At 48.0% G+C, this 57,671-nt stretch carries 48 protein-coding genes and 2 pseudogenes (2 of these 50 running past the window's edge); 9 read left to right on the plus strand and 41 right to left on the minus strand.

The features are described 5' to 3' along the window. From MKY01_RS30325 to MKY01_RS30360, 8 genes are all read right to left on the minus strand, one after another. On the minus strand, positions 1 to 961 hold the 5' portion of the coding sequence (locus MKY01_RS30325) for a glutathionylspermidine synthase family protein (protein ID WP_339284683.1). The gene continues 443 nt to the left of window position 1, outside the view; 961 of the gene's 1,404 nt are visible here — the first part of the coding sequence; the start codon lies at positions 959 to 961; its stop codon lies beyond the left edge, outside the window. A 4-nt stretch (positions 962 to 965) separates the two neighbouring features. Continuing rightward, positions 966 to 1,250, minus strand: coding sequence for a hypothetical protein (locus MKY01_RS30330; protein WP_036671603.1), 285 nt, complete (start codon positions 1,248 to 1,250; stop codon positions 966 to 968). Further along, positions 1,250 to 1,717, minus strand: a complete 468-nt coding sequence (locus MKY01_RS30335) for a hypothetical protein (RefSeq protein ID WP_315371865.1) — start codon at positions 1,715 to 1,717, stop codon at positions 1,250 to 1,252. The genes MKY01_RS30330 and MKY01_RS30335 overlap by 1 nt, the downstream gene beginning before the upstream one ends. A 392-nt stretch (positions 1,718 to 2,109) precedes the next feature. Continuing rightward, a complete protein-coding gene (locus MKY01_RS30340) occupies positions 2,110 to 4,191 on the minus strand; it encodes an ABC-F family ATP-binding cassette domain-containing protein (RefSeq protein ID WP_339284686.1) in 2,082 nt (693 codons plus the stop codon). Between the two features lie 98 nt (positions 4,192 to 4,289). After that, positions 4,290 to 4,451: a hypothetical protein gene (locus MKY01_RS30345; RefSeq protein WP_017691697.1), complete on the minus strand. Its 162-nt coding sequence runs from the start codon at positions 4,449 to 4,451 to the stop codon at positions 4,290 to 4,292. A gap of 113 nt (positions 4,452 to 4,564) precedes the next feature. Continuing rightward, positions 4,565 to 4,849 (minus strand): YesK family protein, encoded by a 285-nt coding sequence (locus tag MKY01_RS30350; protein ID WP_315372898.1) that lies wholly within the window; start codon positions 4,847 to 4,849, stop codon positions 4,565 to 4,567. A 53-nt stretch (positions 4,850 to 4,902) separates the two neighbouring features. Further along, positions 4,903 to 5,901 (minus strand): glycosyltransferase, encoded by a 999-nt coding sequence (locus tag MKY01_RS30355; RefSeq protein ID WP_047840852.1) that lies wholly within the window; start codon positions 5,899 to 5,901, stop codon positions 4,903 to 4,905. An 18-nt stretch (positions 5,902 to 5,919) separates the two neighbouring features. Beyond that, on the minus strand, positions 5,920 to 6,891 hold the full coding sequence (locus MKY01_RS30360) for an aminoglycoside phosphotransferase family protein (protein WP_339284689.1): 972 nt from the start codon (positions 6,889 to 6,891) through the stop codon (positions 5,920 to 5,922). A gap of 172 nt (positions 6,892 to 7,063) precedes the next feature. Between MKY01_RS30360 and MKY01_RS30365 the strand changes: the two genes are divergently transcribed. Both MKY01_RS30365 and MKY01_RS30370 read left to right on the plus strand, forming a co-directional pair. Beyond that, positions 7,064 to 7,654 (plus strand): TetR/AcrR family transcriptional regulator, encoded by a 591-nt coding sequence (locus tag MKY01_RS30365; protein ID WP_036671691.1) that lies wholly within the window; start codon positions 7,064 to 7,066, stop codon positions 7,652 to 7,654. Between the two features lie 311 nt (positions 7,655 to 7,965). Further along, a complete protein-coding gene (locus tag MKY01_RS30370; RefSeq protein ID WP_036671608.1) occupies positions 7,966 to 8,544 on the plus strand; it encodes an NAD(P)H-dependent oxidoreductase in 579 nt (192 codons plus the stop codon). A gap of 547 nt (positions 8,545 to 9,091) precedes the next feature. On the opposite strand, the gene nikE is transcribed toward MKY01_RS30370, so the two are convergent. The 10 genes from nikE to MKY01_RS30420 all read right to left on the minus strand — a co-directional run bounded on the left by nikE (position 9,092) and on the right by MKY01_RS30420 (position 20,085). Then, positions 9,092 to 9,892, minus strand: a complete 801-nt coding sequence (gene nikE, locus MKY01_RS30375) for a nickel import ATP-binding protein NikE (RefSeq protein ID WP_339284692.1) — start codon at positions 9,890 to 9,892, stop codon at positions 9,092 to 9,094. Positions 9,893 to 10,053: 161 nt separating this feature from the next. Then, complete coding sequence (gene nikD / locus MKY01_RS30380) at positions 10,054 to 10,860, minus strand: nickel import ATP-binding protein NikD (RefSeq protein ID WP_047840856.1); 807 nt, start codon at positions 10,858 to 10,860, stop codon at positions 10,054 to 10,056. Positions 10,861 to 10,899: 39 nt separating this feature from the next. After that, entirely contained in the window at positions 10,900 to 11,730 is an 831-nt protein-coding gene (gene nikC / locus MKY01_RS30385; protein ID WP_036606611.1) for a nickel ABC transporter permease subunit NikC, read from the minus strand. Further along, positions 11,727 to 12,671, minus strand: coding sequence for a nickel ABC transporter permease subunit NikB (nikB, locus tag MKY01_RS30390; protein ID WP_127551536.1), 945 nt, complete (start codon positions 12,669 to 12,671; stop codon positions 11,727 to 11,729). The genes nikC and nikB overlap by 4 nt, the downstream gene beginning before the upstream one ends. 35 nt (positions 12,672 to 12,706) lie before the next feature. Further along, positions 12,707 to 14,341 (minus strand): nickel ABC transporter substrate-binding protein, encoded by a 1,635-nt coding sequence (gene nikA / locus MKY01_RS30395; protein ID WP_127551534.1) that lies wholly within the window; start codon positions 14,339 to 14,341, stop codon positions 12,707 to 12,709. Between the two features lie 296 nt (positions 14,342 to 14,637). After that, positions 14,638 to 15,585 (minus strand): 1,4-beta-xylanase, encoded by a 948-nt coding sequence (locus MKY01_RS30400; protein WP_218034887.1) that lies wholly within the window; start codon positions 15,583 to 15,585, stop codon positions 14,638 to 14,640. After that, positions 15,585 to 16,622, minus strand: a complete 1,038-nt coding sequence (locus tag MKY01_RS30405) for a glycoside hydrolase family 130 protein (protein WP_127551532.1) — start codon at positions 16,620 to 16,622, stop codon at positions 15,585 to 15,587. Before MKY01_RS30405 ends, MKY01_RS30400 begins: the two co-directional genes overlap by 1 nt. Before the next feature lie 230 nt (positions 16,623 to 16,852). Further along, positions 16,853 to 17,686, minus strand: coding sequence for a carbohydrate ABC transporter permease (locus tag MKY01_RS30410; protein ID WP_127551530.1), 834 nt, complete (start codon positions 17,684 to 17,686; stop codon positions 16,853 to 16,855). Between the two features lie 2 nt (positions 17,687 to 17,688). After that, positions 17,689 to 18,576, minus strand: a complete 888-nt coding sequence (locus MKY01_RS30415; protein WP_017691677.1) for a sugar ABC transporter permease — start codon at positions 18,574 to 18,576, stop codon at positions 17,689 to 17,691. 195 nt (positions 18,577 to 18,771) lie between these two features. Then, positions 18,772 to 20,085: an extracellular solute-binding protein gene (locus MKY01_RS30420; RefSeq protein WP_339284698.1), complete on the minus strand. Its 1,314-nt coding sequence runs from the start codon at positions 20,083 to 20,085 to the stop codon at positions 18,772 to 18,774. 224 nt (positions 20,086 to 20,309) lie between these two features. Here MKY01_RS30420 and MKY01_RS30425 point away from each other — a divergent pair, with 224 nt between their 5' ends. The 3 genes from MKY01_RS30425 (at position 20,310) to MKY01_RS30435 (ending at position 23,898) form a co-directional block, all read left to right on the plus strand. Further along, positions 20,310 to 21,500, plus strand: a complete 1,191-nt coding sequence (locus MKY01_RS30425) for an AGE family epimerase/isomerase (protein ID WP_127551526.1) — start codon at positions 20,310 to 20,312, stop codon at positions 21,498 to 21,500. Next, on the plus strand, positions 21,497 to 22,681 hold the full coding sequence (locus tag MKY01_RS30430) for a glycosidase (RefSeq protein ID WP_127551524.1): 1,185 nt from the start codon (positions 21,497 to 21,499) through the stop codon (positions 22,679 to 22,681). The genes MKY01_RS30425 and MKY01_RS30430 overlap by 4 nt, the downstream gene beginning before the upstream one ends. Before the next feature lie 140 nt (positions 22,682 to 22,821). After that, a complete protein-coding gene (locus MKY01_RS30435; protein WP_127551522.1) occupies positions 22,822 to 23,898 on the plus strand; it encodes a substrate-binding domain-containing protein in 1,077 nt (358 codons plus the stop codon). Between the two features lie 75 nt (positions 23,899 to 23,973). Here MKY01_RS30435 and MKY01_RS30440 read toward each other — a convergent pair whose 3' ends face one another. The 3 genes from MKY01_RS30440 to MKY01_RS30450 form a co-directional block, all read right to left on the minus strand. Beyond that, positions 23,974 to 24,651 carry a hypothetical protein gene (locus MKY01_RS30440; protein WP_127551520.1) on the minus strand — a complete coding sequence of 226 codons (678 nt, stop codon included), beginning with the start codon at positions 24,649 to 24,651 and terminating at the stop codon, positions 23,974 to 23,976. 325 nt (positions 24,652 to 24,976) lie between these two features. Further along, positions 24,977 to 26,404: a hypothetical protein gene (locus MKY01_RS30445; RefSeq protein WP_127551518.1), complete on the minus strand. Its 1,428-nt coding sequence runs from the start codon at positions 26,402 to 26,404 to the stop codon at positions 24,977 to 24,979. 289 nt (positions 26,405 to 26,693) lie between these two features. After that, the gene (locus MKY01_RS30450; RefSeq protein ID WP_101313505.1) at positions 26,694 to 27,209 is read right to left on the minus strand and encodes a DUF2179 domain-containing protein; all 516 of its coding nucleotides are present in this window, start codon (positions 27,207 to 27,209) and stop codon (positions 26,694 to 26,696) included. Positions 27,210 to 27,555: 346 nt separating this feature from the next. Between MKY01_RS30450 and MKY01_RS30455 the strand changes: the two genes are divergently transcribed. Then, positions 27,556 to 28,770 (plus strand): Glu/Leu/Phe/Val dehydrogenase, encoded by a 1,215-nt coding sequence (locus tag MKY01_RS30455; protein ID WP_164783435.1) that lies wholly within the window; start codon positions 27,556 to 27,558, stop codon positions 28,768 to 28,770. 377 nt (positions 28,771 to 29,147) lie between these two features. Here the strand turns inward: MKY01_RS30455 and MKY01_RS30460 are convergent, their stop codons facing one another. The 12 genes from MKY01_RS30460 to MKY01_RS30515 form a co-directional block, all read right to left on the minus strand. Next, positions 29,148 to 30,815 (minus strand): hypothetical protein, encoded by a 1,668-nt coding sequence (locus MKY01_RS30460; RefSeq protein ID WP_127551514.1) that lies wholly within the window; start codon positions 30,813 to 30,815, stop codon positions 29,148 to 29,150. Position 30,816: 1 nt separating this feature from the next. Beyond that, complete coding sequence (locus tag MKY01_RS30465) at positions 30,817 to 31,602, minus strand: ABC transporter ATP-binding protein (protein WP_339284703.1); 786 nt, start codon at positions 31,600 to 31,602, stop codon at positions 30,817 to 30,819. A gap of 234 nt (positions 31,603 to 31,836) precedes the next feature. Further along, on the minus strand, positions 31,837 to 33,345 hold the full coding sequence (locus MKY01_RS30470; protein WP_339284705.1) for an RICIN domain-containing protein: 1,509 nt from the start codon (positions 33,343 to 33,345) through the stop codon (positions 31,837 to 31,839). A gap of 362 nt (positions 33,346 to 33,707) precedes the next feature. After that, positions 33,708 to 34,343 carry a PepSY domain-containing protein gene (locus MKY01_RS30475; RefSeq protein ID WP_339284707.1) on the minus strand — a complete coding sequence of 212 codons (636 nt, stop codon included), beginning with the start codon at positions 34,341 to 34,343 and terminating at the stop codon, positions 33,708 to 33,710. Positions 34,344 to 34,575: 232 nt separating this feature from the next. Then, entirely contained in the window at positions 34,576 to 35,376 is an 801-nt protein-coding gene (locus tag MKY01_RS30480; RefSeq protein ID WP_339284709.1) for a PepSY domain-containing protein, read from the minus strand. Positions 35,377 to 35,712: 336 nt separating this feature from the next. Next, a complete protein-coding gene (locus tag MKY01_RS30485; RefSeq protein ID WP_339284710.1) occupies positions 35,713 to 37,089 on the minus strand; it encodes an ATP-binding protein in 1,377 nt (458 codons plus the stop codon). Further along, positions 37,086 to 37,841 carry a response regulator transcription factor gene (locus MKY01_RS30490; RefSeq protein WP_339284712.1) on the minus strand — a complete coding sequence of 252 codons (756 nt, stop codon included), beginning with the start codon at positions 37,839 to 37,841 and terminating at the stop codon, positions 37,086 to 37,088. The genes MKY01_RS30485 and MKY01_RS30490 overlap by 4 nt, the downstream gene beginning before the upstream one ends. A gap of 55 nt (positions 37,842 to 37,896) precedes the next feature. Further along, positions 37,897 to 38,541 (minus strand): SDR family oxidoreductase, encoded by a 645-nt coding sequence (locus MKY01_RS30495; protein ID WP_127550365.1) that lies wholly within the window; start codon positions 38,539 to 38,541, stop codon positions 37,897 to 37,899. A gap of 316 nt (positions 38,542 to 38,857) precedes the next feature. After that, the gene (locus MKY01_RS30500; RefSeq protein WP_036606574.1) at positions 38,858 to 40,039 is read right to left on the minus strand and encodes an NAD(P)/FAD-dependent oxidoreductase; all 1,182 of its coding nucleotides are present in this window, start codon (positions 40,037 to 40,039) and stop codon (positions 38,858 to 38,860) included. 24 nt (positions 40,040 to 40,063) lie between these two features. Then, complete coding sequence (locus MKY01_RS30505; RefSeq protein WP_017691658.1) at positions 40,064 to 40,510, minus strand: DUF1641 domain-containing protein; 447 nt, start codon at positions 40,508 to 40,510, stop codon at positions 40,064 to 40,066. A 691-nt stretch (positions 40,511 to 41,201) separates the two neighbouring features. After that, entirely contained in the window at positions 41,202 to 43,001 is a 1,800-nt protein-coding gene (locus MKY01_RS30510; protein ID WP_339284714.1) for a sigma-70 family RNA polymerase sigma factor, read from the minus strand. 37 nt (positions 43,002 to 43,038) lie between these two features. Then, a complete protein-coding gene (locus tag MKY01_RS30515; RefSeq protein WP_282319924.1) occupies positions 43,039 to 43,971 on the minus strand; it encodes a hypothetical protein in 933 nt (310 codons plus the stop codon). Between the two features lie 192 nt (positions 43,972 to 44,163). Here MKY01_RS30515 and MKY01_RS30520 point away from each other — a divergent pair, with 192 nt between their 5' ends. Then, positions 44,164 to 44,340: a CsbD family protein gene (locus MKY01_RS30520; protein ID WP_074092719.1), complete on the plus strand. Its 177-nt coding sequence runs from the start codon at positions 44,164 to 44,166 to the stop codon at positions 44,338 to 44,340. 165 nt (positions 44,341 to 44,505) lie between these two features. Here the strand turns inward: MKY01_RS30520 and MKY01_RS30525 are convergent, their stop codons facing one another. Beyond that, on the minus strand, positions 44,506 to 45,507 hold the full coding sequence (locus tag MKY01_RS30525; RefSeq protein WP_339284716.1) for an NAD-dependent epimerase/dehydratase family protein: 1,002 nt from the start codon (positions 45,505 to 45,507) through the stop codon (positions 44,506 to 44,508). Positions 45,508 to 45,659: 152 nt separating this feature from the next. On the opposite strand from MKY01_RS30525, the gene MKY01_RS30530 reads away from it, so the two are divergent. After that, complete coding sequence (locus MKY01_RS30530) at positions 45,660 to 46,178, plus strand: cupin domain-containing protein (RefSeq protein WP_076320113.1); 519 nt, start codon at positions 45,660 to 45,662, stop codon at positions 46,176 to 46,178. A gap of 277 nt (positions 46,179 to 46,455) precedes the next feature. On the opposite strand, the gene MKY01_RS30535 is transcribed toward MKY01_RS30530, so the two are convergent. Both MKY01_RS30535 and MKY01_RS30540 read right to left on the minus strand, forming a co-directional pair. Continuing rightward, on the minus strand, positions 46,456 to 47,535 hold the full coding sequence (locus MKY01_RS30535; RefSeq protein ID WP_339284718.1) for a DUF1835 domain-containing protein: 1,080 nt from the start codon (positions 47,533 to 47,535) through the stop codon (positions 46,456 to 46,458). Between the two features lie 67 nt (positions 47,536 to 47,602). Beyond that, positions 47,603 to 48,262 carry a TVP38/TMEM64 family protein gene (locus MKY01_RS30540; RefSeq protein ID WP_339284719.1) on the minus strand — a complete coding sequence of 220 codons (660 nt, stop codon included), beginning with the start codon at positions 48,260 to 48,262 and terminating at the stop codon, positions 47,603 to 47,605. 307 nt (positions 48,263 to 48,569) lie between these two features. On the opposite strand from MKY01_RS30540, the pseudogene MKY01_RS30545 reads away from it, so the two are divergent. Next, positions 48,570 to 49,720 (plus strand): annotated as a pseudogene (locus MKY01_RS30545) (IS3 family transposase). Between the two features lie 94 nt (positions 49,721 to 49,814). On the opposite strand, the pseudogene MKY01_RS30550 reads toward MKY01_RS30545, so the two are convergent. The 5 genes and pseudogenes from MKY01_RS30550 to MKY01_RS30570 form a co-directional block, all read right to left on the minus strand. Further along, a pseudogene (locus MKY01_RS30550) lies at positions 49,815 to 50,249 on the minus strand (HNH endonuclease); the annotation flags it as partial. A 1,592-nt stretch (positions 50,250 to 51,841) separates the two neighbouring features. After that, positions 51,842 to 53,014, minus strand: a complete 1,173-nt coding sequence (locus MKY01_RS30555) for an acyltransferase (protein ID WP_339284720.1) — start codon at positions 53,012 to 53,014, stop codon at positions 51,842 to 51,844. A gap of 281 nt (positions 53,015 to 53,295) precedes the next feature. Continuing rightward, complete coding sequence (locus MKY01_RS30560; RefSeq protein WP_339284722.1) at positions 53,296 to 54,642, minus strand: deoxyribodipyrimidine photo-lyase; 1,347 nt, start codon at positions 54,640 to 54,642, stop codon at positions 53,296 to 53,298. A 35-nt stretch (positions 54,643 to 54,677) separates the two neighbouring features. Beyond that, positions 54,678 to 55,841 carry a response regulator gene (locus tag MKY01_RS30565; protein ID WP_339284725.1) on the minus strand — a complete coding sequence of 388 codons (1,164 nt, stop codon included), beginning with the start codon at positions 55,839 to 55,841 and terminating at the stop codon, positions 54,678 to 54,680. Positions 55,842 to 55,940: 99 nt separating this feature from the next. Then, on the minus strand, positions 55,941 to 57,671 hold the 3' portion of the coding sequence (locus MKY01_RS30570; protein ID WP_339284727.1) for an ATP-binding protein. It continues 1,365 nt past the right edge of the window; 1,731 of the gene's 3,096 nt are visible here — the last part of the coding sequence; its start codon lies off the right edge, out of view; it ends in the stop codon at positions 55,941 to 55,943.

Genomic DNA, 57,671 nt, shown 5'->3' on the forward strand with positions numbered 1-57,671 from the left:
ATGAAAAATAGGTGGGTAGCAGATATCGGGAAATCACGTCCATCTCTGCTTCATCAAAGAGGGTAAACCCGCAATATTCTGGGGTTTGCTCGTTACGCTCGTAGAGCGACCAGATTGCCGCCATGAAACCTTTGCTCTGCATCAGTACATGCTGAACGGGATTCATCAGGCCCAGTCGCCCTTCACGTACAAGTTCAAGCAGCGCAGCACCAATGTCCACCCCTGTCGTCTCATCCCGATCATCGATCAGATACTCCAGCGGATAAAGGCGATACAGCAAGTTAATCTCCCGCCCCCTATGGTAAAGCGCCTCTCCCGGAACAATCTCCAGTTCCTCAAGTGGAGCATAGAAAACCTCGTATCCCGCTTCCTGACAACGTCTCATCAGGTATTCCGTATTCGTTCGGTCTTCGACATGTTCGCCAAAAGAAGTGAATGTCACCGGACCCTTTAATCCCTGCTCTGTATAGAATTCCAGCCACATCTTGAAACATTCCCGAATACGTGTATCCATCTCGGCAGATGGCGCAGTTAACGCGGCATCCTCAGCAAGACCGACCAGGATATTTTCCAATGCAGTAGCCTCCGGTATGCCCGTTGGAGTGTCCGTATTATTTTCAATACACTTGGGCCCAGCTTCTCCGATAATCCAGTCCTGACGGGTAATGCCTCCAGTTACCAACTCCATACGTGCCGCCGGGATAAGCCCCGGATGAATACCCAACTGATGCTCTAAAAAAGAATCCGGCATATATTGCTGGATAAATCGCATCACTTTACAGTAAATGCCGTCTACCGCCTCGGCTGCCGCACGCAGCTCCTGCATCTCCGAGGGAGAATAGACCGTCAATGCAGGCACACAATATTGCTTCCCGTACATTCGATGATATGGAATCTGTTGTTCCGTTTCACCCTGAAATACCTCCTCGTGACTTAACGGCAGTTGAACCACTTGCCTCATCCGGTTATCCTCCCGAGCTACGGAAGAAGCTACCGAAGCCGCTTGATTTGGACTTGGATTTGCTATAGGAGCTGTTACTGTCCTTATTGCTTCGATACGACGACCCACCGTAGTAATAGTGCCCACTGCTGGAATCATATTCACATCCGGTATCATACTCCGGGTCACATTCATCATTGTTGCTACCACAACCGGATAACACGGCAGGAACCGCCAGCATCAGGGAGAAAGCAACCAGCTTTGCTTTTGATCCGGGTTTCGATGCTTGCCCCCGCTCTTGGTCACTCATCACAGATCCACCTCTTTCATATAAAACAACACTTTCTTGCGATCCGCATCCAGCACGGAATACAGGAACTCATACGTCTTGCCACCGCGAACCATGTAATGGTCCAGCAGTTGTTCGGCAAGCTCCATTGTATAGGTGGATGAAGCTGTGAGCTCCAACTCCTGAAACGAACTTCCATTCCAGAGCATATACTCTGCGCTGTACATGGAAGACATTTTGCACATCGCCAGCGCAGCATCTGCAATGGCTGCACCGTACTCGTCCGGCATCTGTTGGTCATATGGCGTTACATATACTGCATGTTCCCGCCCATCCTGGCATTCATTGGACAGATGCGCCCAGAGTTTGTTTTTCACCAAGGTGGCATCCACCAGTTTGCGCATGAACAGTTCATCTCGTGTGACTGAAGCCTGTTCCAGCACTCCCGTCTCCGCCTGTCGATCATCCGACCAACTCCGATACGTCAATGAATAATAGATACCGATAACCTCCCTTTTTGCGAGCTCTTAGGTGAGCCGTTTCAATTCATACAAACGTATTTAACGCATCAGAAGGAAAAAAGTTACACTAGTGAATCAATTTCATAGTACCTTTAGCTGCTTCAAATCAAGGCTAGACATAGATCAAAATGGTTTAATTTGTCTATGTCTAGTTACAAAACTCCATTTTTAGTGATTTATGAAATTGATTCTATTCACCATGACATGTAATAAAGAACATGTTGGCTACCTTCGTTCTCCGATTAACGAAGCAGGAAATAACATACTGTTTTCTACTTTTGGTATGTAATCCAGTTCAAAAAGGCCGGAGAAGACTCTCCGACCGCACTTTTTTAATCTTATGCTCATGCCATTCTGACTTATAACTCAGCCCACTGTGCCAATACATCATTATATTCAGCGGACAATTGCTCGCGATCATTCCAGATTTGTTCCAGTTCAATCGGATTGTTCTGCACCATTTCCAACTGTTGATCCAGTACCTGAATCTCTGCCTCAAGACGAGCCAACGTCTGTTCCAGCTTCTCCGCAGATTGTTGGTTGCCACTGCCACTTCTATGTTTCGATGCAGTTGCTGCCGAAGGAGTTAACGCCTTACCTGATTCAGTAGAAGCTTTATGATCATGACTTCCACCGGCAGCTACAACAGTGGATCCGTTCATTGTCGAGGTTGCTCCTGGCTTCTTCCCTGATCTGGCAGTCCCGCCGGGCGCGGACGTTAAACCTGACTTCATCTCTGACTTGGTGTTCCCACGAGAAGAAACGCCCACGCCTGCTGTAGCCTGAGTTGTCGCCGCCGCACGAGCTTGCAAATCAAGCTTCTTCTCACGATACGCCTCATAGTCTCCCAGATAAGCGGTCATCTGACCGTCCTCCAGTTCCCAGACACGGGAAGCGAGGCGATTGACGAAGTACCGATCATGCGAGATGGCAAGTACAGTTCCTTCAAAATCAACCAAGGACTCTTCCAGCGCTTCTCTGGATGCGATATCCAGATGGTTGGTTGGCTCATCGAGCAGCAGTACATTGGGTTTACGTTGCACCAGAAGAGCTAGCCGCAGACGCGTCCATTCCCCGCCAGATAATTGCCCGACAGAGCGGAATACATCCGCTCCATAGAACAAATATCGTGCCAGAATTCCGCGAGCCTCTCCCTCTTCCACGCCTGCTTCTAGACGGAAGTATTCGAGTACATTCAGCTTTGGATTCGTAGGTTCCTCCTGTTGAGCCAGATACCCGACATCCACACGCGCCCCCCACTCCAGCTTGCCCGCATTGGGTTGCTCGTCACCAAGCAACAGCTTGAACAGGGTCGTCTTGCCGGAGCCATTGCGGCCAATGAGTGCAATTTTATCTCCATATTCCAGCAGACCCGAGACCCCGTGCAGGATTTCACGCTCACCATAGCTCTTCTCGACCTGTTCCAATACCGCTACCCGTTTACCCGTTCGATCCGTAGGACGCACATCGAACTCGGCATTTCGGCGCTCTAGTACAGGACGCTTCACCTGTTCCATCCGCTCGATGGCTTTACGCATAGAAGCCGCCCGTCTGAAGAACTTTTCATTCCCACCAACTCGGCCCCACTCCTCTAACTGGCGGATCGTTTCTTTCATTTTTTTGATAACCTTCTGCTGCTCCTTGAACTCCTCGAATTGCTGCAACAGCCGTTGTTCCTTCACTTTCATATATTCCGTATAACCGCCAGCAGATGTTTCCGCTTCTCCATCCTCCAGCTCCAGTGTTCGATTCACGACCCGATCCAGAAAATAGCGATCATGCGAGATCAGGACAATGGTGCCGGGATATTCTCGTAAAAATCCTTCCAGCCACTCAACCCGCTCCAGATCAAGATGGTTTGTCGGCTCATCCAGCAATAACAGGTCGGGTCTTACGATTAGCTGTGAAGCCAGAACCACCCGAGTCTGCTCCCCACCAGACAGGGAACCAAAGCGCCAACCATAGTGTGCCTTGGCGATATCCAAACCGTCCGCCACCTGATCGATCCGGGCATCCATTTCGTATCCACCCTCACGCTCGAACTGGTCTTGCAGTGCCGCGTAGCGTTTCAGTAGGCGCTCCAATTGAATAGGGTCTGCTGCACATGCCGGATCGGACATCTGTTGCTCCATTTCCTTCATTTGCGTGCGACATATCATAAGCTCCTTGAATCCAAGACTCAGTACATCCAGTACGGTATGGTCATCCAATCCTTCTGGAACCTGAGCCACATATCCCATTCGTGTATCTTTCTTGATCATCAATTGCCCTTCATCCGGCTTGTTCAGTCTTGCCATCAGGCGCATAAGTGTGGTCTTGCCGCTTCCGTTGCGGCCAATCAGGGCGACCTTGTCACCTTCCATAATTTCAAACGTAATGCCGTCCAGCACCAGATGTGCTCCGTGGTATTGAGTCAGTTGTTGCGCGCTAATCATTATCATAATAAGGTTCCTCCTATGGTATGGAAGATCCTGACCGCAACACAAAAAGAGCCGCAGGAGGTTAGCTCCGCGGCCCTTCAGAATTCAAGCAATATCGCTTATCGTCCGAATGAGGTCAAGGCAGGCATCTTCTCGCAAATGTTAACTTCCGTATATTCAAAATTGGACAGACTTCTCCCGTTGGTCAGAAAAGTATGAACAATGCCAGCCATAGCAATCGGCAGCTGGCTAATACGGTTGTTAAGCATCTCGTGATTCACCTGTCTTCACCTCCCTTGTCATAATTAATGTCAATATATCACAGACGAATGCGTTTCCGCAACCATTCCTTTGCCCAATTCAATCATACTGTACAGTAGTTTCATTCTTACGCTTAATTCCTGCCCCGTCGCCGAAGCATTACATCCCTGATCGCCACCGTAATAAGTGTTAACATTCCCGAGGTACCCAGTGATGCGCCGAGCAGGGCATATCCGATGCCGTTCCACCCGCCAATATCGATGCTGATCATGATTACAACGGCACCGCCGAGCAAGGCCACACATGGCAATATATATTGTACCCACGTCATTCGGCGTCCTTGCAACCGGTAGATAAACCATTCAATCAGCAGTAGCACCGCCCACATTCCCAATGTCCACAAGATCAGTATTTCCATAAGGTTCCCCTCCTGTTGCTGGATGGATTAAGCCCTTTGTTACAGACCTTACGTTACTTCAACCAATCCGAGAAAAAGTTCCGGTACCCTTCTTTCATTTTCGTGCGCGAAAAAGCACCAAACGCATACTCCCGGTTGTCTTCTGACACACTGCGCGGCGCAGCCGCAGCCATGTTCACCAGTTCAAACCAGTTATCCTCGTTGCCTGCAAATGCATGCGTGGATCGAATGTGACCGTAGCAAGCATGCTCCGGTTTCACGACCATTTTGCCCATCGCCATCGCTTCCGTCAGCGGCATCGCAAACGTATCAAAGGCCGAACAGTTCCAATACACCTTGGATGAGTTCATCAACGTAAATATCTCATCCTGCGTGAGCGCAAACTTCAGCTTCACGTTGGAAGGAATGTCGTACTTCTTCATGGTTTCCTTATAGCGTACACCGCCAAACACCATATATACTTCCTTGTCCGGGTTCTGCCGAGCATATTCCAAAACTAGATCCGGACGACGGTTCGCCTCATCCCGACCGATCCAGAGCACCCGATTATGCACAACCTGGCTCGGATCATAGTGCCGGTTCGCCAGCTCTTCGCTAAAGCCAATCGGAATAACATTCACGTCATGTACACCGAAATTGCGACCCAGCTCTGTTTTCAAAAACTCCGTCTGTACAATTGCTTTATCCACCATCGTATAAAATGGCTTCATCATCTCATATCCCGTCAGTGCGGGATCAGGGAAACTATGCGGAAACAATACACTCTTCGGTAAAAACATCTTCAAGAACGTAAACCCGGATACGGTGTAGATGACATGCTCTATATTTTGGCTATGAATCTGGTCCAGCACGATATCGTAGTTCACCAGGTCACCTTTCTCATGCTCATAACCCGGCAACCAGTCGTATCCGCTGACATGACGCTCCGGCGAGATGAACACAATATCCACACCCAGCTCCAGACCAATCTGCTTCAGCCGATCCGCAAATACGCGTGGCCCCTGAGCTTCCGTGAATTGAATTTTACGCATAACAAGTCCGACTTTACGCAAGCTTCTCACCCCTCATTTCTATTCCTCATCCATGTGCTTCATACACTGTTCAAGCGTTGCTGCCGTCTCATGCCACTGGTTACGCAACTGTTCCTCCGGCCACACACATCCCTCACTTCTCAGGTCACCATCAATCAAACGCAGCATCCAGAGTGAGAATACAATAGCATAAGCGTCGTACCATTCTGCAAAAGAAACCCGTTCAATCTGCACGCCCAGGCTCCCCAGTTTGTCTAGATAAATATTCATTACCCGCTCTCGCAATGCAGGCGTAACCGTTCTGGGAAACAGTGGATGCGAGAGATCCACCAGATGATATATATCCCACAGTGGCGTATTCAGATGGGCATGCTCCCAGTCCAAGATGACCAGTCTGCCGTCCACCTCAGCCATGTTACCGGGATGCAGGTCTCCGTGACACAAAACGGTTGGAAGTTGCTCCTCAGCTGTGACGATCAACGTGGTAATCTTGTCCCAATCCGATGAAGACAACCCCATATCCAGTCTGGACAACAGGTCATCCGTAGATTGTCTGTGCATTTGCAACTCATCCAATATTGTGCGAATAGACGGTTTCTGGCCCACGCGAGGCAGCTCACTCCAATCCGTAACAGGCAATGCATGCCACGCCGCCATCTGTACCGCTACACCGAGCATCGTCGCTTCTTGCAAATCATGCACCAGTTGCCCCAGATCCTCGTAGATCATCCAGCTCTTTGCTGGAGCAATGGTAAGATCCGACGCTGCAATGAGTTGCGGATAGATTGGAGGTAGACCAGACATCACACGCTTGTACATCCATCGTTCCCGTCCATGCTGCGCAGGATTCGTCAGTGGTTTGAAAATATAACTTTCACCGCTAGGAACAGTGAATCGCTCCACATATCGTCCGTTCATTCCTTTATACAACTGTTCACGGCTTGTTATATAGTGATCATTCAGCATTCCTTCGGGCGTCACCCAGCTGTATGCATCCAACTCTTCGTTCACGCTACCCACCATCCATTTCGTTCTGCCTGCTACTCCGATGTTGATTTCTATTCATCATACGTTGCCGCTCACAAGCCTGCAAGCTTTGGTCGTAAGCGCTTATTCAGTGTCTCAATTCAGAGTTTCAAAATTGCTTATTGCATTTTGGTTAGTAATCACTTACTATACAATCATGAAGAACAAATCTCATGTGGATAGCAAAAAGAAAGATATCCTACAAGCGGCGATGCGCTTGTTCGCAACCAAAGGCGTTGACGGCATATCCGTCAAAGAGATCGGTGACGCCGCCGGAGTAACCGATGCGGCGATCTACAAACATTTTAAAAACAAAGATGCCGTTGCCCTGGAAGCCTTCACCCAATACTGTGTCGACTATACTGCACTCATTGATGGGTATGTTCGACAGGAAGGTCCGGTGTTGGAACGCTTCAAGCAACTGGTTACCGAGGTTCTCCATCTGCATGATGAAGATCCCTACGGACTGCTGCTGATTTCACAGAATCATGAAATATTCATTGAAGCCGGAAGCAGCGAGGATTACCGTCAGCCATTGGATGCGTTAATGGATCTGATCGATCAGGGAATGATGCGGGGCGAACTGCCTCAGCAGGATTCACGGCTCACAGCCGTGCTGGTGATCGGTGCAATTACACGTATGGCGGTCTCCAGTATGCAAGGTGAACTACCGGAGCTGTTGGTACCTTATACGGGGGAAACGGTTCACAGACTTGCATCGATGTTAGGGCAGGTACCCCAGGAGTAACAATGGAGATGGGATGAAGCTAGAAATGGATTAGCGGAGCGTAGGGAAAACGACGTGAGCAACTACATTGTTTCCGAAGGAAACAACCTTCGTAAGTTTCCGCTTATTTCAGCTGAATCCCATCTTCGATGCTGATGATGCCGCTAGGCATGATTTGTAATCAAAAGCGGACTCTTTGAACAACTTCTAAAAGAGAATCGTCAGCATACCATTAGGATATAAGAATGGATTACCGGGTCACACGTGACCTTTTCTTTTTGCACATGAGGTTAGTGTTCATTAACTAAAATAGTCAGGACGTGTCATCTTCCATGAAAAAAATATTAATTATTCAAGGCAATCCCGTCTCTCCCAGTTACAACGGCGCACTAGCCGAAGCTTACCGTAAAGGTGCGGTGCAGGCGGGTGCCGACGTCCGCATGATCACCCTGAACGAGTTGGCGTTCAACATGAATCTGGAGGGAGGATATCGTAATAAACTTCCACTTGAACCAGATTTGCTACAAGCTCAAGAAGCGATTAAGTGGGCTGAGCATCTTGTATGGGTATTCCCAATCTGGTGGGGAGGACCGCCTGCCCTGTTGAAAGGTTTCGTTGACCGAATCTTCATGCCAGGTTACGCCTTCAAGTATCAAAAAGGAAAACCTTTCCCGGATCAACTGCTCAAAGGCCGCACCGCTCGCATGATCACCACGATGGATGGTCCGAGCTGGTACTTCAAATGGTTCCAAGGTGAGCCTGCACATAAAATGATGAAAATCTCCACATTTGCACTGACTGGCATCAAACCTGTGCGGATAACACCTGTAGATCAAGTTGGTAAAAAGTCAGATGAACAGAGAAAGAATTGGTTGGATAAGATCGAGCAGCTTGGGCGGAAGATGGGGTAAAAGATTTCTGCAAGAAAGCCTCATGGGAAGTATATACATCTCTCCAGATTTTCACGTTGTAAGTTAAATCAAAAATCTGTGGATACGCGCAATTTGAAGGTAGTCCTGTAATCTGCAAGTGGCACAATTGTAATCTTAGTTTAACTTATATCAGAAAGCAGAAGTGTGCCTATTCCCAGTTACAAAAAAGGGTTGTCCCCTACGTCTTGTTCAAGACGTAGGGGACAACCCTTTTAGCATTCATTATGATCTAACGAATCGTAGACGCGTTATTTCCTCGATCTGTGTATCATTTAATGATTTTAAACTAGTTTGCACCGGAATAACTTCACTGAGGTTCGTTACATTTTGCATTCCACGCTAAATCGCCATTTAACACTGACTCGGTTCGTTAGCGACCTGCACTTAGAGAGACAAATCTGCACTACAGGTCAGCTTGATACGCCAATCGCCCGCCTTTGGAAAGTCGACTTCGCATCAGTAATGCAATGGAAACGACCATGGTTAGCGCCCCAATGAACAGCCATCTACAAATACAAACAACGCATTACCCAAACGAAATACGACCTGATGGATGCTCAGGCAAAATAGCTGTAACCAGCTGCTGCACAGCCGGATGATCCGACTGCATTACCGAACCCCCGGCATCACCGCTATATACCAGCTTTCCCTGATCCATCACGGCAATGCGGTCACAGATCGTCATGGCAGCTCGAATGTCATGTGTGATAAAAAGGTAAGACAACCCGTAGGATGCTCTTAACTCTCCCAGTAAGGATAGGATTTGCGTCTGGTGCACCATATCCAGGCTGCTGATTGATTCGTCCAGTACGATTAACTTTGGCTTGAGCGCAATGGCTCGTGCGATGTTAACTCGCTGTAATTGCCCACCGCTGAACTGGTGCGGAAGCTTGCTCCCATCCTCAGGTGTAAGCCCAACCTGCTCAAGCAGTTGTCCGACCACACGAAGTTGTTCTTTTGCCGAAAATCGCTCGTAATTATCCAGTGGCTCACCGATGATCTGCGCGGCAGTCATGAGTGGATTCACAGCCGAATAACAGTCCTGGAACACGACCTGCAGATCGCGCCGTAATCCCTTAAGCACGGGTTTGCTGGATCGATAGATATCCTGACCCTGAAATAAAACCTGACCCTGGCTGGGCTTCTCCAGACCAAGAATGATTTTACCCAAGGTACTTTTACCTGCCCCGCTCGTACCCAGGAGCCCCAGACACACACCCTTTTCAATCGTAAGCGAGATATCTGTCAGCACAGGAGGACGCGCTCCCGAACGATCCAGCCAGTTGCGTTTGCCATAGCTATGGCTTACTTCACGTACCTGAAGCATCAGGTCACCCTCCTCTTTTGTACTTGGCAGAAGCAATCTCCGAAGAGGCCGAATCTACACATCACCATGTTCATTCCACCCCTACGCCTACCCACTCAAAACACAGTGTATTCCCGCTCTACACATACACTCACTGAACAATTCAACTCATCTGTCATTCGCTATCGTCCTAAATACATACTGGGTCTGGCATTTAACAACATCCGTGTATACTCATGCTGCGGGTGATCGAACAGTTGGTACACATCCGCCTGCTCCACAATTCGCCCCTTCTGCATGACCGCGACTTCATCCGCCATTTGCGAGATCACGCCCAGATCGTGGGAGATGAGCAAGATGGATGTGCCATACTCCGTACGTAGCCGATCCAATTCCTGAAGCACCTTGAACTGATTCACGACATCCAGTGCCGTCGTTGGTTCATCAGCAATAACCAAAGCCGGTCGCAGGCACATCGATATGGCGATCATCACACGCTGCAACATACCGCCACTCAGTTGGAAGGGATATCGCTTCATCAGTTTAGCTGGTTCGGGTAAGTTCATATCTGCCAAGGCAGCAATGGCCCGCTCCCTGGCAGCTGCTTTGGACATTCCCGTATGCGTACGCAAGGTTTCAATGAATTGAGATCCAATCGTATATACGGGTGTAAAAGCATTCATCGGATTCTGCATAATAAATCCGATTTCCTTGCCGCGGATGCGCCGCATCTCCTCACCTGACAACGAGCCAAGCTCCCGTCCATTCAGGTGGATGCTGCCCGACACTTCCATCCTGCGCGGATCAAGCAGATGGAGCAACGCGTTACATGTAACGGTCTTACCACTGCCACTCTCACCGACGAGACCGAAGACACGACCTTTTTTTAATTCAAAATCAATGGGCTCCAGTAACGGGACTGAACCCTCCGCTGTTCTTAGATTCACTTGCAGACCACGAACTTCGAGTACCTTCGCTGCATCATCCATCGTTACGTTCACCCCTCATATGCCTTCGATTCCGAACCACTACCTTTTTGCAATGCCATAACGCTCGGATAACGCTTCTCCCAAAATGTTGAACGTAATGACTACGAGCAGAATCAATGCCCCCGGGTAGATCATCAACTCCGGATGACTGCGAATATAACCTGTCCCCTCATGAATCATAGCGCCCCATTCTGCATTCGGTGGTTGAATACCGAGTCCCAGGAAAGACAGAGCAGATATATCCATAATCGCCCACCCCATCTCCAGAGTACCCATCACAACGATCGGACGCTGCACGTTGGGGATGATATGTTTCCGAATAATCGTCCACGAAGAGGAGCCGCTAATCCGCGCCGCTGCGATGAAGTTCCGTTCTTTCAGACTAACGACCATGTTCCGGCAGATACGTGCATAATACACCCACTGTACCATCATGAGTGCTAGAAGCACCTGCATCAAACCTGGACCAAAGATCCCTACAATACCGAGTACCAGCACCAGATTCGGAAACGCCATAATGCCTTCACACAAGCGCATCAACAGACTGTCCACCCAACCACCAAGGTAACCGGAGATTGAACCTACAATGACACCTATGAGCAAAGATGACAGGAAGATCAGGGTAGCAAATCCAAGCGACACTCTCGCTCCATACATCAGCCTAGTGAGATTGTCGCGTCCCAGATGATCCGTTCCGAGCCAATGCTCAAGCGATGGACTCGCCAGCTTCTGCAACAGATTCACCTTCACCGGGTCATGAGGAGCAATCCATGGGGCTAATAACGCGATCACGAAGAAAAGCAATATGATCACCGAGCAGATCTGGATGGCTCTCTGCCCTTTAAATACCGCACGCCATTTGTTTATCAATGTTCTGCCCGTCCTTTCGCTGAAATCCGTGGGTCCATAACGAGCTGCACCAGATCAACGAGCAGATTGCATACGATGAACAGGCAGGCCGCCAGGAAGACATAACATTGAATAACGGGAATATCCCGATTAAATATCGCATCGACAAAATAACGTCCGAACCCAGGCCAGGAAAACACCTGCTCTACAATAATGGTGCCTGTGAGCAGCTTGCCCATACTCATCCCCATTCCTGTAATAAGGGGCGATATGGCGATTTTCAGGACATGCTTGAGCATAATCACTCTTTCGCGAATCCCGCGTGTTCTCGCATACTGTACATATGTCTCCTGCAATTGCTCCAGTACACTGGAACGTAACAATCGGGTGTAGACCGCAATAAGAATCAAGGAGAGAGTAATCGTAGGCAGAACCAGATTCTCCCACGATCCACGCCCCTCCACAGGCAGCCAGTCCAATTTCACTGAGAAAAAGAAGATCAGCAGGTAACCGAGCCAGAATTGCGGAATAGATGCTCCAAAATAGGAAATCGTACGGCTGACCATGTCAATCCAGCTATTCTTATACACCGCCGCCAGTATTCCCAATGGAATACTCACCAAAGCGGATAACAACATACTCCAGAAGGCTAGTTCAGCCGTAGCGGGAATCCTTAGTTTCACTTCATCCCATACGGGTTTGTTGGTGAGATACGAAGTGCCGAAGTCGAGCTTGGAAATCTTCTGAATCGTATGCACATATTGGGTTAACATAGGCTGATCCAGACCGAACTCATGCCGCTTTTGCGCAAGCAGCTCCGGTGTGGGATAGATATGAGCAGCTGTCAGATAAGCCTCGGCCGGATCAACTGGTGATATATGAATAAGCGCAAAGGTAACAAGTGTAGCGATAAAAACGATAGGAATGATCGCGATCATTCGTTTCCCGATATAACTGATCAACAAACTTCCTCCCTTTTATCAAGCTACATGGATCATTATTGGTTGCCCAATTCAATGCCTACAAACGGATTCTCATCACGGTTTGCCGGGAAAATAAAGTTGGAAATTTTCTTCTGATATACCGCCGTTTTCTTAACATACGAGATGGGGACAATCGCCGATTGTTCCTGGAGTGTTGTCAGGATAGAGCCATACAGCTCCTGACGTTTCGTCTCATCTGTTGATGATAGTGCGGCATGTACCTGCTCGTCCAGTTCCTTTTTCATCGGCAAGGCACTGAGCGTCTCAGAGATACCAAATCCAGGGCTCGCTACAACGTTAATGAAAGAATGTGGATCATACGGAGCACCATAGTTGTACCAGAAATACAGGTCAAAATCATTGGCTTTCAAACGTTTGATCTGTACCGTCAGTTCTAGCCCAGTGAGGTTTACCTTAACCCCAAGCTCGCTCCATTCCGCCTGAATGGTCTCAGCCATCGCTTTCTGAATCGGGTCCGTCTTGTCAAAAATCATTTCGAATTCAAGCTGTTGTCCGTCTTTCTCACGAACGCTACCATTCGCAGGCATCTTCCAACCCGCTTCATCCAATAAAGCTTTGGATTGTTCCACGTTATATTCGATCGGTTTCAGGTCAACATTGGTGTATGGGTAGTTTTTGGATAGTGCCGTATCTGCCGGTTCTTCCAGACCCAGAGTGATGCCTTCCACCATCGCTTTTTTGTTAAATCCTTGCTGGAGCGCCATCCGCACTCTGAGATCAGACAGCTTCGGATTGGAGGAATTCAGCAGCAGATCTCGCGTACCTACCGGATCAGACAGCTGACTCACATATTTATCGTTGTCACGAAGCTGTTGGAACGCATCCAGACTGATCATACCTTCACCATAGATCAGGTCGAGATCACCTTTTTCAAAAGCAAGCACGCGGGTTTCTGCATCAGGGATGATCTTAACCGTAATCTGATCCACCTTCGGTGCGGTTCCCCAATAATTCGGGTTGCGTTTGAAAACAGCATATTCGTCCTGCTTGTAATCAGCCAGCATCCACGGGCCCGTTCCAACTGGCTCTTTGATGCCTTGGGATGTATCTCCGTCATCCGGGAATCCGGCTTCACCCAGGAAGCGGAAAGGACGAACCACAGACAAATCCTGAAGAACAGGATAGTACGGCTCTGTGAGTGTCATACGGAACGTGTGGTCGTCCACAACCTCTGTCTTGTCGAGCACACCTACAATGCCCAGCCAGCTATGTGTAGCTTTATTTTTCATCACAGCGTCAAAATTCTTTTTCACAATCTCAGCATTAAATGGCGTACCATCTGAGAATTTCACACCTTGGCGAAGCTTAAATGTATATACTTTGCCGTCATCGGAGATGGTCCATGATTCTGCCAGCGCAGGTTCCAGTTTTCCGTCCTTCTGGTAACTGATCAGTGGCTCATAGAGCATGGATTGGGCAAATAATTGCGAAGGATTGTACGTGTGCGGATTCATTGTACCGATATCACGTGGCCATGACATCGTAATCGACTTCGTAGATGTTTGATCCGAAGCAGCAGATGAGGATTCATCTCCACTTCCTGTATTGCTGCAACCCACAATAACGAATAACAACAAGAGCATAGTTGCCAACGTGAGGGCCGAAGATTTGCGATGTTGTACAGACATGAATGTTGAACCCCTTTTCTCTATTTTATGATAATGATTATCATATTCATCCATTAAGAATAGGCAGGAGCCCTCCTTTTGTCAACAAAATTCGACATAGTATGCATCACTACTAAATATGCCAAAAAAGCCCTTCCTGTATGAGGAAGAGCCTCTCGACCTGCATATGAATCACAACTGAAAAAATAAGCTCCACCATAATCTGTTATTCCTTGCTCACAGCATGGAAATCACGAAAGTACATATGGAGATATATCACTGAGATTCATCATCACATACACCTTCTTGTTTCTCGTTTAAACTTCTACAGCGATGCCCTCATAGAACCGACGAATTACCTGCTCCGCTGGCTTGCCGTAAACTCCATATCCGTCATCGGTCAGCGCATCCTTCTCCGCGTGCAGATGTGCGCTCCAATCCCACAGACCGAATCCGCGTACCCAGTCACGCTGACTGACATGCCGAAACATGGCTTCATAGAAATGCTCCTGTTCCTCCGCGCTGACTTCACCTTCCAGCCCCCAATCGTTCGGTACCTGGGCTGATCCACTGCGGCTGGGACAACCTGCTTCCGCAAAGAAAAAGGGTTTGCCATAGGGAGCAATCACCTGTTCAATACGATCCAGTTGCGCCTCCCAATCTCCGATGGGATAATAACCACTGGAAGAGATGACGTCAACGGCATCCCACCATTTCACATGACCTTCCTGATATTTATCCGTGTTGTATGACACCAGTCCCGTGTAGACTTCACGCACAGCGGCGATCACCTCGCGCCACTCCTGATCCCGACGCTCGGATTGCACCATCTCACAGCCAACAATGAACATCTCACACTTTTCCTGCTCTGCAATCGCTGCATAATGCTTCTGAAATGCTGTGTAGCTGCGGAACCAATCCTTCCACTTTGGCTCACACGGCACGTCGATATCAAAAAAGTTAATGTGTGCACGCCATGTGCCATCGATGCAGTTAACGGTTGGTTTCAGAATGACATGCAGCCCGAGTGTACGGGCATAACGAATCATGTCCACCAGTTCATCATCCTCCACCAGATGTGCACCCCGATACTTGACCTCTACCGCCTGCGGATGATCCTGATGTGCCGCCAGTGCAAAAACAACATGAGAACTGCCTGTACATTCTGCCATCAGGCGCAAAGATTCTTCGGCTTCCGGCTTACGGAAGTCACCCTTGCCACTCATCCAACCAAATGTAAATCCCTTGATATAATCCATATGCATTACAGCTTGCCCTCTTCATGATCTCCGGCAATAACTTCATCCGTCTCGATCACATAGTTCACGATCTCTTCGATGGTTGTGTACGCCACGCCCACATACGTGTCGGCGGCGCCGTAATAGATAGCGATACGTCCGGTCTCGGCATCATGCAGTGTTGCACACGGGAAGATGACGTTATCAACGAAGCCTTGTTCTTCGTACCATTTTTCCGGTGTCAGTACAAAGTTGGAGGAACGATATTTTACTTTGGATGGCTCATCCAGATCCAGAATGACCGCCCCCATGCTATAGACAAAACCATTACAGGTCCCAGTGACGCCATGGTAGAACATCAGCCAGCCTTCGGACGTTTCGATCGGAGCGGGCCCACCGCCAATTTTGACCGATTGCCACCAGCCTTGGCCGCCCTTGCTCATCACATGACGATGCTTGCCCCAATACACGAGATCCGGGCTTTCACTCAGGAAGATGTCCCCGAATGGCGTGTGTCCACTGTCACTTGGTCTGGACAACATTACATAGTTATCGTTGATTTTGCGTGGGAATAACACGCCATTACGGTTAAACGGCAGCATTGGATTTTCGAGGCGGACAAATGTTTTGAAGTCATCTGTTTTGGCCAGGCCCAGTGCTGCGCCGTAGAAGTCTGTACACCAGATGATGTAATACGTGTCCTCGACTTTGACCAAACGTGGATCGTACGCATAGTTCGGCATAAACGGATCGCCATTTTCATCTACAAATGCAATGCGCTCTTCTTCAATTGTCCACTCCAAACCGTCGTCACTCGCCCCCATGTGCAGATGCGGACGTCCATTAACGGTTTCGGCGCGGAATACACCAATGAATTTTCCTTCATACGGTACAACGGCACTGTTGAAAATGCGGGCAACACCTTTGACCGGGTTACGCGGAACCACCGGGTTGGCCGAATGTCTCCATACCGGGCCTTCCGTTCCCTCCGGTTTGTTCTCCCAAGGCATATTCGGCAAAGCGTCCCCAACAATGTGTACGTTTTCTGTTTCAGCAACTGACATTTTTCATTTCTCCCTTCGGTTAGGCTTTATGAAATGAATACTTAAAATTGCACTAGACCACTTTGATGACAGAACAACCTTCCGATCGCCGTTATCCCCAGATTTTTTTTGATCCCCTTATAAAAGGGAAAAATCCGGTTATAAATGCGAACACTCCGTTTCTCCAGCTTTTTTCTGTCCTCTTCGTTCCTGTGTATTCTCATATGCATTTCATATAGCCTTTCGTTTTTTTATTTAACTGAGCCTTGCGCGAAGCCATTGTAGATGTACTTCTGTAACAGCAGGAAGATGATCATCGTTGGAATAATGGCGATCATGATGCCGGCGCTGATGACCTCCCACTGCGATCCGAACGGTCCCTTGAATTTGAACAAGGCGGTGGATATGACCTGTAGATCGGTCTTTGGCATGTAGAGGAACGGTGTGTAGAAATCGTTATAGATGTTCACACCCTTCACGATAATGACCGTTACAATGGCCGGTTTCAGCAGTGGCAGAATGATTTTCCAGTAGATCGTGAAGTACGACGCGCCGTCCAGCATAGCGGATTCATCTAATGCACTTGAGATGGAGCCCAGGAATTGCAGGAAGATATAAACCGCGATGATATCTGTGCCCAGGTACATCACGATGGCCGCCCAGCGTGTGTTAAACAGGTCGAGCGCGTTGATGATCTGGAATGTGGCGACCTGCGTTGTAACACTTGGAATCAGGGTAGCGAGCAGGAATGCCGCGACCATAATTTTCTTGCCCTTGAATTTGAACCGATCCAGCACATACGCGATCATGGAACCCGTTAAGGTCGCTCCTATAATAGAGATGATCAGGATAATAATTGTATTTTTGAAACCAACCAGCATGTTGCCATCCACAAAAGCCTTCGCATAGTTCGCGAAGTTCAGCCAGTTGGCTGGCGGGCCAAGCGGGCTGCTGGTAGCGTATTCCGCATTCGTTTTGAGAGATGCAAACAGGATGACCACGATCGGTAACAGCGCGATAAACGCCGCAAGCACCAGGGAAGCATATTTAACCACGCTCGCAAGGGTGTATTTGAGTTGTGTCACGTTTATTCCTCCCCTTTCATGGTGACGCGCTGCACAAGCGTAACGAGAATAACGATTAAGAGCAGCACCACAGCCATGGCGGATGCCAGTCCCAGCTTGCCATATTTAAACGCCAAATGAACCGTCTGGATTACAAATGTCATACTGCCGTTGGAACCATCGGTCATGATATATGGAATATCGAACGCACTAATTGCGCCGCTAATCGCCAAGATCAGGTTGAGCTGCAGGATACGTGTAATGCTTGGCAGGATGATGTGGCGGAATTGCTGCCAGCGATTGGCGCCATCAATATCGGATGCTTCATACACATCCTTTGGAATGGAGGAGATTGCACCCAGGAAAATGATAAAGTTGAAGCCCATGTATCTCCATACTGATGCACCTGCGAGTGACACGTTGATAATATTCGGATTACCGAGCCAGAGTTGCGTGTATTGTCCCAGCCCTACAGCATGCATGAGCATATCGAGTGTACCGTCCGGTTTGAAGAAAAAGAGGAAGATAAAACCGATGGCTACTCCATTCAGCAAATAAGGGAAAAACAGTATGCCTTTGAAAAAGTTTTTGCCTCGAACTTTGAAACTCAGAATGGTGGCAAAGTAAAGCGCCAAGCCCATCTGTAAGAACGTAGCCACGAAGTAGTACAAGCTGACAATAAATACTTTGAAGTATTCAGGATCACTGAATATGCGCGTATAGTTCTCAAAGCCAACATAATCAAACCTTTTGCTATATCCGTTCCAATCGGTGAAACTGTATTTGAACATGTTGATGACCGGTAAGTATGCAAACGTGAACAGCAACGCCAGCGGAATAATTGAGAAGGCACAGATAATAAATATGCGTTGCGCTGAGTAGCCCCAATTCGAAAGTTTTAAGTACTTCATGCTCTCCACACCTCCAAGCGGTTCTCCCGCCTATATATCGAAAGACTCCCGTCCAATGGAATTCCTGCGGAATAACTGCCGGGGAAGAGCATGGGTACCATGCTTTCAAATACCACATATTCCATGCTCCATTCATATATGGATTCCTATATCCCCGCAGTCCATTCATCACCTGATCCACTTACGTTAATCCAATTATTTTGTGAGTTCTGCCCGTGCTTTGACCCACTTGTCGTTCAGATCTTTCATGATGTCGTCATACGATTCCTTGCGGTTCCCAATACCTGCTTCGATAATGCGTTTCTTGAAGTCAGGCTGCCAGAGACCGATTTCGCCTTCGTTATCAATCTTGTCGACCAGACCTTCCTGACCTTCTTTGGCAGGCGTGAGTGTGGAGAATTTCACATCTTTATATTGATCCAAAATTGGTGGTAATTCCGCGTTTTTGTCTGCATCCATACCGCCGCCCTGTTCAACTGCATAGTTCGATTTCGCCAGGAACCAGTCAATCCATGCTTTGGCAGCAGGTTTGTTCTCACTGTTCACGTTCATGCCGATGTTATAGTCGGCGGAGAGCGGAACCACAACCTCACTTGCATTGGTTGGAAAAGGAAGGAATCCGATGTCATCCGGTGTATCCGTCATGCCTTGAATCTGTGTGATGGCCCAAGAGCCCAGTGCCATTGTGGCAATTTTGCCTTTGGCGAGATCCGCTTTGGAGCTTTCCCAGTCGGTTGTCGTTGGATCTTTCTCGATTAGACCGTTCTTGGCTGCATCATAGAGCACTTTATATAGTTCATAATGCGGCTGACCAGGCACAAAGTTCTCATCTGTGTTCGGTTGGTCCACGTTAACGTAATCCACACTGCCTGCAACGGTTGGCAGATCCGATTCCCATTGGGTGAGAGCCCAGCCCGATGCATAGTTGGTGTAGAGCGGAACCGCATCTGTATTGTCTTTGACCAGTTGAAGCGCAGCCTGGAATTGCTCCGGTGTTTTGGGAACTTCCATAATGCCTGCGTCTTTGAAGACCTGTTTGTTATAAATGATTCCGGAGAACGTAATCACGGTAGGGATACCGTATACCTGACCATCCACCATGCGTTCTTCAATGGCGGTGTATTTGTCTTTTAATTCATCGTACGTGCCGAGCGGCTCGAAAAAGTCCGGGATATCTGCGATCGGAACACTGGTCGGGATCATCAGTACATCACCGTAATCCTTGGTGCTCATACGGATCTTCACTTGTCCTTCGTAGTCGGCCAGTGCCTGGAAATTTACTTTCACATCGGAATATTCCTTGTTGAACTCAGCCGCATAGTCTTTGAACACGGTATCTACAATATCTGTCCGTTGTGTCAGAACAGTTATTTCACCTTTGATATCTGCCGGATCTGTGCTGATCTCCTCCCCTGCCTGCGAAGATCCACCTCCGGATGAACATGCAGCAAGTAGCGAAGTGATGAGCAACATCGTCAGCAACATCATCCAACCTTTGTTTTTTTTCAATTGTTTCGACCCCTCTCTTAAGTTAATTAAGTTATCGTTAAGGTTACAAAATGAATTCTATTATGGTAACGCTTACCTGTCAATTAAATTATTTATAACTTAACAAGAAAAATTGCGATGCATTTCGTTGACATCTGTTTTTTAGAGCACTAATATTGATTAATAAAGTTACCGTTAACTTAATTTAATTAGATTGATGCACTATTTTGAAGGAGCGCTCACTTATGAATACAAAAACAACCGAACTTCAATCTGAGATTAAGGAGCATTGGGAGAAGCAGATTTTACCCTTCTGGTCTAACCTTAAAGATACAACCCACGGTGGATTCTACGGCTGGGTTGGCAATGATCTTCAGGTTAACCAGCAGGCCCCCAAAGGCGGGATCGCCACGGCACGGCAACTATGGTCTTTTGCAGCAGCCTATCGGATTACCAGAAACGAAAGATGGCGCGAGCATGCTGAACATGCATACCGTTTTCTCGCTGACCATGTGATGGATACCGAATATGGCGGCATGTACTGGATGGTAGATTACACAGGGGAAGCACTGGATACGAGCAAACATGTGTATACGCAATCATTCGGCGTGTATTCACTCAGTGAGTACTATCGTGCAACTGGGGATGCTTCTGCATTGGAACTTGCGAAAACGCTTTTTTCTCTAATCGAGGACAAAGGTTTGGATGCCGAACTACCTTCGTACAAGGAACAATTTGATCGCACATGGAAGGAACAGCCTAATGAAATGCTGAGCGAAAATGGGGTGATTGCGGATTACACAATGAATACGCATATCCATGTGCTGGAGGCCTACACCACGCTCTATCGCGTGTGGCCGGATCAACAAGTGAAGGTGGCGCTGGAACGCCTGCTCGGAATTCTATATGAACGGGTGTATGACCAAAACACCAAGTTTCTCGGCGTATTTTTCAACAAACAGTGGGAATCCATCATTGATCTCCGCTCGTTCGGACATGACATTGAGGCCAGCTGGCTAATCGACGAAGCACTGAAAGTGCTGGGGATGGAACAACATCTGGAGTATGCGGCGATGGTAACGGATATTGCCTATAACATCTCCAATGTAGCCGTGAATGCGGATGGTTCCCTGTTAAATGAACAAGAAGGTGATCATATCGATGAGAAGCGAATCTGGTGGGTTCAGGCCGAGGCGATGGTCGGTTTCTATAACGCGTATCAGCGTACAGGTGATCCATTGTTTCTGGAGAGAGTGGAACGCTTGTGGGACTACACAAAAGAAAACATCATTGATCAGCGCGCTGGTGGGGAATGGTACTGGTCGGTTGACGGCAACGGTACACCGGATCAGAGCGAAATTGCCGGACCGTGGAAATGCCCGTATCACAATAGCAGATTCTGTATTGAACTAATTGAGAGGATGGGATCAGAATGATACACCCGAAATACAAGGAGTTACTGGAGAAACAGGAGCAGCTGCTTACTCGCCCTAATGAGATCAATTCTTCCTTCTACAACGGCGTATATGATCGGTACCAATATCCAGTTATCACTCGCCATCATGTACCGCTGCATTGGAGATTCGATCTGGATGAGACGACGAACCCGCATTTCATGGAGCGCCTGGGCATTAACGCTACACTGAACCCAGGAGCCATCTATTTCAATGGCAAATACGTCATGGTTATTCGTACCGAAGGATTGGATCGCAAATCAATCTTCGCGCTCTCCGAGAGCGATAATGGTATCGACGGATTCCGTTTCACGGGTAAACCATTGGTCTGGGAAGATATCGATGCGGATGAAACCAATCAGTATGATATGCGCCTTGTTCAACATGAGGATGGCTGGATCTATGGCATCTATTGCTCGGAACGTAAAGACCCGGAGGCTCCTGCATTTGATACATCCAGCGCAGTTGCACAGGCAGGACTGGTTCGTACACGAGATCTCACAAGCTGGGAACGGTTGCCCAACATCACAACGAATTCCCCTCAACAGCGCAATGTCGTATTGCACCCGGAATTCGTGGATGGAAAGTATGCCTTCTACACCCGTCCACAGGACGGTTTCATCTCAACAGGCAGTGGCGGCGGAATCGCCTTTGGTCTGTGTGAGGATATCTTGAACCCTGTCATTCATGAAGAGACAATTATCGACGAACGGCAATATCATACGGTATATGAGGTCAAAAACGGTCAGGGCCCTGCTCCGCTTAAGACGGATCGTGGCTGGATTCACATTGCTCACGGTGTTCGGAACACCGCGGCAGGCCTGCGTTATGTGTTATACACCTTTGCCACCGATCTGAATGATCCGGCGCGTATTATTGCCAAGCCGGGCGGCCACTTCATTGCCCCTTATGACGATGAGCGTGTAGGCGATGTGTCCAATGTTATTTTCTGTAATGGTGCTGTAGTCAACGAAAATGACGAGGTCTTTATCTATTACGCATCCAGTGATACCCGCTGTCATGTGGCAACAACTACGCTGGAAAAACTAGTCGATTATACGTTTAATACACCGGCTGATCCATATCGTTCCCTGGATTGTGCCAGCCATCGGGGTCAGCTGATTGAACAGAATGAGAAGCTTTTACAGAAACAATTAACGTAACATCGGTAGAGCGTCCTCTCAGGGAAACCTGCAATGTGCTGAAAATTAGCGAAACAACAGCCAGAATTGCTTTATTCCAAGTGGGTAACGATGTATACTGATATGGATTGTTATTATGTGCGGAGAAAACACTCATCATAATGACAGCACATTGTGCCTATACCGGCTTGAAGGAGGCGACCATACTGAAGAACAATATCACCATGCGGGATATCGCCGACAGGCTCGGGGTCAGCAGTGTGACCGTCTCGAAAGCATTGAATGATAAAGATGGCGTGAGTGGCGAATTAAAGGAAAAAATTAAAGTGCTTGCTGTTGAAATGGGCTATCGGTATAATGCTGCTGCCCGTTCCATGAAGGAAGGCTTAACCCATAATATTGGCGTAATTATCCCGGAGCGTTTTACTGGGCCTACGCAGTCGTTCTATGTACGCGTGTTTCAGCGCATCACCAAACATCTGGAGGAACAAGGCTACTACGGCATTCTGCACATTCTGAATGTGGAGGATGAGGAAGAATTAACACTGCCCAAGCTTTACAGCGACAACAAGGTCGATGGTTTCATCGTGCTCGGACAGATCAGCAAAGAGTATATTGAACTGGTGCGATCGATGGAAGTTCCCAAAATGTTTCTCGACTTCTACGATGAACATTCGGACATCGATTCCGTCGTTACCGATAACTTCTACGCTGCCTATGAGCTGACGAACTATCTGGTTCAGCAGGGCCACCGTGACATTGCTTACGTGGGAAACCTGTATTCCACGAGCAGTATCCAGGACCGATTCCTTGGGTATTACAAATCCTTGCTGGAACATCGGTTGCCGATGAATCCGGATCTGGTTCTGAATGATCGGGATGAACGGGGTACGTTTATTGAGATTGATCTGCCGGAACAGCTGCCAACCGCTTTTGTATGCAACTGTGATCAGGTCGCTCATCTGCTCGTTCAAAAACTGACTTCCATGGATATTCAGGTGCCTGGCCAATGCTCTGTTGTTGGTTTTGATAATGATATCTATGCGATGCTCTCCGATCCCAAGCTGACAACTGTTGAAGTGGATGTGGAACAGATGGCGCGCACGGCAGTTCAGTCCATGCTCAAAAAGGTCGACAACCCGAACCGCAGTTTCGGCCGTGTACACGTGAAAGGCAACATCATCTATCGTGAATCGGTAAGTGCTGTGTCTGCCTCATCAGATACTATGGATATTTGAATAAAAAAATGAAATCAACGAACACAGATGACTGGCCTTTATCTTACTGGCCAGTCTTTTCTGATGCATTGGAGCTTAACGACGGCGATGATCTGTTGAATCCTTCAAAAATGTAGTCGTTCTCCAAATCGAGAGGATGAGGATCAGCTCATACACATTGGTTAAAGTACCGGTTTCCACTGGCAGGGAGATTAACTGCCCTACAAACAACAAGGCAGTTCCAACAAACAGCCAAACCCATTTATGTTTGAAAAGAACGACCAGGCTAACAAATAACAGAACAATCCCCACGATGATCACCATCATCGGCGGACCTCCATGACCTTCTGCCATATATCTCAGCACTCCATACTCTTCTGTAACTTTGAGATTTTTAACCTCAGATAAAGTAAAGCCTACAATCTGGTAGATAACCAGACCTAAAGTTATCAGCCATGCCACCACACTCGTTATACTTCTATTGGCAAACTTGGCACCTGAGCTGCGCAAGATATGGTAGCCAACAAGAATAAGGGTAGGCGTAGCAAAGGCATGCAGCCAAAATCGAAGGCTACTGAGAACCATTAGCGGTTCCCCATCCCCTATCAAATTACCTACAGCAATAATTCCATTATCATATGCCAAGCTGAACGCTACAAATAGCTGAAAACTGGAATACGCGAGCCATTGCTTCCTCTGGGTTAAATCGACGGCCATCCAAACAACAAGTATCAAATAAACAAGCGTAAGTGCGGAATATATCCATACATCCAAGCTGCTTCACCATCCTTATTGGTCAATTCTAATAAATTATATTTACCGGTAAGTAAAATTACAAGGCGTACTTGTATAAATGGTTAATTTGTCATAAATTACTCACTGATGTAATGAAGATGAATATCGATATATAACGTTTACCCGGAAGACTAACACATGCTTTAGCTCGAGATTATTCACCCTTACGAGGAATCATTATTCAAACAACCCGCAAACTGTTTATGGAGCTGATTCATATAAAAAGAGCACTCCCGGCTATCGTAGCTGCAGGAGCACTCTTTTCCTTATTTGAAGAACGTAAAAGCAACGGGTTACTCTGATATCAATAACTTGTCTTCAACCAATTATCCTTGGACCAGGTCAGTTTACCGGAACCCGCGCCATTGGAAGCCGTGAGGCGTGCATTCAACGTAGATGGATCATCCGTGGTATAGCTATAAGGAAGTGTCGAGAAGCCGTTCCAAGAGAACGATTTCACCACGGCCGGGATTGGCGCCAGTGGACTGCCAGACGTATCACTGCTGCCACGGAATGAGCTTCCATCCAAAGAATACATGGTATCGGTCACTCTGATTTTGCCGGTATAGGTTGGGTCTGCCGGATCGGTCTGATTGTTGCGAACAGGATACAGCACGTCCTTGATGACTGATTTCTCGACCAATACGGCTCCGCTCTCTGTGGAGATTGCCCCATTGCCAATGATATCGAACTTATAACCTTTGGACGCAATCGCTGTTGCCATCGCCGTTGTAATTTTGGCTTTAGCGGCACGTGCCCCTGTCGAATCCATCACGATGTTGTATGCATGTGCGTTGCCTCCACGCAGGCGCGGCATCCGATCCTGAATATCTTTGTACAGATTATGGTGCAGCGTCATGGACAGGTTGGCGTTAGCTGATTCCAAGCTGGTCGAACCGACCAGATGTCCTTTCTTTTGTGGTCCGGAGATAGCGATAATATCGGCTTTGCTAAGACCTACAGCACTGCTGCGCAGGTAGTTGTACATGGGATAGGAAGCCTTGTTTGCTTCCAATTCGTTAATCTGCTGGGTGACCCAGCTGTTCGAGCTGCCGTCATCCCCTTTGAAGAGGGACCAGGAGATGGTCACGCCGCTGGTTCCTTTTTTCGAATCGACGAGTCCGTCATAGGCTTTATTAAATGTGCAGTGATCAATCCACACGTTGCTGTTCTCCTCCAGGGTGATGTAATCCCAATCGTTCTTGTCGTAATCACCTTTGGTGGATTCATCCCATTCCCATAACTCATCAAATTCCAGGTTGCGGATGATGACATTTGAGCTTCGTTTCACGCTGATCGCAGCGTGTTTGATCTTGGAACCATTGGCGGAGAAAATCGTGAGTCCATTGAAACCGTCAATCGTGAGCTTGCTGACACCGGTCTGTTTTAATACGGGATGTGTCAGCGCATCATTATGCTTGGCAAAAGGAGAAGTCTGCGCTGCGCTCGGAATTTCATTCCATCCCAGATTCAGATCGTTCATGATCTCAACAACTTTGACACCGGAGTTCTTTTTCAGCGCCAATGCCAGATCGGTCGCATTATACACTTTCTTATACGTGGCTGTGTTTGATTCGCTAATGATGCCGCCGCCCGCATTCCCTTGGGAGAAGCCTGTTAGATTGTAGTCTGCGTTACCCGCTGCCTGCACACTTGCCGGGCCGGACAATAAAGTTAACCCTAACGTTAGAGCCAGAGCTGTGCTGCATAAGCTTCGAAATTTGCTTTTCATCGATTCCATTCCTCCCAATATATGATGATGACATTCGTCCATCGCTGCCATGCCAGGTACGAAGGACATGTTCTCAATGTAAATGTCGAAAGCGATTACAACAATAATCCGTATCTCACATGTGGTTAGGAAAGACTGGTATGGTAAGGGTTTGTACTGTAAGCAACCTTGAATCGTACAGAGTTAACTTGGAGAGTGAGGTTTCAGGGATACATCGTGGTAACAAGAACTTTCCAAATGGGATGAAATTAAAAAAGCAGGACTGCATCTGCCGCAGACCTGCTCGATTTTACTTTTTGATGGAACGTGTCCAGAAGCCGCCATGGAACTGTTTGGGCTCCACGGTAATAACAAATGCTTTGGGGTCCAGATCGAGAATCGTCTGGTAGAGCAATTTCTGGTTTTTACGTTTTGCCAGAATCTCCATCACAAGCCGATCTCCATCACGTCCACTACCCACCCACGCAGTAACACCGTACCCTTTATCCCGCAGGGCATTCGCGACGCTTCCATCCAGCTGATTACAGATTACTTTAACGGTGATATAACCGAGCGCAATCTTTTCTTCAATCCACGCTCCGAGCAGCACACCCAATCCGTAACCTACCGCATATACAATCAGGGCCTCCGGTTGTTTCAGATAGTTTAACACCAGATTCAGACCGAGCACATAGATCACAATCTCACCCATGCTGATCAGTGCGGCGATGTATTTCTGTCCTTTGAGTGTCAGAATCATCCGGAGTGTATAAGCGGATACGTACACAATCTGGATCAAAAAGATAAATACCAATATTTTAAACAATCACAATCCCTCTTTCCTGGCCCTCACAACGGAATTGGCCCTTTGCTGCATATACTCGACGATTTCGTTTCATCTATGCTTCCTGTATGTTTGCTCTATCTCCATCATTGGACGTTATGCCCTCATTCTAAACGGTTGAATGTAAATCCGTAGGCATTTTCTGCTCTCTGGCATGCCGGAACTGCAATTATAGAACCGTTTGTACCGATTATCAACCCGGCGGAGGTCCCAGGGTCGAAAATGGGAGTCTTTGAATATGCTGTATCATCATAAAGCCAAGCACGCTGGCACAGGATATCAGGTCAAAACCAGGATGGATGGGTCAAAACAAAAAGGGGGTACCGTCATGCAGTTATGGCAGGAGATGGAGCGGGAAGGCATGGAGGAACTCATTTTTTGCCATGATGCAGATAGTGGATTGAGGGCGGTCATTGCCATTCATAACACGGTCCTTGGACCTGCGCTCGGCGGATGCCGCTACTGGACGTATGCATCCGAGGAAGAAGCTGTTCGGGATGCTGTGAAGCTTGCCAAAGGCATGACGTACAAAAATGCAATCTCTGGACTACCGTATGGTGGCGGGAAAGTGGTCATATGGGATGTACCTTTTGCCAAGAATACAAAACCGGATGAGGATGGTTGCGGATCTCAAAGTGTTGAGCAGGTCGCTGGAGATCTAGGGGTAGAGCAGCAAAAGGGCGCTGCCGCTGAACGGAAAGTCGCCGCTGATGAGATGACACATCCACAAGATAAAAATCGGGATACTTACGTATCCAAGCGGGCGCAGCGCTTTCGCGCACTGGGTCGTTGTCTAGAGCGGCTAAATGGACGGTACGTGACCGGTCTTGATCTGGGTACCACGGCGACAGACATGGACCAGATCCGGCTGGAGACCGCACATGTGACGGACACCACGGGTTCGCTTGGGGCGCAGGATGACTTCACTGCCGAGATGACCGCCTACGGCGTACACATCGGCATTGTGACCTCGCTGCGCCAGCAAGGCATTGCATCTTTGCAGGGCATTCCCGTTGCCGTCCAGGGACTGGGCAAGGTCGGGTATGCCCTGTGCCGTTACCTGCATGTAGCCGGGGCACGGCTCATTGTGGCAGACGTTGTACCGGAGCGTGTACAACGTGCCCTTGTGCAGTTCAGCGGCGCCATCTCGGCCGATCCGGCCCATATCCACGCCGCTGACTGCAAGGTCTTCGCCCCCTGTGCCCTAGGGGGCGTACTGACCCCGGCAACGGTGGAGGAGCTGCGCTGCTCCATCGTTGCCGGGGCGGCCAACAACCAGCTGAGTGAACGACAGCTGGTTGCAGGCCGCATGCAGGCGCGCGGCATCCTGTACGCGCCTGATTATGTGCTCAACGCAGGCGGAATCATCTCCACCGCCTACGAGCTGGAAGGCGCCGGGCCTGACCTGATCCGCCAAAAGGTGGCGGGGATTGCAGGCACGCTAAGCAAAGTATACGCAGAAGCTGCGCTATCTGCGATCTCCACAGCCGATGCAGCCGATCGGCTAGCCGAATCCATCCTCCGCTCAGGCCATACAAGATAGGGTGCCCCCTCCCGGGGAACCTCCACTGCTTTACTTCATTCTAACGAACCTGACACACGCTATTTGGTCCTTTAAGCATGGATCTAAAATCTAACGAATCTCAGACATGTTATTGTGCATAGTTTGGTCCTTTTTCAAGATAAATAACTACTTTCTGAAGAATAGCGTTCTTGAGGTTCGTTAGAATTTATATTTCAGATTTTGACCCTGAATAGGTTGTCTCAGGTTCGTTAGCGCTGCGGCGAAGGTTTCTTTGGGGTAGTATCTATGGGGGAGTATCACCTATCAAAAAGAGCTAACCCCGACATCCGTGTCCAGGTTAGCTCTTTTACCCTCTCTTATCGTTTAGCGCTCTTACTCTCTTACTCTACTACTCCTTAAACTGCAACCGGCCTCTTCTTCGCTGTCTTCTTCTCCTGAAACAGTAGCGTCCACAGCAACACATTCGCTACGATCAGTAGCGCACCATAGATCCATACGCCCCCCGACACTGATCGGAAAAAGACATGGACTCCCCATAACATAGCAAGCACAGGGAGGGCGGCGAATACATACCAACCATCACTTTGCTGCGCCATACTGAAGGATTGGGAGAACGGTGGCTTACGCAACAACAATTTGCCTGCCAGTGGGACAAGCGCCGTAGCCGTCAGCATAATAATCGCAATATCCGGCAGTATCCGTGATCCAAATGTCCAGGTAAACAAAATGGCATTTGCCAGAAATATAGGCAGGAACATGTTGCATAAGAATGCCTTTAGAGCTCCTTTATATAACGCGCTATCATTCGCCATCGGTGCAGCCCGAAAAGTCCAGAATGCCTTATATTGTCCTGAAAATTTCAGCATGACCACCACCGTTACAACCAGCATCAGCACGATGTAAAAGGTGTATACAAACGAACTTTGTCTAAACTCCGCCCAACTAGAAGATTGCAATTCAGTAAACCAAAATACATAAGGTAAAACAAATGATAAACCAAGCGATGGATACACCTTCAGCTTGAATTCCCGTTCATTACGCATCATGCTGGCTGACAGACGGAAGCAAGCCTGCTCTTCTCTCGAACGACTGACCACCTTGGAGATCAACCGATCCCATCTTCCACGTCTGCGTCCGGAGGACTGACCCGAATGTGCCATTTTTTCCAAATACAATTCAAAGGAAGGCATAAGCTTCACATATACGATCATACTCACCACAGGAACCAAGACTGCCAGTGCTGTGAACGTATAGATCCACACATTCCCGCCCCCTGCAAATAACCATTCATATGCAGCCGCATACCATAACGGAGGTAACAGCAACTGCCACCAAGCCGGGGTAAATACCATACCAAAATCAATAATGCTGAACGAACGGATGACCAGCTGATAACCGATCGCAATCCCTACCGAAAGCAGAATCTGTACCATATTGATCATATCCTTCAGCTTCTCACCATCCAGAAACTTCATCATGAACAGATAGATTAGAGACGTTGTCACCAGAATCAGCATATTGATCAGAATCAGTTCCACAAGGAAAATCAGAAAGAATCCGATCCCATGCGTCACCAACGCGGCAATTAGCGGTATACCGGTTAATGAACCCGTCAGCAATAGCAGATAAACGCCTGCGTGGATGGCTCGGGCCATCCCCACCGTTCGTCCATTAACGGGCTTAGTCATAATGATATTGCGATCCCGGATGTCCAGCAGCACGGATGAAAAATCCGAGATCATAGACGTCATGATCATAAACATTAAGATGCCAAACACAAGACCCATCTGAAGCATGAAATGCCCCGTATCCCAGACGATGAAGGGAACCATCATCAGTCCCATTAATCCATACAACCACAGGGAACGAAGAAACTGATTCCCTTCCTTGCGCTCTTTTTTCCCTGAATTGTTGGATAAAATGGTAGGTACTCTGCGTTGATCCATCTGGAACTTCACTCGCAAGATCAGGCGCAGCACATCATAATCCGCCCCTGTTCTGGCGATAAGCGGACGAAAGCGATCCAGAATCTTGAGTGTGCGGAAGTCGGAGGATTCCTCCATATCAGTACACCTCCTGCACAATCGATACAAAGCGCTCAGCAATGGCTTTGTGCTCATTAAAGCCCGTTAATTGATTGAATACTTCCTCCAGCGTACCTTCCATGGATTGCTGTTGAAGCTGCTTGAACGTACCGTCTGCCACTACGCGTCCTTCAGCGATCAGTACAATTCGACTGCTGATCTTCTCCACCACATCCATGATGTGTGACGAATAGAAGATCGTTGTGCCTTTGGCTGACAATTGTGACAAAATCTCTTTGACCACCATCACACTATTGGCATCCAATCCGCTGAGCGGTTCATCCAGGAACAACAGATCCGGGTCATGTAGCAGCGCAGAGATTAACAGCACTTTCTGACGCATACCTTTGGAAAAGGATGCAATGCGGGAATGATATGATTTTTCCATTCCAAAACAATCCATCAATAGCTTGGCTTTGTAATCCGCATCTGCATAGGACATGCCGTATAACTCTCCCGTAAAAGTCAGATACTCCGCAGGCGTTAATTGTTCGTACAATTCCGCGACCTCCGGAACATAGCCGATTCTGCGTTTATACTCTACATCCCCATCTGCAATATCTTTACCAAAGATTCGCACCGTGCCTACATATCCTTCAACCAGCCCGAGTAAAATCTTAACCGTTGTACTCTTGCCAGCCCCATTGGGACCAATATATCCAATCATCTCACCGCGATTCACTTCCAGATCGATGCCGTTCAGCACATAACGTCCGTTGTATCTCATACGCAAGCTTTCAATGGATAGCACTTGTTGTTCACTCACTTCGTTATCCAGCTCCTGTCTCTATCTTTTTCTACAATTCTACTAGTTTACCACAGATTGGGATGGTAATGATCGGAAATAGGTCACGATATGAGCCATCGTCTGGATATCCCCTTCGAGTAAAAGCATCACGTAACATGCGTGAATACATCACAAAGCCCCTGTCCCACCTTATGGTAAGAGACAAGGGCTTCCACTTTATGTTGTACCTTATTTTATAATATTTAAAACGTCTTACTGCACCTTAACAATCTGAAAATGCTGATTCGTACCGCCATTATCCGTCCACTGGATGGCCGCAGCCCCATCTGCCAGGGATTGACTGGAGATATCCAATACCTTGCCTGTACTGCGGTTCTTCAGTTTATAATAACCACCACCTACATGGACAAGCTGCCATTGCTGACTGGCCCAGCCACCATCATTCCACTGTTCAATGACAGCCCCATCCGTCGTGGCACCATTCTCCACACCGATTAGCTTGCCACTGGAACGGTTGATGATTTTGACATAACCGCCACCCGCATCGGTAATCTGCCACTGTTGACTGGTTGTTCCCCCATCTGCTCGCTGCTCCAGGTCCGCACCGTTGACGGAAGAACCCCCAATGACATTTAGCAATTTGTTACTCTTACGACTAATCAGCTGATATGAAGCATTCGGGTCCCAGACATCCGGTGTACTCACTCCGGTCACAGTCCCTGTTGCTGTATCAATCGTAATACTGCTGGCCCAGTTCATCGCCAGACTAGTTCCACTAGGGAACGATAGGGGCAGCCAAACATACTTGGAATCCTGCACCGGTCCGCTCCATGCACCAGCCCAGCGGTCACCCATGTAGAGATAGGATGTGGTCTGTGAACCTTCTATAGGAACGACATAGGTGGATTGGGAACCATACGTTGTGCTGTCTCCAAAATTGCTAAGCCCGCTCCATGTGCCTGTAATGCTGGAGGCTGTCGCATATTTGGCCTGATTTGGATTCCAGCCGGTCGCACCCGAGGTGATCAGGAAGTAGACGCCGTCTTTTTTGAATAGGGCTGGTGCTTCACGATATTGTCCAGGCCACAGCGTTGTGACTAGGGATTCCACACCCAGGAAATCCGGGGTCAGCTTATATATATTCAGATCTGCATTCACTCGGGTCGCAGAGATCAGATAAGCGGTTCCGTTATCGTTGTATACCGTCATGTCTCTGGAATCATACCCAAGTGGACGATAACTGCCCACATACGTGTAATTGCCATCCACCGTATTCGAAGTAGCTACCGCCACTCGGGCCTCGCCATAATCCAGACCATTCTCCTTGTGCATCCACAGCACATATTTGCCAGTAGCACTGTTGTAGATGACCTTTGGGCGTTCAATATTAGAGATATTTAACTCGGCTGCCGAACTACTGGTGAGCACATCATTGCGATACTCCCAGTTCTTCAGATCCGATGAACGATACACGGACACTGCCTTGAACGTTCCATTCGTATTGCGGTTCTCTCCAAACCAGTAATAATACCCATTTGCCTTAATCATCCCGCCCCCATGAGCATGAACGACATTGCCATTGGTATCCTTGAACTGTATCCCGTTCGTTACACTAAGTGGAGCAGCTGAAGCATTCGGTCCGGGTGCAAGCAGCATACCTATTGATTGCAGCGCCAAAACCAAAGCAAGCAGATAACTCAAGCGACGGGTAAAGCGACGTGAATGTGTATTCTTTTTCAACCATCCATCGTTCATAGCCATATCGTAATGCACCTCCATGTTTTTTTATGAAGCGCTTACATAAAATAAAATCGATATGTCTTATCTGCCTTCGATCGATGATGCATTTCAGCATTAGAATTCCTGGCAATACTGGCTGGGCGTTCACCTCCCTGATTCCGATTGTATCCGCCACGTTCCTGCTCGAATAGTGAACAATCCGGCGGAAGATGTACAATTTTATACTCCGCTCTCTCGATCAACAGCAAAAAGACGCTTCCCCCGAAGCGTCCTCTGCTATACCTGCCCTGCCCCTCCATGATGTAACGATCTCTAGCTGTGTGCGGCTGTTCATAGGCAGGTTTTTATATGATGTTTTATCGGCGTATACTCGCCCTTATTGCTTAATCTTGGTCGTCAAAATCCTGGTCAAACGATAACACTTTACCTGTGTTGGCATCGATATCTACATCTGCTTCACCTTGAGCGGTTCTCAGTTCGATCTCATACACATAGCGACCATCATCATGATCCAGCTCGACTTTGGTTACTTTACCACCCGTAACTTGTTTCAACGCAATGTTTGAAGCTTGGGATGCCGTCAATTTGACCTGCTTGGAAGCAGAGTTATTAGACGTGTTGCCTGTTGCAGTACCTTTATAATCGTCGTCATCATCGTAGTCTTCATCATTCACGACCGCAAGGATTTTGCCTGTATAAGCATCCAGACGAACCACAACATCATTGGTTCCTTTTCTGTCGATCTCAACTTCATAGAACGTTTGGCCGTTTCTACGCTCCAGATCCACGTCATCCACTTTACCATCGGCTGCTTTTAACGCCAACGCTTTTGCTTGTGATGCATTCAGCATTTTACCTGTGCTGTTCTGATTCTGTGTTACAGATTGTGTTGTTGACGTTGGTGTAGTTTGCACCGATTGTCCGTTCACATTCCCGCTAGCCGCTACGGCTGATCCACCAAGTAATACTGCTGCTGACAAGCTACCAATCCAAAGTTTATGTTTGTTCATCATCATCATTCATCTCCTCGTTGTTGTTGTTTCGTTCTCGTCTACATTTATAGAATAACCTGCAGGAATGAGAGATCAGCGAGAGTTAGATTAGAATTTGATGAGAAAATGAAGAGAATGCTCATTTAATGAGTGTTCATTATGTATGTAATCTAAAAGAAATGAAAAAGATGACCCCTACATTAGGAATCATCTATCCAACAAGGTGTAACTCTATATTCAATGGATTCCTGTACAAATGTTAATCATCGTCCTCATCCCAAGTCACCGAACGAATTGCTCCTGAGATGGCATTCACTTGCACAATAGCCTCCCGGCCATCCTCCAAATCAATTTCAACCAGATAATATGGATTCCCGCTGTTGGTTCCACGCAGTTCGATGTCGTCCACTTCCCCCGGAACCTCCGCAAGTGCCTTCTGTTTGGCTTGTTTCTCGCTCAGAAACTGAGGTTTGGGATCATCCTTGGTTGGTTCAGTTGTCGGGGCTGCTATTGTTTTGGAAGCCATCGTCTCTCCCGTGTATGGATCAATCGTGAGTTCTTCACGACTGTTATCCTTTGCCTTCACTACCGCGGTGTATACCGGACTGCCTTGCTGCTCCACAAGTTCAAGCGAGACCAATTGGTTATCTGTCTGTTGTTTTAACAACGCCGTCTTGATCTGCTCGCGGCTCCATAACGTCTTCTCTTCCGCTTGCGGGTTCGACTCCAGCCGTTTAATGGAATTCACAGCAGCTGTAACGGCATCCACTTGCACATCATATAGGCCGGTCTCCGAACGGAGCTGCATGATATACGTCCCGTCCTTCAACGTCGAATTTACAATCTCTCCTGGATATTGATCAAGCACCGATTGTGCTGCCGCATCTGCCGTAAGTACCGCACCAGTCGATTGCCAAGGCTTCCACCACACCACAACTGCCACAATCAGCACAACGAGAAGCCCTGCACCCCACCAGAGTGACCTTCGCGATTTCGCCCATCCAATGTTCCCTTGTTCATGCCGTTTCATCTCCGGTGGTCGCTGCTCATGCTCTGTCATCACGTTTCCCCCTTATAACTCTCCCAATAGCCCGAGTTCATCTGTTATATATTCGGTCTGAGTTTAGTTTCCAATGGCTACTACATAAAATGAACTAATCTTTTACACAGTAACGGAGAGGACAGAAAAAACCTGAAAAAGCGAAGCGTTCGCCTAAAAGCTTTCTGAAAGAAAGCTACATCGGAAGCATACGCTATCCCCGGATTTTCCCCTTGAGAAAAGGGAATCAAAAAAATCTGGGGATAACAGCGATTGGAAGGTTGTTCTGTCATCGTAGTGTCAGTGTGAACAATCTTTAGTTCAGTTTATTTAGTATATAAGAGAAGAATGAGAATTTCATGAGAGCGGCCCGTTCTGAACCGATAAAGGCAAAATAATCGAAGCTTCGGTGCCTTCACCCTCGGTGCTGGTCAGTTCGATCCGTGCTCCAACTGCCCCTGCAAGCTCTTTGGCAAGTGACAATCCCAGACCTGAACCGCTTGCGCCTAAGCTGCGTGTTCTGGCCGGATCAACCCGGTAGAATCGGTCAAATACCTTCTCCAGCTCGTCCTCCCGCATACCAATCCCGGTATCCACGATTCGAATACGGCACTCTTGTCCCTTGGCTTCCAGCCTGACTTCAATTGCATCCTCACTATACTTCCGGGCATTATCCAGCAAAATAAACAAAAGCTGCTTCAGCTTACTCTCATCGCTGATCGCCCAGATTGGACCTGGATCTTCACACCGGACTTCACGGTGATAGGCTTCGCGAAATGCACGTGTCGAGTCTGTAGCCAGTCTCGTGATATCCACACGCTCCAACTGTACATTCCACTGCTCTGGCTGCTTCGCGAGCAGTAGCAGTTGCTCGGTCATCTCTCGCATGCGAACCGATTCGGACAGAATCGCTTCTACCGCTTCATCAAATACCTCGGGCCGCTCTTTTCCTCGCCGCTGTAGCAGACTGGCGTAACTCTCAATAATGGTCAGCGGTGTTTTGAGCTCATGAGATGCATCGGATACAAATCGCTCCTGTCGCTCAAAGTTGGATTCGAGCAGATCCATCATCCGGTTGAACGTCTGTCCCATCGTTTTCAGTTCATCCTTAGACCCTTCCTCCAGTGGAAGACGCTTGAATTGGCCACTGGACTGGATATCAGTCATCGTGCGTGTCATCTGCTGAATCGGTCTGGTCATTCGATTCGCCAGAATCCGGCTGGAGATAATGGCTGGAATGAGAGCAATAATCGTGACCGCCACAAGCACAGTTCGCAGTACAGACAGACGATTCTCCGTCTCTGCAATGCTCTCGGTGACTTGTACATTCACCACCTCGCCATCAGGCCAGATGACCGGGACTGATACCCACACATAACCAATCTGTTCAACTTGGGTATACTCCGATTTCTTCTCACTTTCGTACTTATAAGGCAGCTTGCTCAGCTGCTCGGAAGCTGCTGTTGTTGTCACCGGGGAACTGGTGCCGTCTTCATTAACAATCCGGAGCATGCCGTTCACAGGCGCGTAGGCCCGTAACAAGTCATCCGGCGGAATGGAGTCGGCAGACTGACGCACTCCTTTGACAATAGACTCCGCTTCCGCTTCCACCCGATTAACCTCGTTATCAATCGACATCCGTTCAAACACGATGTAGACCGACAGGTTCACCGCGATTAACAGCACAGCAAATAATACAGACGAATATCCGTAGATTTTACTGCGCAGGCTCATAACTGTTCCTTCAGGACGTATCCTACGCCCCGTACGGTATGTATTAAGGGTGGTGTGAATCCGTTATCCACCTTTTTGCGCACATAACGGATGTACACATCCACCACATTAGTATCTCCATAATAATCGTATCCCCACACGGCCTGCACAATCTGATCACGACTGAGCACCTGACGTTGATTCTGAAGCAGGTACACGAGCAGGTCGAACTCACGTGGAGTAAGCTCAATGGCCACACCATTTCGGGATACCTCTCGCGTTCCTTCATTTAGTTTCAACCCGGCAGCCGTCAACCAGCCCGCCTCAGCTTCATCCTTATGCCCAGAAGAGTCATTCCCCGTATCAGCAGGTGTAGACGAAGAAGCGGAAGAAACAACAGACGCCACTGCACTAAGCCGCAATGCAGCCCGAACTCTGGCAAGTAGCTCTTCAATCTGGAACGGCTTGGTGATGTAGTCATTGGCTCCTAGATCCAGGCCGGATACTTTGTCTTCTACAGAATCTTTGGCAGTGAGCATAATGATCGGAACCGTAGCATCTTTGGCCCGAACTCGCCGCAACACTTCAATTCCACTCAGACCAGGCAACATCACATCCAGCAGAATCAGATCCCACTGTCCTTCAGCATACTTCTCCAGTCCTTCTGTTCCACTACCAGCCTTGCCCACCTGATACCCCTCATACTGTAGTTCCAGTTCCAGCAGACGTGCTATTTTGGGCTCATCCTCTATGACCAGCACGGCTTCGTTCATGCAGCGCTCCCCCTCATCCCCATCATTTCATTCTCCCGTTATCTTACAATAACATCTACAATTTGCCCAAGGCATCTTCAACCGGATGCTCCCCGGCAATTAGATCAAAGGCCATTCGGTACGTCTTCTCTTCCTGCAAAGAAGCCACGATTACGCGGGCTACATCTTCACGCGGGATGCTTCCTGGCTCCAGATCGGTTCCAACTGCGATCTTACCTGTGCCCGGTTCATTCTTCAGACCACCTGGACGTATAATCGTGTAATTGAGATCACTTGCAAACAACACACGATCCGCATAATGTTTCGCCACGTAATAAGGCTTAATGGACTCTGACCATTTCTCCCGTTGATCTGCGCCATACGCACTGACCAGAATATATCTGGAGATTCCTTGCTGCTCTGCGGCTTCCATCGTTTTCACCGCACCGTCGAGATCGATAAGCAGTGTTTTGTCCTGACCGGTAGATCCGCCAGAACCCGCCGTAAACACAATGGCATTATGATCCTTCATTGCCTCAGCCAAATCCTCTACACTACCCTCCAGGTCACCAATCACTACATCTGCACCGAGTTCCTTCAGTGCATCGGCCTGCTCCGGTTTGCGGATCATAGCCGTTACTTTATGTTTGCCTTCCTGTGCCAGCTGCTCCACCACAAACTTACCGATTTGCCCATTTGCTCCTATAACTAAAACGTTCATACGTCATTCTCCTCACAGTTGAACGGATGGCTTGTTGTTGCTCCCCGTTCCTTTTATTTAAAGATGCTCATCCTATAATTTAAACGAAAGCCGGCGCTTCTAAGCGCCGGCTTCATGTCCATGCCTGTTCAGTACCTCTAAGAAATGTGAAGTCTTCCGTTGTCCCATTAATATGCCATATCCCCTAGGTACTTTATACGCGACCTCACATCGACCACTTCTGCCGCACCTTTTTTCATTCTGAATATCTGTTATCCTTTGTAATCGTGACAACCAAAAAGGACGCCCAAAAGGGCGCCCTTGAATGGCATTAAGATTAGTAAGCCAGTGCGAACAAACCGTGAATATGAGCCAGGTAACGGATGTTACTTGCTTCTTTCATCATGGTTGCAGGCAGACCTTTCAGACGAGTCTGGTTGCCACCGATCATGCCGACAGCATCTTTACGACCCAGACTTCCCAGCGTACCGGAGAATACTGGTGTGAAGGATTCCATTGCGCCACCTTTGAACATAACGCCCAAGTTGTGACCAATAGTCTCACCCATTTGCCAAGCCAATTGTGCTGTTGGAGGGTAAGGGCGAGCGCCTTCGCTAGGGAAGACTACTGCGCTGTCACCAGCAACAAACACGTCTTTGTGAGAAGTAGATTGCAGAACTTCCGTAACTTTCGCACGGCCACGATCCACTTCAATTCCGCTGTTAGCAACAACAGCGTTGCCTTGTACGCCACCTGTCCATACGAGTGTGTTCGTAGGGATGGAGCTGCCGTCTTTCAGCAGAACTTCGTTTTCTTTCATCTCGGTAATCGCTACGCCAACGATGAAGTTAACGCCACGTTTCTCAAGACTTGATTTAGCACGTTCAACCAGCTCTGGCGGGAATCCTGCCAGGATGGAAGGACCTGCTTCAACTGTGTACAGGGATACTTCTTTGAAGTCGATGCCTTTTTCTTGACATACAGCAGGAAGCAGGTCAGCGAATTCGCCAACAAGCTCAATACCTGTCAAGCCGCCGCCACCAATAACAAACGTAGCGTCTGCTTTGTTGCCGGACTGTTTGTAAGCATCAAGACGTGCTTCAACGTGTGCACGAATACGGTTTGCATCGCTAACCGATTTGAGCGTGAAGCTGTACTCTTGCAATCCCGGAATTCCGAAGAATGCCGTTTCGCTGCCCAAGGCAACAACAAGTGCATCGTAAGAGTATGTGGAGCCGCTGGTCATCAGAACTTTCTTCTCGTCCGGCTTGATTGTATCCACCGTATCGATTTTCAAGTTCACGTTTTTGCCACGCAGCAATTTTTCAAGTGGAAGAGCAACTGCTTGTTCAGCAATGCTTCCCGCTGCAAGACGGTGCAGTTCCGTGATAATTTGGTGTGTAGGGTAACGGTTCACGACAGTAATTGTCGCTTCTTCCGGAGACAAGTATTGACGCGCAGTCAATGCAGTCAACAGACCGCCGTATCCTCCACCCAAGATCAAAATTTGCTTCGACATATCCATCCTCCGTTCTTCTAAGTCTTAACGTTTCGGTTGTTGACGCTCGTTCAAGATGCTCAAGAAAGATTGAGCAAAACGAAGCGATTGTTGTACGTTTGGATCTTTAAGCATTTTCAGCATAGCGAACAAGCCAACTGAAGTTTGCTCTGTTTGCGCACGGTCATTGGCTTCGATGGCAGCAGAAGCTACACCTTTAGCTTTGTCTACAACAGGCTTAGCGAACTCGCCCATTGCGCTCATTGTGTCGCTGATCAGAACTTTGTCTGTTGCTACACTTTGTGCAAAGTCATAAGCTTTTGTCATAGCAGTAACCATTTCAGCCAATTTAGGCAGGTTCTCCACCAGAACGGTTAAAGACTCCTGTACCTCAGGCTTCATCAGTTGATCCAGAACGTCCAAGGACTGGCGCTCGGAAACGTTGGCACCTTCTGTAACTGGCACCTCTTGTTGAGTAGGCGATTGTGACATAAGAGAAAGTCCTCCTTTACTTTGGGATAGAAGTCCGCGACTTTCATGATGCCTGTCAAGCAGAGCCGAACCACAAAATACATCGAATACATTTAAATGTACCAAATTTCACACAATAGGATGAGCGTAGCTCGGGGCCACTCCCGTATCATGCATTGTATCTTGGATCTATTGCGGACAACATGTGTTGACGCACAAAACGACAAGCAGGCCGAAACCGAACTCTATACCCTTATATTACACCTCTTACACATGAACATGAAAAAGAAATTTTTTACACTTGTGAAGATATTGTGAACATTGTAACAAAATCGATTTTTTTGTCAACCCATGAAGGCAAGCTAACGCCGCCGATCCTCCTGTCCAAGATCCGTATTCCTACCACATGTGGTATTAAGACAAGATCACATATGACCAGATGTGCGATATGTACACAAGGAAGGATTTGTTTATCCAAATGTTCAGGAATTGTTTTCCAATATCACAATTTTCATGCAACGAAATTGGTCACTGTCGTTATTATGCAGCGTTGGGCTCAGCCTTATTCCAACATTGAGACATCTTTTCTATTTCAAGTATGAACCTCTTGCGTCACGAATGCAAAAAAAAAGACAGAAAGAAGGCCTGACGGATCGTCCTGCCTCCTGATACTTGTTTTCACTTTTTGCCCGATCTGATCGGTACAATTAGGTCAAACCATAACTATTTCTGGGGAATACTGATCCATTTCTTCAAGCAATGCTTTTATTGCAACGATGCCGGCTCGCTCCAATTCCTCCACTTTCAGCAGTATCGAGATAGCCTGATCGGCATGAAGCTTCTCATTAGGCAGTCCTCCATCTGGAAAAGGAAATAATTCTGCGAGTGTATTTAACTTTTGAGACATGTTTCGATATAACTCTTCTGCCTGAAGACAGAATGGAATCAAGTTGGAATAGCAGGCAGTCGAAGCCCACTTTAGAGAAAGTTCTTTGAAAAACTCACTTGCATAACGTCTTGCATCCCACAAAACCGCAATGTTATAAGCGTGACCGTTCGGTTCTACCCGTCTGTATTGTAGGGCTTCTCTCCAGACTGCATAGGCAGCCACACCACTGACTGTGTTCGGCAAGGTATACGGGTCCTCTCCACGATAATGAGCCAACGCAGCTGTCAGTGCCGCGTGCAAGTTCATTTCTCGTATCATGCCATCTGATTCGGCTGCCAGTACAAATACTTCCTGATTCACGCCCCGGCCTACATGATCATAGGGAATTGTTCCTGATTTAGTGAAATCGGTACCGTATAGGGTCCGGGCTGCATCATCATAGCCATAGATCAACCCGAATTCAGGAATATTCAGGTCCCACACGACGGCCGGAACTCCACGATGAATGGCGTAACGTATCAGGGAGAGGGCCTGAACAAGTCTTGGATTAAGCAACCTTTTCCCCTTCGCTTTCTCCTCTAGCATCGAAGGATCGACCAGATTGGCATTGAGTCCCGCTTCGCTCGCCAAAGCCTCAACCGCATGGGAACGATAACCCATATGTTGCAATCCTCTTGTAAGCACCTCTTTGAAGTTATAGGCGGTAGGTCCAGCAATATGTATGTCCTGAGGCAGGATGGTCAAACGAAAAGAAAGTCCACTCATCCCCATAACCATGGGGAGAGACGGAGATGGACCGATATAACCTAACATCTCGTGAATGGATGCTGCTGCCGAGTTCCAGGTTTGGGGAGTCCGAAACGAGAGGGGTTCCTCCAGAGTCACTCGATTTTGCCCGAGTGAATTCCACTCGGCCAGCATTTCTTCTACAGATAAATGAATATGAAGCTGAGACACTTTTTTACGTGAACGGGACAGAATTTGATACACATTGGCACTTGTCAGGTTGAATTTGCAGGCCATTTCTTGCGGTGACAGCTGCTCCATCCAATATGATGTGAAGACCTGTTGTTCTCTTTCATTCAGACAACCCAACAGCCTGTGGAGATTGTTCCTCATTTCCTGCTGAGCAACAGCTTGATACGGATCATAGCCTGTCTCCTGCGATCTCCAATTTGAGTCATTCAAAAGATGATTCAGCGTCATGTCGAGCGAGTCTTGATCGCTCCATGAGGCATCATCGGCTCCAAATCCAAATGCAAAGAACGAAGAAAAATGTTCTTCCCGCTGCTGCTTTTGGCGTTGCATATGTGAGTATGCCTGATTACGCACAATGCGCTGCATCCAGGCCATAAAACGCTCAGCATTCTGAAGCTGTCCCATATGAATGAACGCACGAATAAGCCCATCCTGTAAAATGTCTTCTGCGAGATAAGAATCATACGTAAGCGCTCGCACATAACGAAACAATTGCCCACGGTAACGGTGAATCAACTCTCCAAAGGCCTCTGTATCCCCCGTTTGGGCTCGTTGGATAAGCGCGATATCCGGCTCCTTTTGCCGATCCTCTAATATCTCATCTTCCCCTGGCCTGATATGGCGATTGTTAGTTAATCCATCCATGTATATCTCCCTTTCTTATAGCGTCGCTTCACTTTCATTACTCCATCTTCAAAATAGAAGCTTCGATCATGGCTTCCGTCTCCGCGAGTGCCACCATGATTGTCGCAGCAGCCTCCCAGTTCCGAGAGACAAGACGGGATTGGCATTCACCGAATTGGCGGGATTGTGCGTATTTCAAAGCAGAAAGGTCAGGATGGATTGTGTTAAAAAACAAACCATAATCATGGGCACGACGCGCGCCTACTGGCAGAGCAAAATACACATAATGAGCCCACTCATTACCATCGATTGCTCCAGCACGAACCTGTTCCGCCTTATGCAGAATGGCTGAAGCTCCGGTTCGTCCTTCCTGTGCAGCAATATCATGGGTCTGTTCTGTAAGGGTTGATTTGAACCAAGTGAAAGCCCGGCGGTTAATCTCCTCCAGATCAGGATGTTCAATGCGTTCAGGACTCCACCATCGTCGATACACACCGCTACTCCATGGGAATTCAGACTTCCATGCTTCCTCAAGTTTATCCAGTGTCAGGAAGACATTCGGAAATCCAGCCGGGTCATGCAGGCATATTTCATCGCCCCTCATATTGAGCGCCACTACATAATGATCGCAACCACCCAGGTTGGGAGAGTTGGGATTGTAGACGAGTTTGCCCATATCCAGCGGCCCCATCATCACAGGGCCCTGCTTCAAAGCCTCTCTTAGCTCATCTACAGGTATCTCTGTACCCCGTGCTTGCACACTTTCGCGCACACTAAATCCCAGAATGCTCATCGCCTTGCTGATGGCCAGATCAGGACTGGAGGTACAGTTATCAAAAAAAAGCATATCTTCCTGCGTTCGAAAGGCCCCTAGTGAAAAGCCACCGATGGTTTCAAGCAGACCGGGATCTATCTTTTCTCCAATGGACGACAGAAGCATTGAAGCTGAATTGGCGTAACAATACGCACCATTTCCAATATAATTGCTCATATCATAACACCCTCTCATTCCTTTAATGAAGCACGCAATTATGCAATGCCTATACTTATACTGACTCTTCGTACAGATCATTTCTGACAGAATATCCAGAACAAATTTCTGACCGCCATGAAATAGTGAACGTTTAGAATGCGGACATCCCGGTTAATAAGGCCTACACCAGAAACGAAGGAGATGTTCGATATGAGTAATTCAACTGGCGACAAAATCAAAGCAGGCGTAAATAAAGCCAAAGGCGAAGTGAAGGATCAGATCGGTAATGCAACCAACAACAGATCCCTTCAGGCTGAGGGTAAAAAAGACAAAGCCAAAGGTGCTGTACAGGATAAAATTGCCGACATTAAAAAAGATCATCACTAGATCCTTTTGATGTAAAACTCAGAAAGCACGAAGATTTCGTGCAATAGATCGTTTTAAAATAGCCTGACGTCCGTGTTCGGAAGCTATCCGAAAATGAGACGGAGGCGCAAAAAAGCCAAGGAAGGTGTTACTCAATACACCCTTCCCTGGCTTTTTTTGTGCATTTTATACTGCTGGAACTGCGTATCTTGCCATATCGATAATAAAACTGCGTGTTTCCCTTGTTGTATGGTATTCACGGCTGAACTGTCTGACCCATTCGGGATGTTCCCGATACCAACGGAAAGTTTTTTCCAATCCCTTTTCCAACGTGGTTTGCGGTAACCATCCCAATTCCGCTCGCAATCTGCCTGAATGTACGACCAGACTCGACCCTCTGGACTGGGTTGGTTCTTGCTCCCGGATCTCTACAGTAGCTACGGATCGATCCATTGGTTTCAATATCTCCCCTATTTCCTGCATGGTTGTTCCAAGCCCTGTTGATATGTTGTAGACCTGTCCGTCTTTGCCTTTCAGCATGATCTGTTCAATGGCCCGGAGGGCATCATCTACATACAAGAAATCACGCACTGCCGATCCCTGAATATCCAGAGGCAGTCCGTCCAACATCCGACCAAAATTTCGGGGAATAATACGGTCTGGCAACTGCCATGGACCATAGAGGTTGGTCAAACGAAAGAGTTTGACTGGAAGCTGGTAACATTGAGCATAGGAGTGAGCCAGCATTTCACACGCGACTTTGGACGCGGAATAAGGAGAGACGGGTGCATACGGATCTGATTCATGATAGACTCTGCCCCAATCGCCGCCATACACTTCAACGGATGAAGCCAGCAAGACTGGAATGTGATGTTCCGTAGCATATTGCAGGATAGCCTGTGTGCTAAGTGTATTATTGCGGAAAACTTCCCCTGGCTGATGATACGAATAATCCACGTGTGGCATGGCCGCCAAATGGATTATGTAATCTGTTCCTGGAGGTAGATGAATCCGGTCCGCTGCAAGGTCACAACAGATGAACGGCATCTCGTGCAGAGGAGAGATATGAACCAGCCTCTGACAATAATCATCCCGATCCAGAAGGGTAATTCGATGCCCTTTTTGCGCCAAATACTGTGAAAGATTAAATCCCACAAATCCAGAAGCCCCTGTAATCACAATGTTCACACACGATTCCCCCTTGCGATTTATACAACGAGTGCATTGAAGAGAGTTTATGTACTGAGTATACCCTTAAAATGATACATTTTGTATCATTTTACAATTGTTTTTTGTTCGTCCTTGAGGTTATCGGGTAATTTATAGTGAGGTGATGTGAGATGAATGAACGGAAAAAGGACATAGAGACGTTATTCCTTCAGGATGACGGTGTAATTCCCAATCATCCGACCCTGCCTGTGCTTTTGTATAAGAATGTATGGGCTGAAGAGGCCCTTCACGCAGAATCGTTGCTGAACCGTAATGGATGGGGAAATAGCTGGTTGAATGGTGTGTTCAATTATCATCATTATCATAGTAATGCTCATGAGGCTCTTGCTGTGGTGAGTGGATTCGTGAAACTGATTTTAGGCGGAGAAAATGGTCAGAAAGTTTACCTTCAAACAGGCGACGTTGTCGTGCTTCCCGCTGGAACAGGGCATAAACGTCTGGAGTCCAGCACTGATTTTCGTATTGCCGGTGCTTATCCGGGCGGCATGAGTTACAACACACGCACAGGTGAGGAAGACGATCGTGCCAAGGCTCTTCAGGAAATTCGAAAGGTTCCGATCCCGGTTACCGATCCGGTCTATGGACAGCACGGACCGCTACTAGAAATCTGGAATGGGAAGAAATCATAATACAAATGAGGATCATAAAGATGAATGTTATTGGACAATGCACAAGCGAAGCTGGTTCGGTACTTAACGAGAAAAAATAGACTGTTCCCCGGACAAGTAGGAGTTACTCACCGGTGGAACAATCTATTTAAGTGTTAAGTCTGAACAGCTGGTATCGGGAACTCTTCGTGATCGTCTTACTATATGGGCAAGGAACTGCTCAAATCTTCCGTCTTATTTCAAACTTCGCGATCTCGTCGCTTGTTTTTCTATCCGTGCGTTTCAGCCTTAGTCCCTTTCAGCGCTCGGCAAGCCGAATACTGTAATACCTCATTGCAAGTGGCTTTCCATCCATTTCAAGTTGGCCTTGCAGCACCAGTTGTCGTAGACGGTACTCCACGAACGCATCACTTATATGCTGGCTACTTGTACCAATCACTTCACCCACAATACGAGCTGCTCGGATATACTTGCCTGGCTCCCAGTTCGGTGTCAGTTCCCTCACCTTCTGCATAATGTACTCGTCCAACGCATCTTCAGTTAAGCTCCGAATCACGCCATTCTCCATCATACGTAATAGCCCAGGCTGTACCGAAAGTTCCAGCCAATCCTGTTCCAGTTGGCGGCGTTCTCCCTTGGACAGCGGCTCTTGCTCAGAGCAGACGTGCCACATCGCCAGAAGCTTTTCCGGAAGAATCTCGCCTGTGTGGAGCACATCGTATTGAACGTCAGGTCTATCAAATAATTGCTTATATAAGCCACTCGTTTCGATAAGATATATGGGACTCTCGGTGTTCCGCAATAGATACATGGCATAGAGTAGTCCCGTCTTCTCCCGTGCATTATTCGCATACCAGATAATGATCGACGTCTTGGAATCAATGGACTGTATTGTGGCGTTGAGCTCAAATAATGATTCCAGTTCATGCATGCCATATGCCTCACGGTCATTGAGACACATTCGTTCGGTCAGCCAGAGATGCCTGCGTTGCAAGTCTGCACGCCGGGTCAGATCACCTAACGGCCCTACCGCATAATTATCATCTATAGAAAAAAAACTCCGTTTTTCCTGATCAGGTAATGTACTCATTCCCATTTTCAGACTACTCAGAGGTGATTCTCCAAACGTAATATGAATTTCATTTGGCTTGTCGACCTCGGAGAGAGCTTGTTGTTCCAGACGCCCCAGATCAAAAGGGATATCCATATTCCGAAACAGTGACTGTACCGCTTCCGCAAAATCCACCTTTTCGCCTTGCTCTTCCTGCCGCTTGACCACTTGTGCTGATTTCATATAGAGCACACGCAGTACTGAACGAAGTTCATCTTCACTCATACGATTTATCGTTCGGCTGAATGCATAGATATTATCATTCATGCTGGGTCCTCCTTCGAGCTAACGAGATTACTGAAATCCTATATCTTCGCACTGATCATTCTTTTATTCATGAGGAAATCGATTTTCCAGAGGGTTGATTCAGATCATGTAGATCTTCACCATCTGACGATGAACGGGTAAAATGTCGCTCCAGTTTGCGGCTTGCCCACAGGGATACCGCAATAAACAGCAATACACCTACCCAGCGTATTGGGTGCTCCAGAAATTGTTCCACATTGGAACCGATATACGTAACAGAGAAGATCATGATCGCTTTACCACAGCCCACCGCAAGCAGGAAGGATAACAATCGCATTCGTGCGATACCTGCCGCCACATTAATAATGACAAACGGACCTACCGGGAAGATACTCAGCAGAAAAACATAACTGAATGCATTCCTTCGAATCCATACCATGCTGCGTTGCACACGAGGTTTGCGTGCCCATCGCTCTACAAAAGCGGATTTCCCAATCTCCCGTACGATCAGGAACGTAACAGTACAACCGAGCACCATACCGATCCATGAATATATAAATCCTGCCCACAGACCGTATACCGCACCGTTTACGCCCACAATCAAAAGCGTTGGAAGCGGTGGTACAAATGATTTCATAAACGTAAGCAAAATTCCCGGTAACGGGCCCAGGGAGCGAAACTTCTCCAGCCAGAAACGAATATTTTCTTCCGTAATATATGACATAATGTCTAATGCTGCCGGGGTCATCTGCATCCATCCAATCTATACAGTCTAAGTTCTCAGGCTTGATGCTCACTATACATTTCATCATTCATATGGATGATGAAGCTTCTTTAGTAACTCCCTCCCAGTATAACGTACATCTTCGATGAACACCGTTGTCAATTTGAAGAAATTATTGCACAGCGAACTGACTTCCCACCCAAATCAGAATTAAATCAAAAAAGCACACCTCGACCTCTGTGGTCTGGTATTATCCCCTCAAGGTAGACAGTGAAAAAAAGAGATCATGTTAAAATGAACTCAACACTGAAAACCGGAGGGGATTTTTGCTATGCCAGCGAAAAAGGGCCAAACTTTTAATCAATATAGTGAAGAAACGAAGAAAGAGGCTGTTCGTCTGCGATTGGAAGAAGGTTGGACATACAGTCGGATCATGGAGAAGTTTGGTATTAAGAGTGAGAGCCAGATTATTACTTGGGTACGTAAAAGCCAAAATGGAGAGAGTTTTGAGGATTATCGAGGACGTTGGACGAAGAAGCATTTTAGCAGTGCAGAAGAAGAAAATGCTTATCTGAAAGCGCAGGTAGAATATCTAAAAAAGCTCAATCCGAATTTGCACGGAGAGGGAAGCTGGATTTCGAAGCCCGGTGCCAGTCCGTTCGAGAAATAAGTAAGTGGGCACCTGTGGTTTGGTTGTGTAAAATTGCTGAAATTTCTCGTGCAGGTTACTACAAATGGAAGAAGAATATCGTCCTCCGAGAGAAACGAGCAGATCGGGATACGGATCTAAAAGCACATATTTTAGGCATTCACCGGCTTCGTCCTTATTTCGGCTACAAACGTATGCGAACCGCGTTAGGAAAGGAAGGCCTCGTGGTGAATCACAAAAAGGTACGCCGCTTAATGAGAGAACTCCAGATTCGTTCCGTGATTCGCAAGAAACGTCCATTTGCTGGCCGGAAACCGTCAGTTCTATTCCGTAATGTCTTAAATCGGGAATTCTCGGCGGTAGCTCCTGTGCAGAAACTCGTGACGGATATTACATATGTCCGGATCGGGCATGATTTTGCTTATCTCTCGGTTGTGATGGATCTATACAACAACGAGATTGTAGCTTGGGAACTCTCCGAGCGAAATGACTTAAAACTTGTGATGGAAACGGTAAAGAAACTGAAATGTGGACCGGCCTTACTCCATTCCGACCAGGGATTCCAGTATACAACACAGAGCTATGCCAAATTGCTTGAAGAGAAGAAGCTAACAGGAAGCCATTCTCGGCGTGGGAACTGCTATGACAATGCATGTATTGAGTCGTTCTTCTCCCACTTAAAGACGGAGAAGTTATATTTGGAGAAGCCTCAGAATCTGGAACAAGCAAGGAACCAAATTACAGAGTATATGTTGTTTTACAACAAGGACCGTTTCCAAAACAAACTCGGCGACCTCTCCCCAATTGAATTCCGGGAAAAAGTCGCCGCTTAATGGAGTTTCTCTTTTTTTATTGTCTACTTGACGGGGCTATGACCAGTCTTGGTGTGCTCTTTATATCAAAACCCCGATTCCATCTTCGGGGCATTTATCCTTCTTCCAGCTGCGCTTCCTGCATGGCCAGTTCAATCAATGCTGCCTGATGGGCAGCATTCCATTCGGGAATACCGGAACGCATGAACTCTTCGGCATCCATCGCTGCTTTGGACTGGTTGCACAGATTACAGGCGCAGACACAGTTGAGCGGAGTGGTATGTCCACCTTTGGCACGCGGCAGCAGATGGTCAATCGTATCTCCGTACGATCCACAGAAGTAACAGGTGTAGTGATCCCGGGTCAGAATATACCGTTTGAAATCCTTGTTGCTGAACAATCGGCGAATCGTGTACCGATTGACCACCACAGCGGCTTTTTCCTTCACCAGCGTGACCGCAAGCTCCATGTCCACTTCCTGATGCCAGCGTCTGCCCTTGTCGGTCTTCCCCCTCATCCGTACCATGCCTTGACGGTTGGTCCGGAGCGAAGCCGGATCTTCCGGGTCGATGGCTACCGGGGCCGACGGGGTCTGGCGGCGGGGACGGCCATCCATGCCAGCCCCGTGGCTGCGGCTGGCATGCGCGGGTCGCTGCCCAGATGCACCGCGGGCAGCGTCTTCGCCGCTCGCCTTGGGCGCACGCTCCTTGCGCGCCTGGCGCGGCTTGGACCCTGGCGAGCCAGGCTGGCGCACGGGCGCAGGAGGCCCTGCCTCCGCAGTAGCCCCCGGCGCTTGCCCGGGCTCGCGCCCGGTGGCGGCAGGCTGTGCCTCCGCCGCCGTAGGTGTAGCGACCGTGGTGGCATCGCCACGGTCGCTCAGGGCCGGCGCATGGGCCTCAGCAGCTACGCTGCGGGCCTGCCCTGCGCCGGGCGCGAGCGCGGCAATACGCTTGCGGCGCCGCTTGCGCTTGCGTTTGGCTGCGATCGGTTGATCCGCAGCCATGGGCTCTGCTGCCGGGCCTTGCGGCTCAGCGGGCAGCAGAGCCTGGTGGGCCGCCGCAGTCTGCTCGGCGGCCTGCACTGCAGCGGCTGCTCGCGCGCCAGCCCGCTGTGCACTGCCCTTTTCATTCGCAGCAGCATGCCCGTGCGAATGCCCTTCTTCCCCACGCCAATGCTCACCTGGCTGTGGCTCATCTCCTACCTCACCTGCCAAACCATCATGCTCCAGACTCATCTCTCTCAGCTCATTGCCCGTTATGCTCTCTGATCGCTTGCTCTTCCTCCGTCTTCTCCTCTTCTTCCGAATACCCGAAGAAGAGGGGGAGGAAGTCACCAAGTCAGCACGTTCATCGTCATTCGAAGAATTCGAGTCTACTGAAGGTTGAGACACCAGACTTCTTTCAGACTCAGACACCGTAGCAGATCCCTGCTCCATACCATGGGAGGTAAGACCTGCCTCATTTCTCGCAGATGCAGAGGGTCTGGCAGTAACAGCACGTGTCTCCAAGCCATCCCGTTGATGCTCGATCCGTTCATTCGTTCGTCCGCTCACGCTTGAACCTGACTCGTGGTCAGCCTGTCCACCAAGCTGGCGACAGCTGCGGCAGGCTCCACGCCTGGCTCCGGGACCTGCCCGCTTTCCGGTTCTGCGCCGGAACTCGGACATCGGCCGCTGTTGTCCGCAATACATACACGTTTTGCTCAGTCGCGCTTCTTGTTCCGTCTTTCCTTGCCGGAAAGGGGCTGGACCCGTCTCCATGTTGTCACCTCGGTTCCGTATGAATCCGGTTTCTTTCTATTGTATCACATCTGCTCGTGAACACCCTCATGGCCATAGGCCTGATAATCTTTTGAGTTGTACTCCTGTGTCTGTTCACTGCATTCGTGAAGAATGTGTTCCACATATTCCAATATATCCTGCATCGGTCTCCCGCATTTTTCGCATGTTGTCATTATATTCACCTTAATCCTGTTATCCATAATGTATTATCGTTCCGCCTTATGATTACCCCTCATACATGAAAAAGAAACACTCGTTCCCCATATTACACATATCTGCATACATCAAAAAAACCGCTTCCTGCTCTCCCCTAAGGTCGACCAAGAAACGGTTTATTATTCCTGTGTTGGAAATACACCTTATCAAACGTCCAATTGCCCCGAGTTCTGTTGTGGGACGAGACGTGGTTTGGGTTTTGGCAGATTGCCAAAGATGACCCATGCATATGGAACAAATCTTGCCGTCAATCCAACGACGATCCACGAAGCGATTAGAGCTACACCGAATCCTCCGGCATACCACAGATGCACTAACCAGGAAACACCTGTTTGCGGTGGAAATTCACGATACACCAGCAGGAAGAATGGATGAATCAGATAGATGCCAAAGGACAATGCCCCAAGCCGATTCAGCGGCTTGACGATGAGTGAAGGCCCTTTGCGATAGAGCAGATAGGCAATCTGGATAAGCACCAGTGCACAAGCAAAGGTATGCACATTCCAGAAGAACTCATACCACAGTGTGTTATACGTTGCGATCTTCAGACGCAGCAGGTAATAGATATACACATGGCCAAGTCCGGCAATGATCCAGACCGCCCAGAGCAGAATCCATGAAGCTACGCGTCCTTTGGTTGCATTGGCCCGACTGATGACAAACCATTGCTTGATTTTAGGGAAATATACCCCGATAAAAGCACCAAGCATGAAATAGGAGAAGTATGAGAACGCCCAGCTTCCCTTGTTGGGTACCTGGAATCCATATTTATTACTTACGATGAATGCCCATTGAATCAATAGTCCAATCGGAACAGACCATTTCACCACAGAAGGATATTTCTTAAGCAACCATAACACCAATGGGAATAACAGATAAAATTGCATGTTAATAAACACAAAGTACAGATGTGTATAGGCCTTGCCTGTAAACAATTTCGTGATGAAACTTACTGCCGATTCGCCGAAAGGTCGGCCCTGATAATGCGTGAAATGTAACAAAACAAAATACATCAATGAAAACAGGAAGTACGGAAGCAAAATATACACAAATCTTTTCTTGTAAAAGTTACTCACAAGTTTCTTATCCAGCGGACGAGAATAATAGTTATAGAACAGCACAAAACTGCTCATAAAAATAAAGGTTGGCGTACCATATTTCATAAAGATATTAATAAAATTGTACAGCCAGTAGTAGCCTGAGCCCGTCATGTCCACCGTTGCATAGGACGTGGAATGCACGCTGAGTACGCCGATAATTGCCAAGGCACGAACCAGGTTCAGCTCTGGAATTCGCTCTCTTTTCAGTGTTTCACTCATTTTAAAGTTTCTCCTTAATGTGTTCGTCAATATTTCAGATATGACTTAATACAATAAAGCTCTCTATCTATTAAAAGCCATAATGCTTAAGAAGGGTAGTCCAATTTCTTAATAATTCCTAAATTTTCAACACATTTCACACTATTTTCATGTCTATATATGTAAAAAAGACCGCGAGTACGCGGTCTGTGTAACATCCTGCTCTCAACCAAATGAATATTGGATCAACCGGATGAGAATGGTAAATTTGGGTTTGGGCATGCATCCCGCCCTGACTGAGTCTACTTCGCACGACTCGCCAGAATCTGTTTATACACGTCAATAGCTGCCTGTCTCGATGCCTTCAGATCAACAATGGCATCTTTGCGTGGCTGATGGATGTCCTTGCTATGCAGATCCTTCAATTCAGGCAACCACTTGCGAATATAATCACCTTGCGGATCATACTTCTCGGATTGTGTTACCGGATTGTTCACGCGAAAATACGGAGCCGCATTCTCCCCAAGCGAGGCACACCATAACCAGTTACCTCGGTTTTGAATGTTATCATAGTCACGCAGCTTACGCCTGAAATAAGCTTCGCCCAAGGTGAATGGGCATTGCAGGTTTTTGGTGAGAAACATCGCCGTGAGAATCCGCAGCCGGTTTGGCATATGTCCGGTTTCATTCAGTTCCGTCATCGCTGCATCAATAATCGGAATGCCTGTCTCCGCCTTGCACCACCGTTCAAAGTAATCATCATGGAGAGCCGAGAGATCGTACACCTTTTCATATGTAAAATAGTGACTCTCATAGACCGCCCGATACAGATAGAAGTCGCGGAAGCACAACTGCCTGATCCATTCCCCAGTCTCAGCCGTGCGACTCGCCGCATCATACATTTTGCGAATGGATACAGCTCCCACAGCTACGTAAGAACTGAGATGACTCGGCTCGTACGCCTCATATTCATCCCGATGATCCCCGTATTCAGCAATTCGATCCGACAAAAATTGATCCAACAGCAGATGCGGGTCCTCGTCATTCGAACCACTGCCCTCCAGCAACTCCGGAGGTACCTGCATTGCATCCGCCCATTCAATCTGACGATCACTCACCTTCAACGCTGCAACCGTTGTTGCCGAAGGAGGGTTGGGATGTTCATTCATGAATTCCACCCACCGCCGATGGAAAGCCGCAAATACCTTATATGGCTCCGACTTGCCTGTAAAATTGGCAAATCCATTCAGATCCATCAGCAGATGATCCGTCAGTTGTGTGAACGTAACCTCGTGCGCCTCACTGACTTTGCGTATGGCCCTATCCCGCTCGATTGCATATGGCGTCATGTCCCGATGGACCACAATCTCGTTAATCTCACCTTTGAATTCGTTCAGGATGAATTCAACCACTTCAGCCGGTTTGCCGTAAGCGACATGCATTTTTCGTTTGGCTTCAAGATACTGTCTGCCTAATTCCGCTGCGTGCTGCCTGAAATTCACACCGCTGTGTTCCTTCTCTCGGCCTTGCCGCAGGAGGAATGAATCATAGATGAGAACATGCACACTCTCTTCTTGGTGTTCCCGCAAATAATCGAATGCGGCCAGATCATCCGTACGCAAATCTTTGCGGTGTATGAATAGCTTCATGCTCACCCTCCTGTCTGAACTTACATTACATACGTTTATTTGTCCGTCAGGTTCTGATATAACCTGCTTGTTTCGGGCTCGGGCTGATACCCCAGATCCTCATTTAATGTCAATGTAAATGAATGATATAAACGAAGTATGCCTTGCTGATCATCCATGGATGCATACACTTCCATCATGAGTCGGCAGATCTCTTCCGAATAAGGCTCCCGTTCCTGTAATATCGTTAATTGCTCAATCGCTTCCTTGCCACGACCATGCTCCATGTCCCATCCTGCGATATCCATAACCAGCGCTGTATACTTGCGTCTGAGTTCCCTTGCTTTCGCCTGTGCCCAATGATAATCATGTTCTTCCAGATAATCACCACGATAAAGCTGAATCATATGCCTCAAGTCATCAACATTGTCTGATGTGATGACGTTGTAGACCATGGATTTTTCAAATTGATCCACATCACTTACCAGATTGCCTGATAACAGACGATAGCGGTTCATATTGTACTCCAGCTTGCCTGTCATGTTCCATTCCTTAAGCAGCTTTCGAATCTGGTACACGGAAGTATGTAGATGGGTTAATCCCTTTTCCTGGGAAACATCACCCCATAGCTTATCCAGCAGAATCTCCTTGCTTACCCATTCTTCCCTGTGATGAAACAAAAAAGCAAACAATTCCTGTGATTTGGTTGTGCGCCACTTATGTTTCTTGGCACCCTGATCCAGACTTCTGTAGATATCCAGATGTTTGAACGTAAGCAGCCCCGGAACTTCAGTATCCAACTCCACAGGTACAGGTTCCGATCCCTGTACCTCGGCGGTGGCTGCAACTTGAGAATTATGCGACATTATGCCCGCGATTCGATCAACGGTTTTGGCCAATCGGGTCGAGCTGACCGGTTTCAGTACATAATCCAGTGCATGCAGCTCAAATGCTTCCACTGCATGGTCTGCATAAGCCGTAACAAAGATAATACGAATACTCTGATCCAATTGCTGTATATATTCAGCCGCTTCCAGGCCATTCATCTCCGGCATTCCAATGTCCAAAAATACAACATCTACACGTTCCTTTGCCAGAAAATGAAGACCATCACGAGCTGTTGAAAAACATTGCACGGGTGTAATTCGTCCGTCCGTTCGTAGTAGTCGCTCCAGATGAAGCTGCGCTGGCTTCTCATCATCTATCACAATGGCTCTCACCGTTCTTTCAGCCTCCTGCCATGAAAGATTCAATAGGAATACCGATTTTATCGGCATCCGCTTATTAGTCTGTTAACCATAATTACTTCACTCGGCACACTAATTGGAATAATCCACCTTTTGCACAGGGATACGGAATCGGATCTGCGTGCCTTTACCCACATGGCTATGAATCTCGAGTCCCTGACCATAGAGAGACATCAGGCGACGGTTTATATTTTGCAGCCCGACACCTCCTGGACCTTCGGTGCGCCCTGACTTGACCTGAGCCATACGCTCAGGAGGGATACCTACACCATCATCCTGAACCTGAACGACCACATGCTCGCTCTCTTTGAAAATTCTAAGCTGAACTGTCCCACCGGCTGCCCGTTCCATCACGCCGTGGCGAATGGCGTTCTCCACAAGAGGCTGAATACTAAGAGGTGGCAGATACAGATGTACGTCCGATTCCACCTCATACTCAACCACCAGTCTTTCCTCAAATCTCGCCTGTTCCAGATGCACATAAGACTCCACCAATTCCAGCTCTTTGGTCAAAGGAACAAGCTGCTCCCTGTTCTGGAAGTCAAAACTTCCACGCAGGTAATGACTCAATTCAATCAGCAGATCGGTTGCTTTGTCCGGATTCACTGCACAGGTTGCGATAATCACATTGAGTGCATTATATAGAAAGTGTGGCTTGATCTGGGCCTGCAAAAAGGCCATTTCGGTCCGAATAGCCTCCTGCACAGAACTCCGCATCTCAATTAACGTCCGAACTCTGGCGCGCAATTCACCGGCATCCACCGGTTTGCTCAGGAAGTCATTGGCTCCCGCTTGGAATCCGTGTTTGATATCCTCAGGCAACCCACGGGCGGTCAGCATCAGAATCGGTAACTCCGACAAGGAACTGTGCTCGCGCAGTTTGCGACATAACTCAAGTCCGGACATCTTAGGCATCATCCAGTCCGTAATAACAAGATCAATGGACGGGAACTCCTCACGGAGTTTCAATGCAGTGGACCCGCTGTCCGCTGCAATCACACGATACCGCTCCGTCGACAATAGGTTAAGCAATACCTGTCGATTCACGGGGTCATCGTCTACAATCAGAATCGTATGCTCCGCTTCCGTAAGATCATCCTGCTCATCTGACTCTCTTGTCACAAGCTCCTTCGCCCCTGCCCCCTGTGCAGCAACATATCGGGCGGCAGCTGGTTTCGAATGAGTTTGCAAAAGTGGCATCTTCATAACAGGCAGGGTGAAATGAAAGGTCGAACCTTGCCCCGGCTCCGATTCAACCCAGATCTCACCACCGCCAAGCTCAACGAGTTTTCTCGTAATACTCAGACCCAGTCCGGTTCCATTATTCAATCGCTCAATCGTGCCGTTACTCTGCTCATACGCCTGGAAGATATCCTCCTGTTTGTCCAAGGCAATGCCTACCCCTGTATCAGCGACCGATACCTTCACCCAGTCCCCTTCAACGCTGGCGTACAATCGAATCTCACCCTGCTCAGTGTACTTATAGGCGTTACCCAGCAAGTTATACAGAACTTGCCTTAGGCGATCTTCGTCTGCCTCAACAAGTGGCAAGGACTGGGGCCATTGTTGAATCAATATAACCGGCTTGTCCTCAAACGTGAAACCCGAGACTTCAACCACAGTACGAGCAACGGATTCCAGATCGACAGCTACCCGTTTTAACTCGATCTCACTATTTTTTAATTTGGCAAAATCCAAAATATCGTTAACCAGCAGTGAAAGGCGCTTCCCGGTTGAAGTAATCATGGAGAGATTTTTCGCTTGCTTGGGCGTGACTGCTCCAGCCGCCCCTTCCAGCATGGA

The organism is Paenibacillus sp. FSL R5-0486 (assembly GCF_037975155.1).
Classification (GTDB): Bacteria; Bacillota; Bacilli; order Paenibacillales; family Paenibacillaceae; genus Paenibacillus; species Paenibacillus amylolyticus.

Excerpts from the sequence above, each read along its gene's own strand:
- MKY01_RS30365 (WP_036671691.1), top strand. The coding sequence starts at position 7,064 with ATGAAGAACAAATCTCATGTGGATAGCAAAAAGAAAGATATCCTACAA.
- MKY01_RS30445 (WP_127551518.1), bottom strand. The coding sequence starts at position 26,404 with ATGAAAAGCAAATTTCGAAGCTTATGCAGCACAGCTCTGGCTCTAACG.
- MKY01_RS30430 (WP_127551524.1), top strand. The coding sequence starts at position 21,497 with ATGATACACCCGAAATACAAGGAGTTACTGGAGAAACAGGAGCAGCTG.
- MKY01_RS30495 (WP_127550365.1), bottom strand. The coding sequence starts at position 38,541 with ATGAACGTTTTAGTTATAGGAGCAAATGGGCAAATCGGTAAGTTTGTG.
- MKY01_RS30330 (WP_036671603.1), bottom strand. The coding sequence starts at position 1,250 with ATGAGTGACCAAGAGCGGGGGCAAGCATCGAAACCCGGATCAAAAGCA.
- MKY01_RS30425 (WP_127551526.1), top strand. The coding sequence starts at position 20,310 with ATGAATACAAAAACAACCGAACTTCAATCTGAGATTAAGGAGCATTGG.
- MKY01_RS30435 (WP_127551522.1), top strand. The coding sequence starts at position 22,822 with ATGACAGCACATTGTGCCTATACCGGCTTGAAGGAGGCGACCATACTG.
- MKY01_RS30405 (WP_127551532.1), bottom strand. The coding sequence starts at position 16,622 with ATGTCAGTTGCTGAAACAGAAAACGTACACATTGTTGGGGACGCTTTG.
- MKY01_RS30560 (WP_339284722.1), bottom strand. The coding sequence starts at position 54,642 with ATGAAGCTATTCATACACCGCAAAGATTTGCGTACGGATGATCTGGCC.
- MKY01_RS30530 (WP_076320113.1), top strand. The coding sequence starts at position 45,660 with ATGAATGAACGGAAAAAGGACATAGAGACGTTATTCCTTCAGGATGAC.
- MKY01_RS30370 (WP_036671608.1), top strand. The coding sequence starts at position 7,966 with ATGAAAAAAATATTAATTATTCAAGGCAATCCCGTCTCTCCCAGTTAC.
- MKY01_RS30500 (WP_036606574.1), bottom strand. The coding sequence starts at position 40,039 with ATGTCGAAGCAAATTTTGATCTTGGGTGGAGGATACGGCGGTCTGTTG.
- nikD (WP_047840856.1), bottom strand. The coding sequence starts at position 10,860 with ATGGATGATGCAGCGAAGGTACTCGAAGTTCGTGGTCTGCAAGTGAAT.
- MKY01_RS30455 (WP_164783435.1), top strand. The coding sequence starts at position 27,556 with ATGCAGTTATGGCAGGAGATGGAGCGGGAAGGCATGGAGGAACTCATT.
- MKY01_RS30535 (WP_339284718.1), bottom strand. The coding sequence starts at position 47,535 with ATGAATGATAATATCTATGCATTCAGCCGAACGATAAATCGTATGAGT.
- MKY01_RS30520 (WP_074092719.1), top strand. The coding sequence starts at position 44,164 with ATGAGTAATTCAACTGGCGACAAAATCAAAGCAGGCGTAAATAAAGCC.
- MKY01_RS30340 (WP_339284686.1), bottom strand. The coding sequence starts at position 4,191 with ATGATAATGATTAGCGCGCAACAACTGACTCAATACCACGGAGCACAT.
- MKY01_RS30400 (WP_218034887.1), bottom strand. The coding sequence starts at position 15,585 with ATGCATATGGATTATATCAAGGGATTTACATTTGGTTGGATGAGTGGC.
- MKY01_RS30480 (WP_339284709.1), bottom strand. The coding sequence starts at position 35,376 with ATGACAGAGCATGAGCAGCGACCACCGGAGATGAAACGGCATGAACAA.
- MKY01_RS30515 (WP_282319924.1), bottom strand. The coding sequence starts at position 43,971 with ATGAGCAATTATATTGGAAATGGTGCGTATTGTTACGCCAATTCAGCT.
- MKY01_RS30415 (WP_017691677.1), bottom strand. The coding sequence starts at position 18,576 with ATGAAGTACTTAAAACTTTCGAATTGGGGCTACTCAGCGCAACGCATA.
- MKY01_RS30510 (WP_339284714.1), bottom strand. The coding sequence starts at position 43,001 with ATGGATGGATTAACTAACAATCGCCATATCAGGCCAGGGGAAGATGAG.
- MKY01_RS30460 (WP_127551514.1), bottom strand. The coding sequence starts at position 30,815 with ATGGAGGAATCCTCCGACTTCCGCACACTCAAGATTCTGGATCGCTTT.
- MKY01_RS30485 (WP_339284710.1), bottom strand. The coding sequence starts at position 37,089 with ATGAGCCTGCGCAGTAAAATCTACGGATATTCGTCTGTATTATTTGCT.
- MKY01_RS30490 (WP_339284712.1), bottom strand. The coding sequence starts at position 37,841 with ATGAACGAAGCCGTGCTGGTCATAGAGGATGAGCCCAAAATAGCACGT.
- MKY01_RS30505 (WP_017691658.1), bottom strand. The coding sequence starts at position 40,510 with ATGTCACAATCGCCTACTCAACAAGAGGTGCCAGTTACAGAAGGTGCC.
- MKY01_RS30540 (WP_339284719.1), bottom strand. The coding sequence starts at position 48,262 with ATGACCCCGGCAGCATTAGACATTATGTCATATATTACGGAAGAAAAT.
- MKY01_RS30350 (WP_315372898.1), bottom strand. The coding sequence starts at position 4,849 with ATGGAAATACTGATCTTGTGGACATTGGGAATGTGGGCGGTGCTACTG.
- nikE (WP_339284692.1), bottom strand. The coding sequence starts at position 9,892 with ATGCTTCAGGTACGTGAAGTAAGCCATAGCTATGGCAAACGCAACTGG.
- MKY01_RS30470 (WP_339284705.1), bottom strand. The coding sequence starts at position 33,345 with ATGGCTATGAACGATGGATGGTTGAAAAAGAATACACATTCACGTCGC.
- nikA (WP_127551534.1), bottom strand. The coding sequence starts at position 14,341 with ATGTCTGTACAACATCGCAAATCTTCGGCCCTCACGTTGGCAACTATG.
- MKY01_RS30555 (WP_339284720.1), bottom strand. The coding sequence starts at position 53,014 with ATGAGTGAAACACTGAAAAGAGAGCGAATTCCAGAGCTGAACCTGGTT.
- MKY01_RS30475 (WP_339284707.1), bottom strand. The coding sequence starts at position 34,343 with ATGATGATGATGAACAAACATAAACTTTGGATTGGTAGCTTGTCAGCA.